This window comes from Streptomyces sp. NBC_00885 (assembly GCF_045207475.1).
Classification (GTDB): domain Bacteria; phylum Actinomycetota; class Actinomycetes; order Streptomycetales; family Streptomycetaceae; genus Streptomyces.
The window spans coordinates 7,793,556-7,849,541 of record NZ_CP108796.1; the positions used below are offsets into that span (position 1 = coordinate 7,793,556).

The 55,986-nt window shown below is 69.8% G+C and carries 50 protein-coding genes and 4 pseudogenes (2 of these 54 running past the window's edge); 27 read left to right on the forward strand and 27 right to left on the reverse strand.

Annotated features, from left to right (window positions below; translation table 11 throughout):
* On the forward strand, positions 1–798 hold the 3' portion of the coding sequence (locus OHA61_RS35560) for a phosphoketolase (RefSeq protein ID WP_406307588.1). Its footprint begins 1,587 nt before the window's first position; the window shows 798 of its 2,385 coding nt (coding positions 1,588–2,385); its start codon lies off the left edge, out of view; the stop codon is at positions 796–798.
* 162 nt (positions 799–960) lie between these two features.
* Here OHA61_RS35560 and OHA61_RS35565 read toward each other — a convergent pair whose 3' ends face one another.
* Positions 961–1,197: a hypothetical protein gene (locus OHA61_RS35565; RefSeq protein WP_406306485.1), complete on the reverse strand. Its 237-nt coding sequence runs from the start codon at positions 1,195–1,197 to the stop codon at positions 961–963.
* A gap of 252 nt (positions 1,198–1,449) precedes the next feature.
* On the opposite strand from OHA61_RS35565, the gene OHA61_RS35570 reads away from it, so the two are divergent.
* The 3 genes from OHA61_RS35570 to OHA61_RS35580 all read left to right on the forward strand — a co-directional run bounded on the left by OHA61_RS35570 (position 1,450) and on the right by OHA61_RS35580 (position 5,392).
* Entirely contained in the window at positions 1,450–2,727 is a 1,278-nt protein-coding gene (locus OHA61_RS35570; protein ID WP_406306486.1) for a DUF2254 family protein, read from the forward strand.
* A gap of 84 nt (positions 2,728–2,811) precedes the next feature.
* On the forward strand, positions 2,812–4,866 hold the full coding sequence (locus OHA61_RS35575) for a SpoIIE family protein phosphatase (protein ID WP_405595619.1): 2,055 nt from the start codon (positions 2,812–2,814) through the stop codon (positions 4,864–4,866).
* Positions 4,867–5,008: 142 nt separating this feature from the next.
* Positions 5,009–5,392, forward strand: coding sequence for a VOC family protein (locus tag OHA61_RS35580; RefSeq protein WP_406306487.1), 384 nt, complete (start codon positions 5,009–5,011; stop codon positions 5,390–5,392).
* A gap of 27 nt (positions 5,393–5,419) precedes the next feature.
* Here the strand turns inward: OHA61_RS35580 and OHA61_RS35585 are convergent, their stop codons facing one another.
* From OHA61_RS35585 to OHA61_RS35595, 3 genes are all read right to left on the reverse strand, one after another.
* Complete coding sequence (locus OHA61_RS35585; protein ID WP_406306488.1) at positions 5,420–6,724, reverse strand: LCP family protein; 1,305 nt, start codon at positions 6,722–6,724, stop codon at positions 5,420–5,422.
* A 163-nt stretch (positions 6,725–6,887) separates the two neighbouring features.
* A complete protein-coding gene (locus tag OHA61_RS35590) occupies positions 6,888–8,945 on the reverse strand; it encodes a phosphocholine-specific phospholipase C (RefSeq protein ID WP_406306490.1) in 2,058 nt (685 codons plus the stop codon).
* Between the two features lie 205 nt (positions 8,946–9,150).
* Positions 9,151–10,176 (reverse strand): PHP domain-containing protein, encoded by a 1,026-nt coding sequence (locus tag OHA61_RS35595; RefSeq protein ID WP_406306491.1) that lies wholly within the window; start codon positions 10,174–10,176, stop codon positions 9,151–9,153.
* 277 nt (positions 10,177–10,453) lie between these two features.
* Between OHA61_RS35595 and OHA61_RS35600 the strand changes: the two genes are divergently transcribed.
* Both OHA61_RS35600 and OHA61_RS35605 read left to right on the forward strand, forming a co-directional pair.
* A complete protein-coding gene (locus OHA61_RS35600) occupies positions 10,454–10,702 on the forward strand; it encodes a DUF5133 domain-containing protein (RefSeq protein WP_406306492.1) in 249 nt (82 codons plus the stop codon).
* A 60-nt stretch (positions 10,703–10,762) separates the two neighbouring features.
* Positions 10,763–11,998 (forward strand): FUSC family protein, encoded by a 1,236-nt coding sequence (locus OHA61_RS35605; RefSeq protein WP_406306493.1) that lies wholly within the window; start codon positions 10,763–10,765, stop codon positions 11,996–11,998.
* A 40-nt stretch (positions 11,999–12,038) separates the two neighbouring features.
* Here the strand turns inward: OHA61_RS35605 and OHA61_RS35610 are convergent, their stop codons facing one another.
* Entirely contained in the window at positions 12,039–12,830 is a 792-nt protein-coding gene (locus OHA61_RS35610; protein ID WP_406306494.1) for a SigB/SigF/SigG family RNA polymerase sigma factor, read from the reverse strand.
* 248 nt (positions 12,831–13,078) lie between these two features.
* Between OHA61_RS35610 and OHA61_RS35615 the strand changes: the two genes are divergently transcribed.
* From OHA61_RS35615 to OHA61_RS35625, 3 genes are all read left to right on the forward strand, one after another.
* The gene (locus tag OHA61_RS35615; RefSeq protein WP_406306495.1) at positions 13,079–13,456 is read left to right on the forward strand and encodes a DUF2795 domain-containing protein; all 378 of its coding nucleotides are present in this window, start codon (positions 13,079–13,081) and stop codon (positions 13,454–13,456) included.
* A 171-nt stretch (positions 13,457–13,627) separates the two neighbouring features.
* Positions 13,628–14,026, forward strand: coding sequence for an STAS domain-containing protein (locus OHA61_RS35620; protein WP_406306496.1), 399 nt, complete (start codon positions 13,628–13,630; stop codon positions 14,024–14,026).
* Positions 14,027–14,037: 11 nt separating this feature from the next.
* Positions 14,038–14,490, forward strand: a complete 453-nt coding sequence (locus OHA61_RS35625) for an ATP-binding protein (protein WP_406306497.1) — start codon at positions 14,038–14,040, stop codon at positions 14,488–14,490.
* A 27-nt stretch (positions 14,491–14,517) separates the two neighbouring features.
* Here the strand turns inward: OHA61_RS35625 and OHA61_RS35630 are convergent, their stop codons facing one another.
* Positions 14,518–15,393 (reverse strand): SigB/SigF/SigG family RNA polymerase sigma factor, encoded by an 876-nt coding sequence (locus OHA61_RS35630; RefSeq protein WP_406306498.1) that lies wholly within the window; start codon positions 15,391–15,393, stop codon positions 14,518–14,520.
* 194 nt (positions 15,394–15,587) lie between these two features.
* On the opposite strand from OHA61_RS35630, the gene OHA61_RS35635 reads away from it, so the two are divergent.
* A complete protein-coding gene (locus OHA61_RS35635; protein ID WP_406306499.1) occupies positions 15,588–15,941 on the forward strand; it encodes an ATP-binding protein in 354 nt (117 codons plus the stop codon).
* Between the two features lie 154 nt (positions 15,942–16,095).
* Positions 16,096–19,038: a HAMP domain-containing protein gene (locus OHA61_RS35640; protein ID WP_406306501.1), complete on the forward strand. Its 2,943-nt coding sequence runs from the start codon at positions 16,096–16,098 to the stop codon at positions 19,036–19,038.
* Positions 19,039–19,051: 13 nt separating this feature from the next.
* Here the strand turns inward: OHA61_RS35640 and OHA61_RS35645 are convergent, their stop codons facing one another.
* Complete coding sequence (locus OHA61_RS35645; protein WP_406306502.1) at positions 19,052–21,313, reverse strand: SpoIIE family protein phosphatase; 2,262 nt, start codon at positions 21,311–21,313, stop codon at positions 19,052–19,054.
* 152 nt (positions 21,314–21,465) lie between these two features.
* On the opposite strand from OHA61_RS35645, the gene OHA61_RS35650 reads away from it, so the two are divergent.
* Positions 21,466–21,789 (forward strand): plasmid stabilization protein, encoded by a 324-nt coding sequence (locus OHA61_RS35650; RefSeq protein ID WP_406306503.1) that lies wholly within the window; start codon positions 21,466–21,468, stop codon positions 21,787–21,789.
* Positions 21,790–21,831: 42 nt separating this feature from the next.
* Here the strand turns inward: OHA61_RS35650 and OHA61_RS35655 are convergent, their stop codons facing one another.
* Entirely contained in the window at positions 21,832–22,641 is an 810-nt protein-coding gene (locus OHA61_RS35655; protein WP_266484635.1) for a VOC family protein, read from the reverse strand.
* Positions 22,642–22,900: 259 nt separating this feature from the next.
* On the opposite strand from OHA61_RS35655, the gene OHA61_RS35660 reads away from it, so the two are divergent.
* From OHA61_RS35660 to OHA61_RS35670, 3 genes are all read left to right on the forward strand, one after another.
* The gene (locus tag OHA61_RS35660) at positions 22,901–23,128 is read left to right on the forward strand and encodes a DUF6458 family protein (protein WP_406306504.1); all 228 of its coding nucleotides are present in this window, start codon (positions 22,901–22,903) and stop codon (positions 23,126–23,128) included.
* Between the two features lie 78 nt (positions 23,129–23,206).
* On the forward strand, positions 23,207–24,532 hold the full coding sequence (locus OHA61_RS35665; protein ID WP_406306505.1) for an NAD(P)/FAD-dependent oxidoreductase: 1,326 nt from the start codon (positions 23,207–23,209) through the stop codon (positions 24,530–24,532).
* Between the two features lies 1 nt (position 24,533).
* Complete coding sequence (locus OHA61_RS35670) at positions 24,534–26,378, forward strand: transketolase (RefSeq protein ID WP_406306506.1); 1,845 nt, start codon at positions 24,534–24,536, stop codon at positions 26,376–26,378.
* A gap of 60 nt (positions 26,379–26,438) precedes the next feature.
* Here the strand turns inward: OHA61_RS35670 and OHA61_RS35675 are convergent, their stop codons facing one another.
* Positions 26,439–26,609, reverse strand: a complete 171-nt coding sequence (locus tag OHA61_RS35675; protein ID WP_406306507.1) for a hydrophobic protein — start codon at positions 26,607–26,609, stop codon at positions 26,439–26,441.
* Positions 26,610–26,672: 63 nt separating this feature from the next.
* Here OHA61_RS35675 and OHA61_RS35680 point away from each other — a divergent pair, with 63 nt between their 5' ends.
* Both OHA61_RS35680 and OHA61_RS35685 read left to right on the forward strand, forming a co-directional pair.
* Positions 26,673–27,173, forward strand: coding sequence for a DUF6328 family protein (locus OHA61_RS35680; protein ID WP_406306508.1), 501 nt, complete (start codon positions 26,673–26,675; stop codon positions 27,171–27,173).
* A 198-nt stretch (positions 27,174–27,371) separates the two neighbouring features.
* Positions 27,372–27,995 carry an LAETG motif-containing sortase-dependent surface protein gene (locus tag OHA61_RS35685; RefSeq protein WP_406306509.1) on the forward strand — a complete coding sequence of 208 codons (624 nt, stop codon included), beginning with the start codon at positions 27,372–27,374 and terminating at the stop codon, positions 27,993–27,995.
* A 98-nt stretch (positions 27,996–28,093) separates the two neighbouring features.
* Here OHA61_RS35685 and OHA61_RS35690 read toward each other — a convergent pair whose 3' ends face one another.
* The 6 genes from OHA61_RS35690 to OHA61_RS35715 form a co-directional block, all read right to left on the reverse strand.
* A complete protein-coding gene (locus OHA61_RS35690; RefSeq protein ID WP_406306510.1) occupies positions 28,094–28,990 on the reverse strand; it encodes a TauD/TfdA dioxygenase family protein in 897 nt (298 codons plus the stop codon).
* Between the two features lie 48 nt (positions 28,991–29,038).
* Positions 29,039–30,364 (reverse strand): LLM class flavin-dependent oxidoreductase, encoded by a 1,326-nt coding sequence (locus tag OHA61_RS35695; RefSeq protein ID WP_406306511.1) that lies wholly within the window; start codon positions 30,362–30,364, stop codon positions 29,039–29,041.
* Between the two features lie 11 nt (positions 30,365–30,375).
* On the reverse strand, positions 30,376–31,260 hold the full coding sequence (locus OHA61_RS35700; RefSeq protein WP_406306512.1) for an ABC transporter permease: 885 nt from the start codon (positions 31,258–31,260) through the stop codon (positions 30,376–30,378).
* Positions 31,257–32,066: an ABC transporter ATP-binding protein gene (locus tag OHA61_RS35705; protein WP_406306513.1), complete on the reverse strand. Its 810-nt coding sequence runs from the start codon at positions 32,064–32,066 to the stop codon at positions 31,257–31,259. The genes OHA61_RS35700 and OHA61_RS35705 overlap by 4 nt, the downstream gene beginning before the upstream one ends.
* 4 nt (positions 32,067–32,070) lie before the next feature.
* Entirely contained in the window at positions 32,071–33,084 is a 1,014-nt protein-coding gene (locus OHA61_RS35710) for an ABC transporter substrate-binding protein (protein ID WP_406306514.1), read from the reverse strand.
* A 211-nt stretch (positions 33,085–33,295) separates the two neighbouring features.
* Positions 33,296–33,379 carry a putative leader peptide gene (locus tag OHA61_RS35715; protein WP_351446407.1) on the reverse strand — a complete coding sequence of 28 codons (84 nt, stop codon included), beginning with the start codon at positions 33,377–33,379 and terminating at the stop codon, positions 33,296–33,298.
* Positions 33,380–33,743: 364 nt separating this feature from the next.
* On the opposite strand from OHA61_RS35715, the gene OHA61_RS35720 reads away from it, so the two are divergent.
* Together OHA61_RS35720 and OHA61_RS35725 are read left to right on the forward strand one after the other, a co-directional pair.
* Entirely contained in the window at positions 33,744–37,157 is a 3,414-nt protein-coding gene (locus OHA61_RS35720) for a phosphodiester glycosidase family protein (RefSeq protein ID WP_406307589.1), read from the forward strand.
* A 171-nt stretch (positions 37,158–37,328) separates the two neighbouring features.
* Positions 37,329–38,186 (forward strand): hypothetical protein, encoded by an 858-nt coding sequence (locus OHA61_RS35725; RefSeq protein WP_406306515.1) that lies wholly within the window; start codon positions 37,329–37,331, stop codon positions 38,184–38,186.
* Between the two features lie 3 nt (positions 38,187–38,189).
* On the opposite strand, the gene OHA61_RS35730 is transcribed toward OHA61_RS35725, so the two are convergent.
* Positions 38,190–39,239: an enoyl-CoA hydratase/isomerase family protein gene (locus OHA61_RS35730; RefSeq protein WP_406306516.1), complete on the reverse strand. Its 1,050-nt coding sequence runs from the start codon at positions 39,237–39,239 to the stop codon at positions 38,190–38,192.
* Positions 39,240–39,450: 211 nt separating this feature from the next.
* Between OHA61_RS35730 and OHA61_RS35735 the strand changes: the two genes are divergently transcribed.
* From OHA61_RS35735 to OHA61_RS35745, 3 genes are all read left to right on the forward strand, one after another.
* Complete coding sequence (locus tag OHA61_RS35735; RefSeq protein ID WP_406306517.1) at positions 39,451–40,629, forward strand: serine hydrolase domain-containing protein; 1,179 nt, start codon at positions 39,451–39,453, stop codon at positions 40,627–40,629.
* 98 nt (positions 40,630–40,727) lie between these two features.
* The gene (locus tag OHA61_RS35740) at positions 40,728–41,918 is read left to right on the forward strand and encodes an acyl-CoA dehydrogenase family protein (RefSeq protein WP_406306518.1); all 1,191 of its coding nucleotides are present in this window, start codon (positions 40,728–40,730) and stop codon (positions 41,916–41,918) included.
* A gap of 284 nt (positions 41,919–42,202) precedes the next feature.
* Positions 42,203–42,415, forward strand: coding sequence for a hypothetical protein (locus tag OHA61_RS35745; protein ID WP_406306519.1), 213 nt, complete (start codon positions 42,203–42,205; stop codon positions 42,413–42,415).
* A 13-nt stretch (positions 42,416–42,428) separates the two neighbouring features.
* Here OHA61_RS35745 and OHA61_RS35750 read toward each other — a convergent pair.
* The 3 genes and pseudogenes from OHA61_RS35750 to OHA61_RS35760 all read right to left on the reverse strand — a co-directional run.
* A pseudogene (locus tag OHA61_RS35750) lies at positions 42,429–42,557 on the reverse strand (universal stress protein); the annotation flags it as partial.
* Positions 42,558–42,760: 203 nt separating this feature from the next.
* A pseudogene (locus tag OHA61_RS35755) lies at positions 42,761–43,062 on the reverse strand (cyclic nucleotide-binding domain-containing protein); the annotation flags it as partial.
* A 520-nt stretch (positions 43,063–43,582) separates the two neighbouring features.
* A complete protein-coding gene (locus OHA61_RS35760) occupies positions 43,583–44,635 on the reverse strand; it encodes a class I fructose-bisphosphate aldolase (protein WP_406306520.1) in 1,053 nt (350 codons plus the stop codon).
* Positions 44,636–45,475: 840 nt separating this feature from the next.
* Between OHA61_RS35760 and OHA61_RS35765 the strand changes: the two genes are divergently transcribed.
* A complete protein-coding gene (locus tag OHA61_RS35765; protein WP_406306521.1) occupies positions 45,476–46,363 on the forward strand; it encodes a universal stress protein in 888 nt (295 codons plus the stop codon).
* 71 nt (positions 46,364–46,434) lie between these two features.
* Here OHA61_RS35765 and OHA61_RS35770 read toward each other — a convergent pair whose 3' ends face one another.
* Complete coding sequence (locus OHA61_RS35770; protein WP_406306522.1) at positions 46,435–47,460, reverse strand: 6-phosphofructokinase; 1,026 nt, start codon at positions 47,458–47,460, stop codon at positions 46,435–46,437.
* Positions 47,461–47,887: 427 nt separating this feature from the next.
* Here OHA61_RS35770 and OHA61_RS35775 point away from each other — a divergent pair.
* The 4 genes and pseudogenes from OHA61_RS35775 to OHA61_RS35790 form a co-directional block, all read left to right on the forward strand.
* Positions 47,888–48,226: pseudogene (locus OHA61_RS35775) on the forward strand (ATP-dependent metallopeptidase FtsH/Yme1/Tma family protein); the annotation flags it as partial.
* Positions 48,227–48,536: 310 nt separating this feature from the next.
* Positions 48,537–49,469: pseudogene (locus tag OHA61_RS35780) on the forward strand (ATP-dependent metallopeptidase FtsH/Yme1/Tma family protein); the annotation flags it as partial.
* Positions 49,470–49,624: 155 nt separating this feature from the next.
* A complete protein-coding gene (locus OHA61_RS35785) occupies positions 49,625–49,807 on the forward strand; it encodes a hypothetical protein (RefSeq protein WP_406307590.1) in 183 nt (60 codons plus the stop codon).
* Between the two features lie 38 nt (positions 49,808–49,845).
* Positions 49,846–50,376, forward strand: coding sequence for an HPP family protein (locus OHA61_RS35790; RefSeq protein ID WP_406306523.1), 531 nt, complete (start codon positions 49,846–49,848; stop codon positions 50,374–50,376).
* 49 nt (positions 50,377–50,425) lie between these two features.
* On the opposite strand, the gene OHA61_RS35795 is transcribed toward OHA61_RS35790, so the two are convergent.
* The 7 genes in view from OHA61_RS35795 to OHA61_RS35825 are tightly spaced (at most 37 nt apart) and all read right to left on the reverse strand, a layout consistent with a single transcriptional unit that may run on beyond the window.
* Complete coding sequence (locus OHA61_RS35795) at positions 50,426–50,866, reverse strand: DUF6448 family protein (protein ID WP_406306524.1); 441 nt, start codon at positions 50,864–50,866, stop codon at positions 50,426–50,428.
* A gap of 37 nt (positions 50,867–50,903) precedes the next feature.
* A complete protein-coding gene (hypE, locus tag OHA61_RS35800) occupies positions 50,904–51,974 on the reverse strand; it encodes a hydrogenase expression/formation protein HypE (protein WP_406306525.1) in 1,071 nt (356 codons plus the stop codon).
* Entirely contained in the window at positions 51,971–53,077 is a 1,107-nt protein-coding gene (hypD, locus tag OHA61_RS35805; RefSeq protein WP_406306526.1) for a hydrogenase formation protein HypD, read from the reverse strand. Before hypD ends, hypE begins: the two co-directional genes overlap by 4 nt.
* Positions 53,074–53,760 (reverse strand): CBS domain-containing protein, encoded by a 687-nt coding sequence (locus OHA61_RS35810; RefSeq protein ID WP_406306527.1) that lies wholly within the window; start codon positions 53,758–53,760, stop codon positions 53,074–53,076. The genes hypD and OHA61_RS35810 overlap by 4 nt, the downstream gene beginning before the upstream one ends.
* Before the next feature lie 22 nt (positions 53,761–53,782).
* Entirely contained in the window at positions 53,783–55,150 is a 1,368-nt protein-coding gene (locus OHA61_RS35815; protein ID WP_406306528.1) for a Ni/Fe hydrogenase subunit alpha, read from the reverse strand.
* Complete coding sequence (locus tag OHA61_RS35820; RefSeq protein WP_406306529.1) at positions 55,147–55,926, reverse strand: oxidoreductase; 780 nt, start codon at positions 55,924–55,926, stop codon at positions 55,147–55,149. The genes OHA61_RS35815 and OHA61_RS35820 overlap by 4 nt, the downstream gene beginning before the upstream one ends.
* A 1-nt stretch (position 55,927) precedes the next feature.
* A protein-coding gene (locus OHA61_RS35825) for an FAD/NAD(P)-binding protein (RefSeq protein ID WP_406306530.1) crosses the window boundary here: on the reverse strand, positions 55,928–55,986 show its end. Its footprint extends 757 nt past the window's final position; only the last 59 of its 816 coding nucleotides appear in the window; its start codon lies off the right edge, out of view; it ends in the stop codon at positions 55,928–55,930.

Here is a 55,986-nt window from a genome sequence, read left to right on the forward strand (position 1 = left end):
TCGCACGTCTGGCGGCAGGACCACAACGGCTTCTCGCACCAGGATCCCGGTTTCGTCGACCATGTCCTCAACAAGAGCCCCGAGGTCGTACGGGTCTATCTGCCGCCGGACGCCAACACCCTGCTGTCCGTCGCCGACCATGTCCTGCACAGCCGCGACTACGTCAACGTGATCGTCGCGGGCAAACAGCCCTGCTTCGACTGGCTGTCGATGGACCAGGCCCGCGCCCACTGCGCACGCGGAGCCGGGATCTGGGACTGGGCGGGTACGAATCACGAACGTGAACCGGACGTCGTCCTCGGCTGCGCAGGCGACGTGCCCACCCAGGAGGTGCTGGCCGCCGCGCAGCTGCTGCGCCGGCACTTGCCCGACCTCGCGGTGCGCGTCGTCAACGTCGTAGACATGACGAGGCTGATGCCTCAGGAGGAACACCCGCACGGGATGGCGGACTTCGAGTACGACGCGCTGTTCACCCGGGACAAGCCAGTGATCTTCGCGTATCACGGCTACCCCTGGCTGATCCACCGCCTGGCCTACCGCCGGGCGGGTCACCCCAACCTCCACGTCCGCGGCTACAAGGAGATGGGCACGACGACGACGCCCTTCGACATGGTCGTACGCAACGACCTCGACCGGTACCGGCTCGTCATGGATGTCATCGACCGGGTCCCCGGGCTCGGTGTACGGGCCGTGGCTGTACGCCAGGAGATGGCGGACACGCGCACCCGCCACCACGCCTGGATCCGCGAGCACGGCACCGACCTCCCGGAGGTCGCCGACTGGACCTGGACCGGCTGATCGCGACGGCGACATGGCGCAACTCGGGCCCTGCGGGCGCCGGTTCGGCCGAGGCCCACTCGGGGCCGGGAATCGGACGGGTGGCGGCCCGCGCCCCGGCGGGTGCGGCCAGGGCGCCCCCGCCCATGATGATCAGCGCGATCACGCCGCGCGCAGGTCACGTCACGACTGGGGCGGCTCGTCGTACCAGCGCGGCTCATAGGTATGGGACCTGACGCGGCGCGCGATGCGGCGCTCTCTGCTGAAGGCCGTGACGGTGCCGAAGGCGAGCGCAGCAGCGCCCGCGATCATGAAAACAGAGCCGAGGACATCGACGTCGACCCAGCTGAGGTGCCAGCCGACGATGTACCTGAATATTGCTCCGAGGGCGATGAGGGCGAGTCCGCCGGCTGCGGTCATGAGCGGCCTCCTGGGGATGCGCGCCTGTCCGGTGCTCCCGGTGCCTCGTCCGGGACTCTCACGCCTCAGCCTGCGGGCTCGCACGGTGAATGTCCTGGCGGGGGCGTTGGTGATTGGGCCGATCGAGTGTCCGGCGCGCGGCGTGGACGGTCCTTTCGTACCGTGAACTCAGCCTTCCGATACGTGACCGGGCGGTGTGATGATCCCTCACCCGGGCTTTCGATGCGTCGTCCGAGACCGGTAGGAGGCCGGATGGCCGAGCGAGCGGACCATGGTGGCGAACCCCGCGGTGCCCGGACGCGGCCAAGGGGGCGGAGCCGGCCCGCCGGGCTCTTCCACCGGCCCCGGCGTGCCATGCGCGCGGAGCTGAGCCAGCTGCTCTGCGCCGTCGTCGGCTTTGGCCTCGGTCTGGCGGTCCCGGAGGTGACGGCGGGGCCGGAGGTCGACGCCGGCCGTGTGGTGAACCTGCTTTTCACCGTCGGGTTCGGCGTCATCAGCCTGGTGAGCATCATCTACTCGGTGCTGTTCCTTGTCGTGCAGTTCAACGCCACCACCTTCAGCCCCCGGCTCGGCCTGTTCCGGGACGATCCCATCGTGTGGCGGACCTTCGCCTTCGCCATCGGGGTCTTCGTCTTCTCGATGACCGCGGGGCTGGCGATCGGGACGGAGCAGAGGGTGTCGGCGTTTCTGCCGTGGGTGGCTGTGCTGCTCGCGCTGGTGGCACTGCTCCTGATGCGCAACCTTCAGACCAGGGCGTTCCAGTCGCTCCAGCTGGCACCCACGCTGGCGGCCATCACGTCACGGGCGCACCACGTATTCGATGTGCTGTACACGAAGCCGTACGGGGACGCCGCGCCCGCTGCCGGTGCACCGCCCGGCCCGGGAAAGGCCGTCATCGTGCGGTGGACCGGGCGAGCGGCGGTCCTGCAGCAGATCGATGTGCCCGCACTGGTCACCGTGGCGGGGCAGTACGGCTGCGTGATCACCCTGCGTCAGTCGGTGGGCGCCATGATGGCGCGCGGGATGGCGCTCGCCGAGGTGCGGGGCGGGGAGCTGCCCGAGGAGGTGCTGCGCGGGGCGCTGCTGACCAGCGAGGAGCGCAGCTTCGCCCAGGACCCCGAATTCCCCTTCCGGCTGCTGGCCGACATCGCGCTCAAGGCGCTCTCGCCCGCGGTCAACGATCCCGCCACCGCCGTACAGGCGCTGGACCATATCGAGGACCTGCTGATCCGCCTCGCGGACCGCGACCTGGACATCGGCCGGGTCGCCGACGCCGGCGGAACCGTCCGGCTGATCGTCCCGGTGCCTGCATGGGAGGGGTATGTGACCAGCTCGGTCGACGACGTCACTGTTGCCGCCGTCAATGCACCCATGGTGCTGCTCAGGATCCGCACGATGCTGCGGCGGCTGCTGGAGGCGTGCCCGGCCGAGCGGCGCCCCCTGGTGAGCGACCGGCTGCGCTGGGTGGAGGACGCCGGGGCGGAGGATTACCCGCTGCACTGGGAGCCGCACGCCGAGAAAACGCCATAGTGCGGGGCAAATTTCGCAAAGCTATGCTGGCCACGATCCTGGCCGCCAGACCGGAACTTCCGGTCCCTCCTCCGGAGCGAGCGCATGGCAGGACGGCACTGGCCCGCGATTGGTCCGGGCGAGAGGCTGGCCCTGAACCGCATGGGCAGCTTCGACTGGGATCTGCGGAACGGGACCCTCGATCTCGACGAGGCGGCGCAGGCCGTGTTCGACCTGGGCCCGGGGGAGTACGACGGCAGGCCCGAGTCCCTGGAGTCCCGCGTGCCTCCCGAGGAGCAACTGCGCCTCGATGCGGCCTTCGAGCAGGCCATCGAGCGCGGACGGTCCTCGTACGGCGCGTACTTCCAGGTCAGACGCCGCAACGGGATCCGTCAGTGGTCCCATGCGCGGGGGCGCATCCTGCGCGATGCCCACGGCGAGGCCTACCGGGTCGTCGGAATCGTGCGCAACGCGACCACCGAGCTCACCGAATTCACGGTGATCAGCCCGTTGGAGGCGGACCGGCAGCGGATGACCGCCATGGTCCAGGGCACCACGGAAGTGCTGTCGAGAGCGGTGACCGTGGACGATGTCACCGCCGCCCTGACGGGCAGCGGCGGCCTGGAGCGCTTCGGCGCGGACGGGCTGGCCCTGGCACTGGTCGAGGGCTCCACGCTCAAGATCATCGCCATGTCCGGGATGGGGACGGAAGTACTGGCCGATCTCACCCTCAATCGTCTGGACGGATCGCTGCCGCTCGCCGAGGCCGTCCTCACCCAGCAGCCACGGTTCGTGACCTCGCTGGTCGAGCTCGTCGACACGTTTCCGAGGCTGGAGCCCCACATCCGCGGGCGGCACGGAGTCGACGCGGCCGCCTTCCTCCCGCTGGTCGCCCAGGCCCGTCCCATCGGCGGGCTGGCACTCTTCTACCGGGGCCGGAACAGGTTCTCCTCCGAGGACCGCACCCTGTGCCTGGGGCTTGCGGGAATCGTCGCCCAGTCGCTGCAACGAGCCGTTCTCTTCGACAAGGAGAGGGAGTTCGCGACCGGTCTGCAGGCTTCCATGCTGCCGCGCCACATACCTCAGTTCTCTGGCGCCGAGATCGCCGTGCGCTACCACGCGGCGTGGAGCGGCCGGGAGGTGGGCGGTGACTGGTACGACGTCATCGCGCTGCCACGGGGGCGGGTCGGGATCGTCGTCGGCGACGTCCAGGGGCATGACACCCACGCGGCCGCCATCATGGGCCAACTGCGCATCGCGCTGCGGGCGTTCGCGGGGGAGGGCCACGACCCCTCGACCGTGCTGGCACGGTCGTCGCGCTTCCTCGCCGAACTCGACACCGAACGCTTCGCCACCTGTACGTACGCCCAGGTCGACCTGGTCTCGGGAGGCGTACGGGCCGTCCGCGCGGGCCACTTGGGGCCGATGATCCGGCACACCGACGGACGGGTCGGCCGGCCGAACCTACGCGGCGGACTTCCGCTCGGCCTGGCCACGGCCTTCAGGGAGGAGGAGTACCCCGAGTCCCGGCTGGACCTGGTACCCGGCGAGACCCTCGTCCTGTGCACCGACGGCCTGGTGGAGGAACCCGGCCTGGACATCGCGGCCGGAATGGACGCGCTCGCCGACGCCGTACGTACGGGTCCCCAGGAGGCGGGGGCCCTCGCCGACCATCTGTCGGACCGGCTGTGGCAGCGCTGGGGAAGCGGCGACGATGTCGCTCTGCTCGTACTGCGCCGGGCACCCGACCCCGGCACCCACCGGGCGCCGCGCATCCACCTGTACATCCACCAGGCCGACCCCGAGGGTCTTGCCGAGGCACGCACCGCGCTGCGTCATGCCCTGGAGGACTGGGGGCTGCCCGGCCTCGCGGACGATGTGGAACTGGCCGCCGGGGAACTGCTGGTGAACGTACTCCTCCACACGGAGGGCGGCGCCGTCCTCACGCTCGAAGTCCTGCCCGAACCGGTACGGCGCGTGCGGCTGTGGGTCAAGGACCGCTCCAGCGTCTGGCCGCGCCGCAGGACGCCGGGTGAAGCGGCGACCTCGGGACGGGGACTGATGATGATCGACGCGGTTGCCTCACGCTGGGGCGTGGAGCCCAGGGGCGAAGGCAAGGCGGTCTGGTGCGAGTTCGAACCGGTCGGTCAGGACAGCTGACCGACGCCTCGGCCATCGCCTCGGCCATCGGGGGGAATCGCTCCCGTCATCCCGCGCCCCGGGCCGGTTCGCGGCCCTGGCCTGCGGTCCCGTGTGAATACTCGTACCCGCTCGTCCGCACGGCAGACGGAAGGAAGCGACCATGCTCACGAACAGCAAGGCGTTCAGCGGTTTCGCGGTCAACGATCTTCAGAAGGCTAGGGAGTTCTACGGCCAGACGCTCGGCCTTCGGGTCACCGAGGAGACCGGCCCCCCTGGCGGCATGCTGACGCTGCATCTCGGAAGCGGCGCGGAGATCTTCGTCTACCCCAAGCCGAACCACGTCGCGGCGAACTTCACCGTGCTCAACTTCCCTGTCCCCGACATCGACGAAGCCGTCGACGAACTGGCCCGGCGCGGTGTGACCTTCGAGCGGTACGCCGGCTTCGACCAGGACGGGAAGGGCATCATGCGCGCGGAGGGCCCGCCGATCGCCTGGTTCACGGACCCGTCGGGGAACACTCTGTCCGTGCTCCAGATGGACTGAGACGTCCGCCGCGGCGCACCGGGCACCTCACTCGGTGGCTGCGCACCGGAGCCGGTCTCCGGTGACCGGCGCACCCTCGACGCTGCTCCGGTCGTGGACCACCTTGACGACCGAGGCGGCCTCCGATCCGACGGCGACGTCGAAGACCGGGCCGTGCCCGGCGACCGGGCGCAGCTCGGCGCCGGGGATCGCGGCCTTGAGGGTCACCGCGTACCGCTCCCAGTACGGGTCGTAGGTGATGACGGTCGGACCCTCGGGGCGCGGCTCCCCAGCCTGCCCAGAGCCGTCCTCGATCACGAAGCCGTTGTCCCGCAGCGCACCGGCGACCTCAGGGTCCGTCACCCGCACATGAATCCAGGCCGACGGAATCTCCACCGGAACGTCCTTGCTCGGGCGGATCCCCGCGTCGTCGATGATCGTCCGGTCTTCGCGCAGCGCTTCCCACAGAGCCGCGGAGCGCTCCGTGTCCCACAGCAGTGAGGAGCCCCACTCCGGCACGCGGTAGTCGAATTCCGAGATCGGGACGGTCACGAACTCCGTCTGATCCGCATTGAGCCCGCCCAGCAGTGAGCCCAGACGCGCGAGATCCGCGAGGCTCGTGTCCTCGTCGGCGCGTACGAACCGGTGCAGCGCCAGCGCCGTCTCTGCCGTAGCGGCCGGGTTGGCGAACGCCCCTTCCTCCCTCAGCCGGGAGAGCATGTCGATGAGCAGGCGCTGCTGGCGCCGGACCCGGCCGAGATCGCCGGGCGGGGAGAGATGGCGGGCGCGGACGTAGCGAAGGGCGCGGCGCCCGTCCAGCACGCGTGTTCCCGCCGGCAGGTTCAGCCCCGAGCCGAGGTCGACCAGCGGCTTGTCCGTACACACCTTCGCGCCGCCGAAACCGTCGACCGCGTTCACGAAGCCGGTGAAGTCCGTCTCGAGATAATGGTCAATCTTCAGGCCGGTTGCCTTCTCCACGGTCCGAACCGCGAGATCTCCGCCGCCGTGCGCGAAGGCGCCGTTGATTTTTCCGGAGTGCCGCGGATGCGCGTGATCGGCGAACTCCACATAGGAGTCACGGGGAATGGAGACCGCCGTCATCCGGCGACCGTCCTCGGCGATGTGCACCAGCATCAGCACGTCCGTGCAGTCGCATCCCTTGCCGCCGACGTGCAGGCGTTTGATCTCCTCGGCGGACATCCCGGTGCGCCGGTCGATTCCGGCGAGAAGGACATTGGTGCCCTTGGAATGGTCCGCGCCGGGGGACGGGGATGCCAGTTGATCGGCCGTCCACAGGGAGCCGCCCGAGGCCAGCGTGGCGACCAGAACAGCGGAGAGGGTGAAGCTGCGCACAGAGATCTCCTCCGACATCGAGTCCCGTCGAATCCCATCGGATCTCAACCGATAATCGACAAAAGCACGGGAGGGTTCTGCACGATCGGCGGACGCGCGCGCCATTCGAGGGAAAAGGGGCCGCCCGCCGACAGCGGGCGACCCCTTCGGGCCGGAGTCCGGGTCAGACGGTCATGATCGCCGGGTCACTCACGCCCGGCCGGCCGTTCTCGACATGCCCGGCGAACCGGCGCAGGAAGGTCGCGTTCCTGTCGGACACCACGCTCAGGTCGTACCAGCGCTTGCTGCCGCACAGATCCACCGTGTGCACGACGCGTGCGCCCGGGCGCACGGTGAACGTCCGCTTCGCCCCGCCGTAGGCATGCGTCACCGTGAGACGGCAGGTGGCGCTGCTCGCGTTGGTCATCGTCAGCTCGACGCTGCCGCTGGAGGCGATGTGGCGGGCCGTCACCTCGGGTCCCGCGGCCTTGCCGGGTCCCTTGAAGCCGCGCAGGAATCCGTTCGGGCCGTACACCGTCAGGTCGTACACATCGTTGGAGTAAGCCGTGTTCCACGTGTCGGAGAGCTGCTTCCCCGCGGCGGCGGTGTAGGTCCACGGTCCATCCGTGCGGTTGCCGGACGCGACCAGGAACTGGGCACCCGCCGAGGCGCCACCGCTGAAGGTGAGCGTGTAGCGGCCGGTCGACGGCGTCGACGCCCCGTTCACCACCGGCGCGTACGGCAGGGGACGCGCGGGCCTCGAACCCGCCTCCTGCTTGGGCAGCGCGGGCTTGGCGGGTGGCTTCGGGACGTAGTCGGGGTGACGCGAGTTGTCCGGCGGCTGGTATCCGTCGGTGTCGGGGAGTGCGGCGGGCTCGGTGTTCTTGAGACCGAAGTCGAAGGCCGAGGTCAGGTCGCCGCAGACGGCGCGCCGCCACGGTGAGATGTTCGGCTCGCTCACGCCGAAGCGGCGCTCCATGAACCGGACGATCGAGGTGTGGTCGAAGACCTCGGAGCAGACGAATCCGCCGGTGCTCCAGGGGGAGACGACGAGCATGGGAACGCGCTGGCCGAGGCCGTACGGGCCCGCGGCGTAGGAGGCGTTGCCGCCGAAGTTGTCGAGCGCGGTGTCCACGGTCGACAGGCCCTGCGCGGCCGAGGCCGGAGCGTAGGGCGGGGGCACGTGGTCGAAGTACCCGTCGTTCTCGTCGTACGTGATGAACAGCGCGGTCTTGCTCCACACCTCGGGGTTGGAGGTGAGCGCGTCAAGGACCTGCGCGATGTACCAGGCGCCGTAGTTCGCCGGCCAGTTGGGGTGCTCGCTGAAGGCCTCGGGGGCGGCGATGTAGGAGACCTGGGGGAGTTTCCCGGCCTGCACATCGGCCCTGAGCACGTCGAAGTAGCCGTCGCCGCCCTTGACGTTGGTGCCGGTGCGGGCCTTGTCGTACAGCGGGTCACCGGGCTTGGCGTTGCGGTACTGGTTGAAGTACAGCAGTGAGTTGTCGCCGTAGTTGCCGCGGTACGCGTCCTCGATCCAGCCCCAGGATCCGGCCGCGTCCAGGCCGTCGCCGACGTCCTGGTAGATCTTCCACGAGATACCGGCCTGCTGCAGCCGCTCCGGGTACGTCGTCCAGTCGTAGCCGGCCTCCTGGTTGCCGAGGACCGGACCGCCGCCCTTGCCGTCGTTGCCCGTGTGACCCGTCCACATGTAGTAGCGGTTGGGGTCGGTGGCTCCGATGAACGAACAGTGGTACGCGTCGCAGACGGTGAACGCGTCCGCGAGGGCGTAGTGGAACGGAATGTCATTGCGCGTCAGATACGCCATCGTGCCGGCCGACTTGGCCGGTATCCACTGGTCGTACTTGCCGTTGTTCCAGGCCTTGTGGCCGCCCGCCCAGTCGTGGTCGAGGCCCGCGATGAACTGCATGCCGAGGTCCTCGGCGTCCGGGTGGTACGGCAGGACCTCCTTGTTGCCGTCCGCCTGGTACCAGACCGACTTGCCGGGGCCCGTGGACACGGGGCGCGGGTCGCCGAAGCCGCGTACGCCCTTCATCGCGCCGAAGTAGTGGTCGAACGAACGGTTCTCCTGCATCAGCACGACGACATGCTCGACGTCCTGGATGGTGCCGGAGCGGCGTGCCGCGGGAATGGCGGCGGCACGGTCGATGCTGCTGGACAAGGCGGCGAAACCGGCGGTGGCGCCGGCGATCTGCAGGAAGCGCCGCCGATTGAGTTCAGGCATGAGTGTGGCCCTCTTGGGGGTGAGGAAACAGGAGCGAGCGGAGTCTCCAAGAGGAACGAGCGGAAGGGAAGAGGCGGTGTCGTGCGGGTGAAAGAGCGAGGTACTCACCGCGAACAGCCCTGCGGGGTCCCGGAAATGGCGCGAACTGGAGTTTCGGTGGAGCGGTCCCCGGCCAGGTCCTGACCGGCCGGACAGGAGCTAGGCGTCAGGAGGCCGGGGCCGCCCGGGACGCGGTCCAGTCGAGCAGGTCCTCGACGCTCCAGGTGTTGATCACTCGCTCGGCGGGCACTTCGCACTCCTCTGCCCGGGCACAGCCGATGATCTGCCAGTCGAGCTGTCCGGGGGCGTGCGCGTCGGAGTCGACGGAGAAGAAGGCCCCGGCGGCCACCGCCTCCCGCAGCAGGCGCCTGGGCGGATCGCGGCGCTCGGGCCTGCTGTTGATCTCCACGGCCGTGCCGTGAGCGGCACAGGCGGCGAAGACCTCTTCGGCGTCGAACTGAGACTCCGGGCGTCGCCTTTCGGAGACCAGCCGGCCCGTGCAGTGGCCCAGCACATCGGCCAGCGGGTTCTGGACGGCTTTGACCATGCGCCGCGTCATCGGTGCGGATTCCATCCGCAGTTCGGAGTGGACCGAGACGACGACGAGGTCCAACTGGTCGAGCAGCTCCGGCTCCTGGTCGAGCGAACCGTCCGACAGGATGTCGCACTCGATGCCGGTCAGCAGCCGGAACGGAGCCCAGCGAGCGTTGAGCTCCGCCACGACCGCCAACTGCTCGCGCAGCCGCTCCGCCGACAGGCCGCCGGCGACCGTCAGCCGGGGAGAGTGATCGGTGAGCACGGCCCACTCGTGCCCCAGCGCGATCGCCGCCCGCCCCATCGCCTCGATCGGGCTGCCGCCGTCCGACCAGTCCGAGTGCAGATGACAGTCGCCCCGCAGCAGGGCACGCAGGTGAGTACCGCCGTCGGCCAGCGGCTCGGACGCCTCGTCCTCCAGTCGCCGAAGGTAGGCGGGCACCTCACCGGCCAGGGCCTCGCGTACGACACCGGCGGTCTTCGGGCCGATGCCCTTGACCGCTTCCAGGGATTTCGAAGACGCGCGCCGGTGGATCTCGTCGTCGGACATCTGCACCAGTACGGCGGACGCGGTGCGAAAGGCGCGGACCCGATAGGTCTCCGCGCCGCTGCGCTCCAGCAGAAACGCGATCCGTTCCAGCGCCTCCACGGGGTGCATCGCGTCTCCTTCGCACCGTGCCGGTGGATCCACCGGTTCCCGGCCGTTCCTCCCACTGTCGCCCGCTCCGCAATGCGCGGCACCCCGTACGGCCGTGTGGCGCTTCGGTAACCGAAGTTCGCTCACGGTAGTCACGCGAATGGCGGGTGTGACAACCCCGGGCGAAAATGAACGGCCGGATGACTCCGACGTACGGCAGGCCCGCTGCGGCCGTCCGTGCCCCCGGTGGGGCCGGATCGGACCGCCCGCTGGTGCTTTTCACTCAAGGAGGGCACTGATGTTGATGCCGGACACCGCTGTGATCGCCCGCCTGATGGTGCTCTATCGGGCACACGAACACCACTTTCTGCACGCGCCCCACGATCGTGGCGCGCGGATGCGCTTCGAGGACACGGCGTACACGCTGTGCGTGCTGATGGGTGAGCGCACGGCCAGAGAGGCCGTGCTCAAGGCGGAGCGCTACGTCGCCCGGACCCGGCCCGCGAAGGGGTCCGCCGGGCAGCGCTCGTCACCCACGGTCAACTGACCGGGGCACCGCTAGAGGACTGCCCGGGTCCGCCCGCTGACGAGCGGGAAGGATCAAGGAGTGCGTGAGGTGACCAAGTCGGTGACGGCGCCGGTGGCCGAACTGGTCCGCCGGCGCCGCGAGCCCGCCGTCGTCCAGACGGTGCGCTCGACGGCGGCCGCGACGATTTCGTATGTCGTCGCCCTGCAGCTGAGCAGCGAACCGGCGCCGCTCACCGCGCCCCTCACGGCGCTCCTCGTCGTCCAGGTGACCCTCTACTCCACCCTCACGACCGGTATCCGCCGGGTGAACTCCGTCGTCGCGGGCGTACTGATCGCCATCGGCTTCAGTGCGCTCGTCGGCCTGACGTGGTGGAGCCTGGGGCTGATCATCCTGGCTTCGCTCGTGGTCGGACGACTGGTCCGCGTCGACGAGTTCGTGCCCGAGGTCGCGATCAGCGCGATGCTCGTGCTCGGTGTGACCCAGGTCGGCGGCGCGGCCTGGGACCGGGTCCTGGAGACACTTATCGGCGCCGTCGTGGGGCTCTTGTTCAACGTCGTGTTCGTGCCCCCGGTATGGGTGGGTCCCGCCGGTGACTCCATCGAGGACCTCGCCCGGCGCATGCGCCGACTGCTCCTGCGCATCGGCGAGGAGCTGAGCGGCCCCACTCCCGTCGAGCGTGCTGCCGCCCGTCTTCATGAGGCACGCCGGCTCGACAACAACATCGCGGAGGTCGACGGGGCCCTGCGGCAGGCGGAGGACAGCCTCCGGCTCAATCCGCGGGTCAAGGAGGGGCTGCTGCACCGGGTCGTGCTGCGTACGGGGCTCGACACCCTCGAAATCTGTGCGGTGGTCCTGCGCGTACTTGCCCGCACGATGACCGACCTCGCCAAGAAGCGCGGTGGGCAGGACGTGTTCCCGCCGGAGGTGGGCGTCGCCCTCGAGGAGTTGCTGAGCCATGTCGCCGATGCCCTGGTCAGCTTCTCCGTACTGGTGACCACACAGGTGAGCCGCAGCGCCGACGCGGCGGAGTCCCGGCTGGCCGACGAACTCGCTGCGGCCGCCGCCGCGCGGGAGAAGGCCGCGGAGCTCCTTCTCCAGGGTGTGCAACGGCATCCGCGCGACTGGCAGCTGCACGGAGCGCTGCTCACGGAGATCGACCGGATCCTCGACGAGCTGGACATGGACCACCGCTCGCAGCGCCTGATGGAGGAACTGGACCGGGTGACCCGGGAGCAGCACGAGCGGTATCCGTGGATCTCCGCCGTACGCCGGTGGGCACGCGGCAAAGGCCCGCGGCGGGGGGCATCCCGCTGACCGGCCCGCGCGCGGTGCGTGCGGGCCGGGGCGGTACGGATTACGCGGCCTCCTGCATGACCCGTTCGCGCAGCTGCCGACAGCAGCGGCTTATCAGCCGGGACACGTGCATCTGGGAGATGCCCAGGTCCTTCGCGATGCTGCTCTGCGTCATGTCCTGGAAGAAGCGCAGGTACAGGATGCGCTGCTCGCGCTGCGAGAGCTTGCTCAGCTCCGGTTTGACCGCCTCGCGGTCCACGAGCACGTCGATAGCCGGGTCGGGTGTGCCGAGGGTGTCGCGCAGGGAGTATCCGTCCTCGGAACCGGCTGTTTCGGCGTCGAGGGAGAGCGCGGTGAAGCTCTCGAGCGCCGCGAGACCCTCCCGCACCTCTTCCTCGGTCAGTCCGGTGTGCCGGGCGATTTCGGCCGCCGACGGATCGCGGCCGGGGACGGACTGGGCGAGATCCCGGCGGGCGACCCGGACACGGTTGCGCAGATCCTGGACCCGGCGGGGGACATGCAGGGCCCACATGTGGTCGCGGAAGTGGCGCTTGACCTCGCCGACCACGGTGGGTACGGCGTAACTCTCGAATGCGTGGCCGCGGGAAGGGTCGTAGTGGTCGACGGCCTTGACCAGGCCGAGGGCGGCGACCTGCCGCAGATCCTCGAGGGACTCCCCGCGGTTGCGGAAGCGGCCGGCCAGCCGCTGCGACATGGGCAGCCAGGCGTACACGATCTCCTGGCGCAGGAGCCGCCGTTCGGCTCCGTCCGGCAGTGCGGCCATCCTGCGGAACGCGTCCGTGGTGTCGGGTGCGTCGTCGTGCGGATGCTTGCGGTTCGTCTGGGTACGCATGGTGCTCGCAGCTCCCTGAGAGTGGTCTTCCTCATTCGGGCGGGCGTAGGTTCCTGTCGGATCACCGGAGATCCGCCGGGCAGGGCCGGTGCACGCCGGGAGCTGATCGCTCTCACGGGACGTGCCTCCTGTCCGGAGCACATGACGCAGGTGCCCGGTCGAACCGTTCGGAAACGTGTGCCTTCGGCCTGTGTCAGAAGGCGCCGATCGGGTACGTGCACAGTCTCCCCACGATCGAGGAGGAGGACATGCAGCGAGGCAGTGATCGCCTCAGCGTCCACAAGGACGAAGAGATGAAGCATGAATTGCAGGGCTTGCTCCGTTCCGGACACCCCACGCGGGTGGAGGAGTGGCACGACCCCGAGCCCGGCGCCGACGACGACCCGGAGATCGCGTCCGGCTTCGTGACCACGATGGGCTCTCTGGGCCCCGACGAGCAGTTGCGGTTCGAACTGGCGCGACACCTGGGCCGCACGGTCTTCCCGGCCACGCGTCGCGAACTGGTACACACTCTGACCGCGCGGCATGCTCCCGACCGGCTGGTCGCCATGGTGAACCGGCTGCCCGCCCACCACACGTACCGCACCGCACACGAAATCGTCAGCGCACTCTCGCGCCGGTCCTGACGGCTTCGCCGGAGCAAGCTCCTGCGGGTGTGGAGACCCGGGCAGCGGGTACGTCTCCTGAGTCCCGGGAAGCGGGCGCGGGAACGGGTCCGGTGGCGGACGCGGTCTCGCCCTGCCAACGTCGAAAGCATCGACAGGACCGGATGAACGTCGAGGAGCGGGAGAGCCCCCATGGTGTCGGGAGTCGCCGGACAGCCGCAGGGGGACGGTGCCGTCCACAAGGGACGCCTCGGCGTCGAAGTGAGGCCCGTGGCCGGTGCCGTCGTCCTCGTGCTGTCGGGCGAACTCGATCACGATACGGCCGAGCCGCTGCGTGAGGCTCTGTCGGACGCTGTGCGGGCCGCACCCGAGCGGATCGTGGTCGACTGCGCGGACCTGAGCTTCTGCGATTCCACCGGCCTGAACCTGCTGCTGCGGGCGCGGCTCGCGGCGCGCGAGGCGGACAGCCGTCTGGCGCTGTCCGCGCTGCGGCCGCCGGTGGCCCGCATGTTCGACATCACCGGTGCCCAGGCGGTGTTCCCGGTGTACGCCGGCCTCGACGAGGCGCTGGCGGACGAGCGGCCGAAGTAGGCGAGGAACGGATGGGCGTGAGCGTCCGCGGGCAGGGGCAGACCCGTCGACTGGCGCTGTTCGGCACCAAGGGGGTCGTGGGCCGCTGCCGTGACTTCACCGAACACGCTCTGGCCGACTGGGGGTGGACGCCGGCCAGGACGCGGCAGGACGAGGAGCTTGCCGAGGATGTGCTGCTCCTTGTGTCGGAACTGGTCACCAACGCCTGTCTGCACGCGGGCGGGCCCACCGAGCTCGTGCTCAACCACACGGGCGACCGGCTGCGGATCGAGGTCGCCGACGCCAGCCCCGAGCATCCGAGGCCGAGGGTGCCGCAGGTCGTCTCGCAGCCCGGGGGGCACGGCCTGATCGTGATCGAGCGGCTGGCGCGGAGCTGGGGCTGGGCGCCCGTGGGCGACGGCAAGATCGTCTGGCTGGAGGTCGGCACTCCGGCGCACGCGGCGGGGGAGCGGCAGCCCCCGTAGGTCCCGGGCGCTTCAGGACCGAGCGGCTCAGGAGGAGGCGTCGTCGAGGAGTGCGGCCCGCAGCGTCGCGTAGATGGCGGCCAGCAGCCGTGAGACATGCATCTGCGACAGTCCGAGCCGGGCGCCGATCTCGGACTGCGTCAGTTCCTCGCCGAAGCGCAGCGAGAGGATCAGCCGGTCCCGCTCCCCGAGCGAGGCGATCACCGGCTTGAGGGTGGCGACGGCCTCGACGATGTCGAAGGCCGGGTCCTCGTTGCCCAGGCCACGGGTCAGAGCGGTCACGGCGTCGTCCTCGTCGACCGGTGTGTCCAGGGAGCGGGCCAGGTAACCGTTCGCCGCCTGCTCGCCCTCGGCCACCTCGGCCTCGGTGATCCCGAGATGGCCGGCCAGCTCGGCGGCGGTCGGGCAGCGGCCCAGGTGCTGTTCCAGCTGGTCGCGGGCCCGGGCCAGGTCGATGCGCAGCTCCTGGAGACGGCGTGGCACCTGGACGGCCCAGCTGGTGTCGCGGAAGAAGCGCTTGATCTCGCCGACGATGGTCGGCAGGGCGAAGCTGGTGAATTCGATGCCGCGCTCGGCGTCGAAGCGGTTGATCGCCTTGATGAGGCCGATCGTCCCGACCTGGATGATGTCCTCGGTGGGCTCGGACCGGCTGCGGAAGCGCCGGGCGGCGAATTTCACGAGGCTCAGGTTGAGCTCGACCAGGGTGTTGCGGACATACGAGTACTCAGCGGTGCCCTCTTCGAGCGTGGCGAGACGCTTGAACAGCGAGGTCGACAGGGTCCGTGCGTCCACGGTGCTGACGGACAGCGGGTCCGCGATCTCCGGTATGCCGTCCGGCGCGCCGCGACGGGCGACGCCTGCCTGCTCGGTATGGATCGGCTCGGTTCGAGTCCTGGTGGACATGAGACTTCCTCGACGGGGCGGAGGCCGGCGCTGCCGATGCAGCGTGACCGTCGGATGAGCGTCTGCCTTGAAGATGCCCATTTACGGTGCTTTGATGCCGCCGGATGGGGCACTCGCACCCTGTGGATGGGGCACAGAAACAACGGCAGGCGACCGACAGCCGCCGATTTCCGCTGTCGGGCGGGCCGGGAGTGGTGAGCCGGTGCCGCGACCTGACGCGGCAGGTGCTCGACGAGTGGTACAGCCTCTCCGGCCCGTCCGGAAGCGTCCTGAAGGCGGACGTACTGCTGCTTGTCTCCGAGGTCGCCACCAATGCGTGCCTGCACGGCGGGACGCCTGTCGAGCTAGGGCTCGACAGGGCTCCCGGCCGGCTGTGGGTCCAGGTCAGCGACACCAGTCCGGTACGGCCCCGACGGCACGGCCCGCACCGGGCGGCCAGGTCCTCGGGGCACGGCCTGTATCTGCTGCAGCAGCTCTCCGACGGCTGGGGATGGGTGCCGCGCGAAACGGGCAAGGCCGTCTGGTTCGTGGTCGGCGTTCCCGAGTGACCCCGAGGCCTAGGGACCGGGTGAGCTGCGGTTTTCCGGCGCCCGGGGTGTCCGCGTCAGTACTGCGTGTCAGAGTGGGGAGAGCCGCCCCGACCGCCTGTCCGCCCGGTCGGACAGCGGGGCGCCGTTGAGTCACGACAGCGCGAGGTCAGCGATGGATGTGCCCGCCCACACGCCCGATCCGCACCGGGCCCGGCCCCCCGCCGATCTGGGTGAGGACGGGCTGAGAAAGCTGCTGGCCGGACTCACGGCCGTACGGGACGGAGACCTCTCCACTCGGCTGCCCGACGACGCCGGCGGGCTGCTCGGCGAGATCGCGACCATCTACAACGCCATGGTGGAGCAGCTGACGCTGGTCACCTCCGAGGTCACCCGGGTCGCCCGGGAAGTGGGTGGCCAGGGGCTGCTCGGCGGTCACGCACGGGAACCCCATGTGCGTGGCGTCTGGCGGGAACTCACCACGGGCGTCAACACCATGGCCGACAATCTGACCTCGCAGGTCCGCTCAACCGCCCAGGTCGTGACCGCCGTGGCGCGCGGCGACCTCACGCAGAAGATCAGAGTGGACGCCCGCGGGGAAATCCTGGAGCTCAAGGAGACCATCAACACGATGGTGGACCGGCTCTCCTCGTTCGCCGAGGAGGTCAGCAGGGTCGCCCGCGAGGTGGGCACGGACGGAAAACTCGGCGGACAGGCCACCGTCCAGGGCGTGTCGGGCACCTGGAAGGACCTGACCGACAACGTCAACTCCATGGCGAACAACCTGACCAACCAGGTACGCAACATCGCCCAGGTGACCACCGCCGTCGCACGCGGCGACCTCAGGCGCAAGATCGATGTCGATGCGCGCGGGGAGATTCTGGAGCTCAAGACCACCATCAACACCATGGTCGACCAGCTGTCGTCCTTCGCCGCCGAGGTCACGCGCGTGGCCCGCGAGGTGGGCAGCGAGGGCCGGCTCGGCGGCCAGGCCGAGGTGGAGGGCGTTTCCGGTACGTGGAAGAGGCTCACCGAGAACGTCAACGAACTGGCCGGCAATCTGACCCGGCAGGTGCGGGCCATCGCGGAGGTGACCAGCGCGGTCGCGGAGGGCGACCTCACCCGGTCCATCACGGTCGAGGCCCCCGGAGAGGTCGGCGACCTCAAGGACAACATCAACGCGATGGTGGAGTCCCTGCGCGCGACGACTCGGGCCAATGAGGAGCAGGACTGGCTCAAGACGCATCTGGCCCGTATCTCCAGCCTCATGCAGGGCACCAGAAGCCTCTCCGCGGTCGCCGAGCTGATCATGACCGAGGTCCCCCCGCTGGTCTCCGCCCAGTACGGCGGCTTCTTCCTGGCCCAGGACGGCGGCGAGGGGCTCGAACTGGTCATGATCGCCGGGTACGGGGTGCCCGACGACCCGGCCGCAGGACCCCGCCGCTTCCGGCTCGGCCAGTCACTCGTGGGGCAGGCCGCGCAGAGCCGCCACACCATCACGGTCGAGGACCTGCCACCCGGCTACGCGACCATCGTCTCCGGCACCGGCCGCATGGACCCCGGCAACCTCGTCGTGCTGCCGATCGTCGTCGAGGGGCAGGTCCTCGGAGTCATCGAACTCGCGGCGCTGCGCCCCCTGACCGTCATCCACCGTGACTTCCTCGACCAGTTCATCGAGACGGTCGGCGTGAACCTCAGCTCGCTGATCGCCAATGTGCGTACCGACGAACTCCTCGACCAGTCGCAGCGCCTCACGGCCGAACTGAGCGCCCGTTCCGGGGAGTTGCAGGCGCGCCAGGAAGAGCTCCAGCGCTCCAACGCCGAACTCAAGGAGAAGGCGGCGCTGCTGGCCGACCGCAACCGCGACATCGAGCGGAAGAACCTGGAGATCGAGCAGGCGCGCCAGGAACTGGAGGCCCGCGCCCAGCAGCTGTCGCGCACCTCGATGTACAAGTCGGAGTTCCTGGCCAACATGAGCCATGAGCTGCGCACCCCGCTCAACAGCCTTCTCATCCTTGCCCAGTTGCTCGCCCAGAACCTCGAAGGCAATCTGACACAGAAGCAGGTCGACTACGCCGAGGTGATCCACTCCGCCGGTTCCGATCTGCTCCAGCTGATCAACGACATCCTGGATCTGTCGAAGGTCGAGGCCGGAAAGATGGACATCCATCCCGAGCCGGTCCTGCTGCATCAGCTTCTCGAGTACGTCGAGGCGACCTTCCGGCCGGTGGCGGGCGAGCGCGGGCTGGCGTTCCGGGTGGTGGCCGAGCCGGGGATCCCCGACGAACTCACCACCGACGAGGCACGGCTGCGGCAGGTGCTGCGCAACCTCGTGTCCAATGCGCTGAAGTTCACCGAGGAGGGCAGTGTCGAACTCCGCGCCCACACCGTCACCGACGAGCAACTGCCGCCCGCGCTGCGCGAGGCCGGGACGGTGGTCGCCTTCCGGGTCACCGACACCGGAATCGGCATCCCGGCCGACCGCCTCCAGAGTGTGTTCGGAGCCTTTCAGCAGGGCGACGGCACCACGTCCCGCCGCTACGGCGGAACCGGACTCGGCCTGTCCATCAGCCGTGAGGTGGCACAACTCCTCGGTGGCGCCATCGTGGTGGAGAGCGCGGTGGGCCTTGGCAGTACCTTCACGCTCTACCTGCCGGTCCGGGCTCAGCACCGTGGACGGCAGGACCGCGCCGACAGTCAGGAGCATCCGGCCTCAGCGCCCGGCGAGGAGGAACCGGCCACGGGACACACGGTCCTGGTGGTGGACGACGACATCCGCAACATCTTCGCGATGACCCAGATCCTCGAGCGAGAGGGCATGAGGGTGCTCCAGGCGGACAACGGCAGGGCCGGGATCGATCTGCTCGGGGAGCACGGCGAGGTGGATCTCATCGTGATGGACGTGATGATGGCCGGTATGGACGGCAACGCCACCATGGCGGCGATCCGGGAACTGCCGAGCTTCGCCGAGGTTCCCATCATCGCGGTCACCGCCAAGGCGATGCCGGGCGACCGCGCCAAGGCACTGGCGGCCGGAGCCAACGACTATGTGGCCAAACCGGTGGACGCGGACGATCTGATGGCGCGCATCCGTACCTGGCTGGCGCGCGGACGCTGAGTGAGCGCCGACGTCAGACGACGCGGATCGCAATGAGGCTGGTGTCGTCGTCCGTGTCGCCCGTGGCCTCGCTCAGCAGCCGGTCGGCCTGCTCCTCGACCTCGCAGGTGCTCAGCTCCTGGGCCGCCCGCCGCAGTGTCTCCAACCCTTGGTCCAGCCCGTCGTGACGGCGCTCGATGAGCCCGTCGGTGTACAGCAGAAGCGTGTCGCCGGGCTTCAGCTGTGTGATCGTCTCCCGGTAAACGGATGAGGGTACGGCTCCCAGCAGGATGTCGCGCGGCGGGTCGATCAGCTGCGCCGTGCCGTCCCGCAGCAGCAGCGGCGGCAGATGCCCGGCGCTCGCCCAGCACAGCGTCCGGTCGGCCGGATCGTAGAGTGCGCAGACCGCGGTGGCCGTCGGGTGTCCCTGCGTGTTCAGGGTGACCTCGTTCAGCCACTGCATGAGCCGTCCCGGTGTGTGCCCGGTGAAGGCCAGCCCCCGCAGGGCGTTGCGCAGGGCCACCATTCCCGTGGCGGAGTCGATGCCGTGCCCGGCGATGTCGCCGACCGCGACCAGCACCCTGCCGTTGGGCAGCGGGAGTACGTCGTACCAGTCCCCGCCCACGCGGTACTCCTGGACCGCGGGGCGATAACGGGCCGTCGCCTGCAGCCCGGGCAGGCGCCGCAGTGCGGGCATCTCGGGGACGATCGCCTGCTGGAGCTGGAGGGCCAGCCGGTGCCGCAGGGCTGCCTGCGCCTGTACGGCGGTGAGCTGGTCGAAGGTGGCGGTGAGGGCCACCTCGGCGTGGAACCCGGCCGAGACGTCCTGGTACACGCCGGTGAGCCCGGTGAGGACCCCCTCGTCGAGCAGTGGCTCCGCCGCGATCCGTACATGCCGCAGCCCACCGTCGTCCCGGATGACCCGCACCACCGCGACCGCGCCCTTGCGCCGCTCGGTGAGCGTCGACAGCAGTTCGGTCAGATCGTCGCCGTCCTCCGGATGCACCCGCAGCAGCAGCTTCGAGAGAGGGATCGGCTGCGACTGCGGATCGACGCCGAGAACTCCGTACGCCTGCTCGCTCCAGCTCGATGTACCGGCGACGAGATCGTCCTCGAACGGCGCGACGCCCTGGAGTTGGCTCACCGCGCGCGTGGCGGCCGTCCGCAGGTCGCTGCCGGTGTGCCACAGGACGACCGCCCGTTCGTCGCCGGCCGGCAGGACACGCACATCGAGGAGCGGGGCGGGGGAGCCCTCGCGGTGTTCCACGGGGACGCGGGCCGCGCGCTGGAGGGAAGTGGCCTCGTACGCGCGCCGGATGAGCGGCGCGAGGTCGCCATGGTGCCGGGGGAAGGCCACTTCGAGCGGCTGCCCCACTGCCTGGTAGGTGCCGCCGAGGGCTTCGGACGCCGGCTCGTTGAGGTGCTCGACCGACAGCGTCGAGGAGTCCGGACCCCGGTGCACCGTAGCCGCCGGATGGGCCAGGGCGTCGACCAGGTCGTCCAGCAGGGGAGACCGGGACGGTTCGGCCTCCGTGGCGTTGAGTACCCTCGCCGCCACGTCGATCAGATCGGTGAGCGCACGGCGCAGGTTCTCGTCGAGATCCGCGCGGCCGGGCCAGACGGCGAGGGCGAGCCCCACGGTCGCGCCCTGGAGCCGCAGCGGCAGCAGTGCGCGGGCGGCTTCGGGTCCCGGGCCGGGAAGGACGACGTCCATGGGCGGCCCCGTGGCCAGCCACACCGGCGAGCCCTCGGTGAGGACCGACTGGAAGGGCGCCGGGAGGCCGGGCGGGATCCACTGCCATCGCGCGGCTTCGGTGGCGCTCACTCCGGCGTGTCCGGCCAGGCGCAGACAGTCGGACTCCATGCGCCGCCACAGCCACAGACTCTGCACGCCGAGCGGGCGCAGGCCGCCGTCCAGCAAGGTGGCCGCCGCCTCGCTCACCGCCTCGTTCGCCTCGGCCGCGGTGACGACCTGGCGCATCCGGCGGGCCCCGGCGAGAGCGTCCTCGCCCCCGGTGGCAGGTGCGACGGCGATGGTTCCCGCCACGCCGTTGACGATGTCCGCGGCCAGGTCCTGCGTATTCACCCCCGTCGCCTCGGCGAGCCGGGCGAGGTGCTCGGCGGCCTCGGCGGGCGACGCCTGCAGCTGCGCCACCAGGATCCCGGTGGCCAGGTCGATCAGATGCCGCCGCGTGAGCTGCTCGCGCAGACCCGCGTTGTCGGCGGCGAGGCCGGCGAGCGCGGCGGACAGTTCGTCGTGCCCGCCGCTCAGGCCGGAAGGCTCCTGCGCAGGCATGATCGCGACTACCCCCATCCCGGGCAGACGGCGCGATGCGGGCGATCGCGCCCGATCTGGATTTTACGCGGCGGCGACCCGGATTGCGGCCGCAGGCGGACCGCCGCAGGGTGGTGGGGGAACCATCCGGACGGGGCCACGAAGGAGTTGTCATGCCTCGCGGTTCAAGCGCCAAGCGAGAACGCCAGTACGAACACATCAAGGAGAGCGCTCAGGAGCGCGGCGAGAGCAAGAAGCGCGCCGAGGAGATCGCCGCCCGCACGGTGAACAAGGAGCGAGCCCGCTCGGGGGAGTCCCGCACGGCGAGCAAAAGCTCCATCGAGGACATGTCCTCTTCGCGGCGCGGTGGCAAGCGTTCGCACAGCGGAGCCGAGGGGCCGACGTACGACCAGTTGTACGCCGAGGCGCAGCGCCGCAACATCCATGGCCGGTCGTCCATGAACAAGGACGAACTCAAGCGCTCACTGGGCCGCTGACTACGCAGCCGCGTCACCGCGCGGGCGCTGTGCGACCGGCCCTTACGGCTGTGCGGAGGTGACGGTGAACAGGGCGCCGTCGGGATCGCGCAGCGCCGCCTGAAGGCCCTGCGGCGAGGACTGCCGCTCCAGGACGACAGCGCCGTTGTCCAGGGCCGCATCGACAGTGGCCGCCACGTCTTCGACGGGGAAGTGGACATGCCACCTCGGCCTGATCATGGGATCGGGCGCCTCTCCCGACGCCCCGGAACTGATGCGCGCCAGAACGTGCCCCTCACTGCGGAGCACGACCTCCTCCCCCTCGTAGCTGACCTGGCAGCAGCCCGGGCGGTCCGTCGCCCACTCCAGGACTTCTCCGTAGAAGATTGCGGCATCGAAGGCGTTGCGGGTGCGCAGGCGCAGCCAAGCGGGAGCGCTCTTGCGCCACCGGTGCCAGTTGGGAATGAGCATCCCTTCCCAGATCCCGAAGACGGCGCCGTCGCGGTCCGCCGCCAGGGCTCCCCGCCCCATGGCGAACGACAGCGGCCCGACCGCGACCGTGCCGCTGCGCTCCCGGATGCGTGCCGCCGCCTCGTCGGTGTCCGTCACGGCGAAGTACGGCGTCCAGTCGACGGCGACCTGCAGCCTCGGCGCCAGCGCCCCGATGCCCGCGACCGGCGCGCCGTCGGAGAAGGCGACGCTGAACTCCTCGCCCATGCGGCCCTTGCGGAAGCGCCACCCCAGTACCGCACCGTAGAAGTCCTGCGCGGCCTGCAGGTCCCGGGTCATCAGGCTGACCCAGCAGGGCGCACCGAACACGGACGCGCTCGATGGGGCAGTCTGCGATCTGACTGCTCTCGGTTCGTTGTCCATAACCCTCGGTGTCCTGATCGAATGCGCGTGAGCGGCGGGGGTGACGGGAGTCGGCTGACGCAGCCCATCCTCTCGCCGGGGAGGCGTCCTCGCGAGCGGCGCGCCCGCCGAGTGCTCTCCTGCGTTTCTGCCAAACCTGCTGCCCCGGCGTTTTCTGCCCGCAGTCCGCTGTTTTCCGCCTCCCGGCCCGGGTACCCGGCCGTGACCGTCCCTGCGCAGAGGTTCGTCGGCAGGGATTCGTACAGGGAAGGTGAGTCACATGGGTCTTGGCGGGTGCATCATCCTGATCGCCGCCGGAGCGATACTGACGTTCGCCACCGACTGGAAGGTGGAGGGCGCCAATCTCGACGTGGTGGGCCTGATCCTGATGGCCGTGGGCATCATCGGCGTCGCCACGTTCACCAGCATCGCCAGGCGCCGCCGCGTCATCGTGCCGCCGTCGACGCCGGTGGTCGACGCGGAGCGCGACCACCGCCGCTACGAGTGACGGCGCCCGTTTGGCGCACTGGCTCAAGGGCACCCGCCGGGCTCGTCATGCCCAGTCCGCACTCGCGCCGGAGTCATCGTGAATCGTTCCCGTGTCGTTGTCGTCGGAGCCGGATTCGCCGGTTTCCAGGCCGCCCGAGCGCTCTCCAGGACCGCCCGGGACGAGGCCGAGATCATCCTGCTCAATCCCACCGACTACTTCCTCTATCTGCCGCTGCTGCCGCAGGTCGCAGCGGGGATCCTGGAACCCCGACGAGTGAGTGTTTCGCTCCCCGGCGCACTGCCGCGGGTACGCCTGCAGCTGGGGGAGGCCACGGGAGTCGATCTGGAAGCGCGGCGCGTCGCCTTCACCGATCCCGAGGGCCGCTCCGGCACGCTGGCGTACGACCGTCTGGTGCTCGCCGTCGGCAGTGTGAACAAGCTGCTCCCCGTGCCCGGGATCGCCGATCACGCCCATGGCTTCCGCGGACTTCCCGAGGCGCTCTATCTGCGCGACCACATCACCCGGCAGATCGAGCTGGCCGATGTCGCCGCCAGTGCGGGGGAGAGCGCGTCGCGCCGTACCTTCCTGGTCGTCGGCGCCGGGTACACCGGAACGGAAGTCGCCGCTCAGGGGCAGCTGTTCACCGACGCGCTGACCCGTAGGCGGCCCGCCGGGAACCGCGGCGGCCGGACCCGCTGGGTTCTGCTCGACATCGCCGACCGCGTCCTGCCCGAGCTGGACCACAGGCTGTCGTCGACAGCCGACCGGGTGCTGCGCCGGCGCGGTGTCGACGTACGCACCGGGACCTCGGTCAAGGAGGCCACCGAGGCCGGAGTGCTGCTGGACGACAGGGAGTTCATCGACACGAAAACATTGATCTGGTGTGTGGGCGTACGTCCCGACCCGCTGGTGTCCGAGGTCGGACTGCCCGTCGAGCGCGGCCGTCTCGTGGTCGACCCCCGGCTGGGCGTGCCCGGACATCCCGAGGTCTTCGCCTGCGGTGACGCGGCGGCCGTGCCTGACTTGACCCGGCCCGGCGAGTACACGCCGATGACTGCTCAGCACGCCTCGCGCCAGGGCAAGCTGGCCGGACTCAATGTCGCGGCCTCACTCGGCGACGGCGATCAGCGCCCTTACGAACATCATGATCTGGGCTTCGCCGTCGACCTCGGGGGCGTCCAGGCCGCCGCGAACCCCCTGGGCATTGCGCTGTCCGGGCCGCTCGCGGGCGCCGTGACCCGCGGCTACCACCTGGCAGCCATGCCCGGCAACCGGGTGCGTGTCGCCGCCGACTGGCTGCTGGACGCAGTGCTGCCGCGTCAGTCCGTCCAGCTGGGTCTCGTCCGTTCCTGGTCGGTTCCGCTGGACACCGCCTCACCGGAACTCGCCCGCGTCCCGGGCCCCACCGACAAGGAGGAGTGAGATGCGAAACGAACAACTGGCAGAACTGGGGCAGCAGTTGCGTGTGGACTCCGTCCGAGCCGCCGACGCGGCGGGCTCCGGGCACCCCACGTCGTCCATGTCGGCGGCGGACCTGGCCGCTGTGCTGCTGGCCAACCATCTGCGCTACGACTTCGACCGGCCCGGCCATCCCGGCAACGACCGGCTGATCTTCTCGAAGGGACATGCCTCACCGCTTCTGTACGCCCTCTACCGGGCGGCGGGCGTCATCGACGAGAAGGAACTACTCACCTTCCGCCGGCTCGGCAGCCGTCTCGAAGGACATCCCACCCCCCGTCTGCCGTGGGTGGACGTGGCCACCGGGTCGCTCGGACAGGGCCTGCCGGTCGGTGTCGGCATGGCACTCGCGGGCAAGAAGCTCGACCAGATCCCCTATCGGGTGTGGGTGTTGTCGGGCGACAGCGAGATGGCCGAGGGGTCCGTCTGGGAAGCCGTCGAGCATGCAGCGTACGAACACCTCGACAATCTGACGCTGATCATCGATGTGAACCGGCTCGGCCAGCGCGGTCCCACGCGCCACGAGTGGGACCTCGATGCGTACGCCCGCAGGCTGCAGGCCTTCGGCTGGCACACCATAGAGATCGACGGCCATGACGTGGGCGCGGTCGACGAGGCACTGGCCGAGGCCCGCACCACCTTCCGTCGGCCCACCGCGGTCATCGCCCGCACCCACAAGGGCCGCGGCGTCTCATCCGTCGAGGACCGGGAGGGCATGCACGGCAAACCGTTGCCCGACGCCGACGAAGCCATCGAGGAGCTCGGTGGACCCCGCCACATCCACGTCGATGTCCAGCCGCCGCCCGCGGCGCGTGTGCTGCACGGCACCCGCAGCGGGCACGCCGAGCCGCCGCGCTTCGCCATCGGTGACTCGGTCGCGACCCGTACCGCGTACGGAAAGGCCCTGGCCGCACTCGGCTCGGAGCGCGCCGACGTCGTCGCGCTCGACGGCGAGGTCGGCGACTCGACCCGTACTGAGTACTTCGCCAAGGCACACCCCAGCCGCTACTTCGAGTGCTACATCGCCGAGCAGCAACTCGTCGCGGCGGCCGTGGGGATGCAGGCGCGGGGCTATGTCCCCTACGCCGCCACCTTCGCGGCGTTCCTGACCCGTGCCCACGACTTCATACGCATGGCAGCCGTCAGCCGAGCGAGCATCAGGCTCGTCGGCTCGCACGCGGGAGTCGCCATCGGCCAGGACGGACCGTCCCAGATGGGACTGGAGGATCTGGCCATGTTCCGTGCGGTTCCCGGCAGCACCGTGCTCTGTCCGTGCGACGGCAATCAGACTGCCCGCCTGGTCGAGGCCATGGCCGATCTGTCCGGGGTCAGCTACCTGCGCACCAGCAGGGGCGAAACGCCGGTCCTCTACGGACCCGACGAGGAGTTCCCGGTCGGCGGGTCCAGGGTGCTGCGGTCGAGCGAGCGGGACCGGTTGACCGTGGTCGCGGCGGGAGTGACGGTCCACGAGGCGCTGGCGGCGGCTGAACTGCTGGAGAGCGAAGGCATCGATGTGCGGGTCGTCGACCTCTACTCAGTCAAGCCGGCCGATGCGCGGACACTGCAGAAGGCGGCCGACGAGACACGGTGCCTGGTGACGGTGGAGGACCATCGTCCGCAGGGCGGCCTGGGTGACGCGGTCGCGGAGGTCTTCTCGGACGGGCGCCCGGCGCCCCGGCTGGTGCGACTCGGAGTCCGGAACATACCCGCGTCGGCCACGCCCCAGGAGCAGTTGCGCGTCGCCGGTATCGACGCGGCGTCGATCGCGGTCGCCGCACGGCTGCTCGTGGAAGAAGTGGTGGTGCGCTGAGAATAGAGAAGTACGGCGGCCCGGAGGCCGCCGTACTTCTTTCACTTCTCGCTGCCACCGCTACCACCGGTACCAGCGAGACCGAGAGCCACCCGCCGATGTGGACCGCATCAGGAATCCCAGCAGCCATACGACCAGGACAATGATGGCAATCCACCAGAGTGCCTTCACGGCAAAACCGGCACCGAAAAGAATCAGCGCGAGGAGCAGAACGAGCAGGATGGGAACCATAGTCTGTACCTCCAATCAGCGGGTGCCCCCTGTTCTTCGGCGTACACATCGAGGACGTGCGACATGACACAGAAAGCGGAAGACGGCCCGGAACGCGGCCGGGACGAGACGCCGGAGGAGAGGGCCGACCGGAGATGGACCGATCTGCTGCAGGAATTGCGGGTCGCTCAGACCGGGGTGCAAATCCTGTTCGGATTTCTGCTTGCGGTGGCATTCCAGCCCCGGTTCGCCGAGCTTTCCGAAGCCGATCGCCACATCTATCTGGTCACCATGCTGCTGGGGGCGGCGACGACCGGTGCTCTCATCGGGCCCGTCTCCTTCCATCGCCTCCTGACCGGCCAGCGGCTCAAGCCGGAGACGGTCGTCTGGGCATCCCGCCTCACGGTCGTCGGCCTGGTTCTGCTGCTGTGCACGATGGCGTCCGCGCTGCTGCTCATCCTGCGGATCGTCGTCGCCGACGAGGTCGCGCTGTGGCTTGTCGTCGGGATGGTCGCCTGGTTCGTCGTCTGCTGGTTCGTCCTGCCCTTCTGGGCCCGCGCCATCGGCCGCCGGACCGACGAATGACCCATGGTTGCGCTTCATTTCGGTCACCTTGTGCCCTCGCGTGGTTTCGGGGGAGTGCATCAACTCCGCCGAGGGGGCGACGGATTGGGTGACGCGAGTCAGCAAAAGAAGGCGGTGGGGTGGGTGTAAACCTCTGGGAGCTTGGCGGTACTGTGCGCGCACCGCCAAATGGGTGGCGCGGTAACCGTGGAGGAATGAGTGACAACAAACAACAGATCGTGGCGGCGGGCAGGCGCCTTCGCAACGATCGCGACGGTCAGTGCACTCGGCGTCGGCCTGGCCGCCGGCACCGCGCAGGCGCACACCCCTGTGTGGGAGGTGACCTGCACCGAGGTCAGCGTCGACCTCACCGCTTACAGCCCCAAGGAAGACAACACCGTGACCGTCACGGTGGACGGCAAGGACCTGCTGCCCGCCGAGACGTTCAAGGGCAACTTCCACAAGAAGCTCGAGCTCCCCAAGCACGACAAGGAGCTCACCGTCCGTCTCGTCGTGAAGGCGGGCGACGACGACAAGTTCTCGCGCGACGAGAGCAAGACGGCGCCGGTGTGCAACGACAAGCCGAGCCCCTCTCCGACCCCGTCGGAGAAGCCCAGCCCGTCCACTCCCGCGCCGAGCGAGACTCCGAGTGACACCCCGAGCACCGCCACCAGCTCCGCCGAGGTGCCCCCGGCTTCGACCAAGCCGAGCCCCTCCGGTGACCTGGCCGAGACGGGCTCCTCCAGCTCCACCCCGCTGATCGCCGGCGCTGCCGCCCTGGTCATAGTCGCGGGTGGCGGCATCATGTGGGCCGCTCGCAAGCGGCGCAGCGCGCAGCACTGACCTTGGCGCGTTTGCCGCGGGGGAACGAACCGCGGAGCGCCGCCGCAGCGGTGCACACGGGAAGGGCGGGCCCTCGGCCCGCCCTTCCTGCGTTGTTGTCAGGCCGCCACGGGTGTGTAGTGCGCGGCCTCGTCGCCCTCGACAACCCGGCTGAGGCTGCCGTCGACGCCGACCGGGACATCGCCCGCGACCGTCACCCGGTGCAGCAGGCGCGGCAGATCGCCGTAGTCGTCGGGCGCGTAGTGCTGGGTGATGCGGTTGTCGAACAGAACGAGGTCGCCGGGCGCCCAGGTCCAGCGGACGACGTTCTCCGGGCGGGTCACGTAGGACTGCAGGATCCGCAGGATGTCACGGGACTCGGATGGGGACAGGCCCACCAGGGACTGCGCGAAGCCGCCTATGAACAGCCCGCGCTCGCCCGACTCGGGGTGGACACGCACCACCGGGTGCTCGGTGCGGTACTTCCTGGAGACGAACTGCCTGCGGTGCTCGGCGGCCTTCTCGCTCTTCGGCTCGGCATAGTCGTAGGCGTTGGTGTGCACCGCCCACAGCCGGTCGGCCAGTTCGCGCAGCGCGTCCGGCAGATCCCGGTAGGCGGCAGCCGAGTTGGCGATCAGGGTGTTGCCGCCGTAGGGCGGGACGACGAGGCTGCGCAGTGTGGACGCCTTGGGCGGGGTACGCAGGAAGGTGACGTCGGTGTGCCACTGGTTGGCACGGATCCCTTCGTCGCCGTCGACCGCCAGGATGTGAGGCTGCCCCTCGGCGGACGGCACGGTCGGGTGCGCCGTGGTGAGTTCACCGAAGAGCGAGGCGAACCGGAGCTGCGCAGCGTCGTCGAGCTGCTGGCCGCGGAAGAAGAGCGCCTTGTGCTCCAGGAGCGCCGCGTTGATCTCGCTCACGACGGCGGGCTCGAGGTCCGTGGAAATGTCGGCGCCGAGGATCTCGGCGCCGATGCGGCCGCCGATCCGGCGGATGTCGAAACCGGTGCTGGTCATGCGGGAACTTCCTCTCTGTGTACGGGAATGTGCGGGGATGGGAGGGGATCAGTGAGCCCGGCCGGGCGGCCGCTCCAGGCCGTAGTGCTCGCGCAGCGTGCGACCGCTGTACTCGGTGCGGAACAGGCCACGGTCCTGGAGCACCGGAATCACCTGATCGACGAAGTCGTCGAGTCCGCCGGGCAGATACGGCGGCATGATGTTGAAGCCGTCGGCCGCGCCCTGGGTGAACCACTCCTCCAGCTGGTCCGCGATCTGCTCGGGCGTACCGGCGAAGACGCGGTGACCGCGCCCGCCGCCGAGCCGTGCGATCAGCTGCCGGATGGTGAGCTGCTCGCGCCGGGCGAGGTCCGCGACCAGCGTGAAGCGTGACTTGTTGCCGTTGATGTCCCGTTCCTCGGGGAGCTCGGGCAGCGGGCCGTCGAGCGGCAGTCCGCTCAGATCCGTGCCGAGCATCCCGGACAGCTGCTGCAGTCCGTACTCCGGCACCTGCAGGCCCGTGAGCTCGTCCTCCAGCGCCCGGGCCTCCGCCTCGGTAGCGCCGATGACGGGGCAGATGCCGGGCAGGATCTTCAGTTGGTCCGGTCGGCGGCCGTACTTCGCCAGCCGCGACTTGAGGTCCTTGTAGAAGGTCTGGCCGTCCGTCAGGGTCTGCTGGGCGGTGAACACCGCCTCCGCGTACCGGGCGGCGAACTCCTTGCCGTCCTCGGACGATCCGGCCTGCACCAGCAGCGGATGCCCCTGCGGCGAGCGCTGTACGTTGAGCGGCCCGTCGACCCGGAAGTGCGTGCCGCGGTGGTCGATCGGGGCGACCGCACCTTCCTCGGAGTAGATCCCGCGCTCGCGGTCGACGACCGGAGCGTCGTCGCGCCAGCTGTCCCACAGCTGCTTGGTCACATCGAGGAACTCGGCGGCCCGCTCGTAGCGCAGCGCGTGCTCCAGGTGTTCCTCGCGGCCGAAGTTCCTGGCTTCGGCGACATTCCCCGAGGTGACGATGTTCCAGCCCGCCCGTCCGCCGCTGATGTGGTCGAGCGAGGCGAACTTGCGCGCCACATGGAAGGGCTCGTTGAACGTCGTGGAGACGGTGGCGATCAGGCCGATGTGCTGGGTGGCCACCGCAAGCGCGGACAACAGCGTGAGCGGCTCGAACCCGCCGACCGCGTTGTAGCGGGCGTTGCCCCAGAGGGCGACACCGTCCGCGAGGAACAGTGAGTCGAGCCTGCCGCGTTCGGCGGTACGGGCCAGCTCCTGGAAGTACGAGATGTCGGTGATGCGTTCCGGCTGGGTGCGCGGATGGCGCCAGGCCGCGTCGTGATGACCGGCGTTCATCAGGAAGGCGTTGAGATGGAACTGGCGCGGAGAGTCGGTGGACATGGGCTGTTCCCTCAGTTTCCGGTCGGGGTGCGCCAGGACGTGAAGCGGCGCTCCAGAGCCACGAGCAGCTGGTTGAAGCCGACGCCGATGGCGGAGATGGTGATGATCCCGGCGTACATGTCGGGGATCGCGAAGTTGAACTGCGAGGCGTTGACGAGATAGCCGAGCCCGGCCTTGGCGCCCACCATTTCGGCGGCGACGAGGACGAGGATCGCGACCGCGCCCGCCAGCCGGATGCCGGTGAAGACCGTCGGCACCGAGGCGGGCAGGATTACCTTCTGGAAGATCCTCGGCGCGGGCAGATCCATCGACCTGGCCAGTTTCAGGAGGGTCGGGTCGACGCTGCGTACGGCACTGATGGTGTTCAGCAGGATGGGCCAGGTGCACGCGTACAGCACGATGGAGATCTTCGAGGTCTCGCCGATGCCGAGCAGCAGGACGAAGACGGGAAGCAGGGCCAGTGCCGCGGTGTTGCGGAAGACTTCCAGCAGCGGCCCGAGGAGGTCCGCGAGCGGCCGGTACCAGCCGATCAGCAGGCCGAGCGGTACGGCCAGGGCGACCGCGAGCCCGAAACCGGTGAGCGAGCGGCCGAGGCTGGCCTGTGTGTGCTCGGCGAGCTGCCCGTCGAGCAGCAGCTGCCACCAGGCGACGGCGACTTCGGAGAACGGCGGCAGGAAGGTGCGGTCCACCAGGGACAGCCGGGGGGCGCTCTCCCACACCGCAAGGAGCAGCCCGATCGCCACGGTCCGCGTGAACACGGCCAGCAGCCCGCGGCCGGTGCGCCGCAGGGGAATCGGCAGCGTCCGGCGCGGGGCCGTGAGCGCCGGATCGGTGTGCTGTGCGGTGCCGCCGACATCGACGGCCGGCGCGAGCACCTTCTCGGTGGTGATGCTCATAGCGTTGCGGCCTCCCTCTCCTCTTGCTGGGCCCGGGTGACCTCGTCGCGCAGCAGGCTCCAGATCTGATGGCGGTGGTGCGCGAACTCGGGGCTCGAGCGCGAATCGGAATCCGCCCCGTGGTCACCGAGATCGATCGGCACGACCTCCTTGATCCGTCCGGGCCGCGAGGTCAGCACGGCGACCCGCTGTCCGAGGTGGACCGCCTCGTCGATGCCGTGCGTGATGAACACGATCGTCTTGCCGGTGCGCTGCCAGATCCGCAGCAGCTCGTCCTGGAGCGATTCACGGGTCTGCGCGTCGAGCGCGGCGAACGGCTCGTCCATGAGCAGCACATCGGGGTCGTAGGCGAGGCTGCGGGCGATGGCGACACGCTGACGCATACCGCCGGAGAGCTCGTGCGGATGCCGGTCCTCGAAGCCGGTCAGCCCGACGAGCGCCAGATACTCCCTGGCCCGCTCGGACCTGACCCGGCGGTGCACCCGGGTCGCTTCGAGGCCGAACTCCACATTGCCCAGGGCGGTGCGCCAGGGGAGCAGGGCGTACTGCTGGAAGACGATGCCCCGGTCGAGACCGGGCCCGGTGACGGGCTCTCCGTCGAGCAGAATCCGGCCGGACGTGGGCGTCGAGAGACCGCCCAGGAGATCGAGCAGCGTCGACTTGCCGCAGCCGCTCGGGCCGACGATGACCACGAACTCACCGGCGACGACGTCAAGATCGATGCCGTCGAGCGCGGTGACCTGGCCCTGTTTGCCGCGTACGGGAAAGGTCTTGCCGACCCCCTGGAAACTGATTTTCGCGGTCATGGGGTCAACTCCCCGCCTTGGCCCGGTTGGTGTTGAATTCGTTGGTGAACAGTCCGGGGACGCTGACCTGGCCGGACTTGATGTCCCCGCGCTCGGTGAGCCAGTCGGCCCAGACCGACAGCTCCTTCTCCTCGATCCGGCCGCCGGGCGCGGAGACGCCGTACGAGCGCCAGTACTTGAGGGCGTCGGGGCTCTCGCTGCGCTTCCGCCGGGCGACGATCTCGGTCATCTTGGCCACGACCTCGTCACGGGGCGTCGTACGGGACCAGTCGAGGGCCTTGCCCACTCCGGTGACGAAGGTCCGTACCGTCTGTGGGTTCTGCTTGATGAAGCGCTCGGTCAGGACCAGCGTTCCGGCGCTGAAGGGCCCGCGCAGATCGAAGTCGCTGAAGAGCTTGCGCACGCCCCCGGTGGCAAGAGCCTTGTCGCGCAGGATGCCGCCGAGGACCGCCACGTCGATCTGCCGCTGCCGCAGCGACTGTTCGGTGTTGACGGGCGGGATGACGATCCGTTCGACCTGCTCGGACTCGGCCCGGCTGAGCCCGTTCTTCTTGAGGTAGATGTCCAGCATCGCCTCGTGGTGGGCGCCGAGGGTGTTCATCCCGACCTTCTTGCCGATGAGGTCGCGGGGCGAGCGGATGGCGCTCTTCTCGGTGACGTAGAAGCCGCTGTAGGCGTACTTGTCGGAGCCGTAGTAGCTGACGACTGCCTTGATGGGGGCCTTGCGGGCGGCGAGTTTGACCACCGCGCCGTTGAACGCGCCGCCGAAGTCGGTCTGGCCCGACGCCGCGGACTGGATGTCCTGCGGGCCGCTGATGGTATTCCCCACCCAGTCGAGCTTCAGATCGTCCAGGAAGCCGAGGGCAGCGGCCAGTTCGGGCGGGGTGACCGCGCCGGCCGAACCCTGGTAGCGAAGCGCCTTGGTGTTACGGATGCCGCTGCCGCTCGCCGTACCGCAGCCGGCGGCCGCCAGCGCCGAGAGGCCGGAGAGCACAAGGAAGGTGCGTCTGGAGGTCATCAGTCATTCCGTTTCGGGGTACGCGAAGATGCCTGAATCACCATGCCGAAAGGCACAGTTCATTCAGGAAGGAGGCATGTGCAATACGGCAGGTGAATTCAGCCGAAGGCCTGCCGAGGAATTACCGCGTGACGGGCGCGAAGGTGCTCAGCCCGTCGTAAGGAGCCCTGGAACAAGGGATGGAGGCGGAGAGAGGTCAGCTGAGCGTGTTTCAGCGGCCGGCGGCACAGAGTGCGCTGGCGTGCCGTCGAAGATCGACGTGCAGGCGCGATACGAGAATGTCAGCTTGACTCACACCCGAGAGAATGGCAGCGAATTCCGGTCACGTCAATGAGCGTCGGAAATCGTCTCGCATGCTGAATTGTTGCGGATTTCTTTCACGAATGTGGCCTGTGTCGGCAGCGTTGCGGGCGGCCGGATCCGGCGGATCCCGGTGAGCGGGAGCGCGGGTCCCCCGATCCGTCGACGTGCCGTCAGCCTCTGTTCTCCCTTGGTTCTCACGGCCCCCTGTTGCGGTTGTCCCGGCCCCGCGATGCTGTGCGGTGACAGCGCTTGCTGTGAGCGCAACTCGCCGTATTGCAGGAGTAGTTGTGGGCCTTGGCAGAGCAAGACGCTCCGTCGTGCTGGTCGCGACGGTGTCCGCCCTGGCGGCGGGGGCGATGTCCCCCGCAGTCGCCGATTCCACCCCCGACCCGCGTCCCCGCGATGTGTCCGAAGTGCTGCGCCCGCTCGCGCCGCCGCCCGCGAGCAATGCGGCCACAAGCCCCCGGGCTGTCGTCGACGGCGACGGAATCGAGACCGCGCGCAGCGCCCGGCCGATCGCTCCGGGCATCAGCCTCACCTCGTACGACCGGCTGGAATCGGACAAGTGGCTGCGGGTCGACGCGCTTTCCGTCGACCTCGGCACCAGCGGCGTACAGGCGGACTATCTCTCCTCAGGCAAGGTCGCCGACCGCCGTTCCGTCTCCGAACTCGCCGCCCGGCACGACCCGGGACCGGGCCGGCGCACGGTCGCAGCCATCAACGCGGACTTCTTCGACATCAACCAGACCGGCGCGCCACAAGGCCCCGGCATCAAGGACGGCAAGGTCACCCACTCACCGGCCGCGGGTGCCAACCGGGCCGTCGGGATCGGACCCGGGAACGCGGGACGCGTTCTGCAGCTGTACTTCGACGGCACCCTGACGCTGCCCTCGGGCACGCACCCGGTGACCGCGTACAACGCCGCCAATGTCCCGGCGGGCGGCATCGGCGCGTACACCGCGGCCTGGGGGACGGCCGACCGGGCGCTGACCGTCGACGCCGCAACTCCCGTCGCCGAAGTCCTCGTTCGCGACGGGAAGGTGGCAGAGGTCGCGAGCAGGCCGGGCAGCGGGCCGATCGCGCCGGACACCACCGTCCTGGTCGGCCGGGAGGCAGGCGCCGGGGTGCTCGCCGCGCTGCGGCCGGGGGACCCCGTCGCCCTGGAGTACCGGCCGCGCACCGACGGCGGACCCGTCCCGCGCACCGCGGTCGGCGGCCGTGAACTCCTCGTCGTCGACGGCACACCCCAGAACCACGACGGCGAGGGAAACAACACCGCCGCTCCCCGCACCGCCGTCGGCTTCTCCAAGGACGGCCGCGCGATGCAGGTCATCACCGTCGACGGCCGACAGGCCGACAGCGGCGGCGTCACCCTCACCGAGCTCGGCCTGATGATGAAGCAGGCCGGTGCCCACAGCGCCCTGAACCTCGACGGCGGCGGATCGTCGACACTCGTGGCCCGTGAACCCGGCAGCGACGCGCTCCAGGTGGAGAACAGCCCCTCCGACGGCAGCGAGCGCACCGTCCCCAACGGGCTCGCGCTCACCGCGCCCGACGGCAGCGGCCGGCTGCGCGGCTTCTGGGTCGAGACCCGTACGCCCGCCGGGAGCGCCCCCACCGCCGACCCGGTCAAGGGCGGCCACCCCGAGCGGGTCTTCCCCGGCCTGACCCGCCGGCTCACCGCCGCCGGATACGACGAGACGTACGGACCGGCCGCCGGGGCGCCGCACTGGCGTACCCTCAGGCCCTCGGTGGGCCGGGTCGACGACCACGGTGTGTTCCGGGCCCGGCACAGCGGCACCACCGAGGTACGCGCGGAACGCGCGGGCGCCCACGGCAGCACCCGGCTGACGGTCCTCGACGACCTCGCCCGGATCGAACCGACCACCCGGCGCGTCGGCCTCGCGGAGGCGAACGCCACCGGCACGTTCAGCATCCTGGGCCTCGACGCGCAGGGCAACAGCGCGCCCGTCGAACCGGCCGACGCCGAACTCGCCTACGACCACACCCTCTTCGACATCCGCGACGACGGAAAGGGCTCCTTCACCGTCAGGTCCCTCACGGGCAGCGGCGCCGGACGGGTCATGGTTACCGTCGACGGCGTCACCACCGTTCTGGCAGTCAGCGTCGGCCTCGCCGAACAGGCCGTTTCCGGCTTCGACGACGCCGCGGCCTGGACCTTCAGCCAGGCGCGCGCGAGCGGTTCGGTCGCGGCGACGCCCGACGGCCAGAGCGGCACCGGCCTGGAGCTCAGCTACGACTTCACGCAGTCGACGGCGACCCGCGCCGCGTACGCCAACCCGCCCAAGCCGATCTCCGTCCCCGGTCAGCCGCAGTCCTTCACGCTCTGGATCAAGGGCGACGGGAAAGGCGCCTGGCCCACCCTGCACCTCAAGGACGCGGCCGGGTCCGACCAGCTGCTGCGCGGGCCGTACGTCACCTGGACGGGCTGGCGGCAAGTGACCTTCGCGGTGCCGCCGGGAGCCGCGACGCCGCTGTCCGTCTTCCGCTTCTATCTGGCCGAGACCGCGGCCGCGAAGCAGTACACCGGGAAGATCGTCATCGACGGGCTGAGCGCGCAGGTGCCGCCGACGGTCGACCTGCCCGCGCAGCCGCGTCACGCCGATCCGCTGATCGACCCGGCGGCCGAAACCGAGGCCAGGGACTGGCAGTTCGCGGTCATGTCCGACGCGCAGTTCGTCGCCCGCGACCCCGACAGCGCGATCGTCGCCCAGGCACGGCGAACACTGCGCGAGATCAAGGCCGCGCGGCCCGACTTCCTCGTCGTCAACGGCGACCTGGTCGACGAGGGCTCGCCGGCGGACCTCGCCTTCGCCCGGCGGGTGCTGACTGAGGAGCTGGGCGACGAGCTGCCCTGGTACTACGTGCCGGGCAACCATGAGGTGATGGGCGGAAAGATCGACAACTTCATCGCCGAATTCGGGCCCGCGCACCGTGTGTTCGACCATCGCGGTACGCGCTTTCTCACCCTGGACACCTCGAGCCTGAGCCTGCGCGGCGGCGGCTTCGCCCAGATCAAGGAGGTACGGGCGCAGCTGGACGCGGCGGCGAAGGACCCGGGCGTCAGCTCGGTGATGCTCGTCGAGCACGTACCGCCGCGCGACCCGACCGTCCAGAAGGGCAGCCAGCTGAGCGACCGCAAGGAGGCGGCGCTGATCGAGCAGTGGCTCGCGGAGTTCCGCCGTACGACCGGGAAGGGGGCGGGGCTCATCGGCAGCCATGTCGGTGTCTTCCACGCGGACCACGTGGACGGTGTGCCCTATCTGATCAACGGCAACTCGGGCAAGGCGCCGGCGGGGCCGGCGAACGAAGGCGGCTTCACCGGCTGGTCGCTGGTCGGCGTCGACACGGTGTCCCGGTCGGAGCAGCAGAGCGGTCGGCTCCGGCCGTGGGAGGGACAGCCCGACTGGGTCTCCGTCCAGACCCGCGCCCATGTCGACGGCCTGACGCTCGACGCGCCCGCGGCGCTGCCGCCGGGCCGCAGCGGGGCCGCGGGGGCGACGGTCACGCAGGGCGCGCGCCGGGTCCCGGTCGCGTTCCCGCTGAGCGCGGACTGGACAGGCTCGCCGAACCTGTTCATCGGCGCGCCGGAGGATGCCCGCCACCGGCATGTGGCGTCCTTCGACCCGAGGACGGGCCGCGTGACGGCGCTGCGGCCGGGGACGGTGACGCTGGCGGTGACGGTTGCGGGCGTCACGAGCCGCACGGAGATCCGGGTGGCGGGGGAGGGGGCGGGGGCGGCGGCGTAGGCGGCGCCTGCGGCGGGCCTGTTCCCCACCCCGCCCTCCCCCTACGGCCGCCAGGCCGTAGGGGGAGGGCGGGTAGGGGAACAGCCCCGCGCAGCGGAACCACACCCGACCGCCCCCTCCCCGCGCACCGCCACGCGCGGCCCGTCTGATACGAAAGCCGGACGATCCGGCATGACCAGTCACGCCAAGCACGGGAGCACCATGACCGCCGCACGCAACCGCCTCCTCTACGTCACCGATCTCGGCTACGAGGCCAAGGGGCGCCGCTACTGCGACGAGGACATCCGGCTCTCCGGCCGCCTGCGTGAAGACTTCGACATCGCCCTGTGCCATCCGCTGGACGCGGCGCGCCTCATGGACCCCTTCGACGCCGTCGTCGTACGCAACAGCGGTCCGGTGCTCCACTACCAGCGCGAGTACGACGCGTTCCTGGCTCTCGTCCGAGAGTCCGGCGTCCGGCTCTACAACCCGCCGACGGGCCGCGCCGACATGGCGGGCAAGCAGTATCTGGTGGAGCTGAGCGCCGCCGGATTTCCGGTCATCCCGACCGTGGACCGCGGTGAGGACGTCGGACGGCTGCCGCACGCGGCGCAGTACGTCGTCAAACCCAAGCTCGGCGCCGACTCGATCGGCATGGAGTTCGTCGGCAGAGACGGCCTGGAGGGGCTCGTGTACGGCGAGGTCCTGGTGCAGCCGAGGATCCCGTTCCGCTACGAGGTGTCGTTCTACTTCGTCGACCGCGACTTCCAGTACGCCCTGTACGCCCCGCGCCCGGAGCGCCGCTGGGAGCTGGAGCGCTACGAACCGGGCGCGGGCGACCTGGAGTTCGCGCAGCGGTTCATCGACTGGAACACCTTGGACCACGGCATCCAGCGCGTCGACGCCTGCCGGGCACCGGACGGCGAGTTGCTGCTCGTCGAGCTGGAGGATCTCAATCCGTATCTCTCGCTGGATCTTGTCGAGGACAGCGTGCGCGAGGCCTTCGTCGCCCGGATGAAGGCCTCCCTCCACGCGTTCCTCGGCGGCTGACGTTCAGCCGGCGAGACCGAGTTCGTGCTCACCGAGGGGTGCGAAGAACCGGGCCACGTCCGCCTCCGTCACCTCCGAGAGCTCCGCGGGCGACCAGCGCGGCCTGCGGTCCTTGTCGATGACCTGGGCCCGGACCCCTTCGATCAGATCGAGCGAGGAGAATCCTGCGCACGAGACGCGGAACTCCTGGTCCAGGACCGGCTCCAGCTCACCCAGCGCCCGGGCCCTGCGCATCGCCGCGAGGGTCACCTTCAAGGAGGTGGGGGACCGGGTGAGGATCGTCTCCGCGGCCTCCTTCGCCGCCGGCTCGCCGCAGTCGAGCAGCCGCTCGATGATCTCCTCCACGGTGTCGGCCGCGTAGGAGTGGTCGATCCACTCGCGGTGCAGGGCCAGTTCGCCCGCGGGCGCCGCGGCCGCGTACCGCCGGACAGCCTCGGAGACATCCAGCACGGCGAGAGAAGCGGTGAGCTCGGCCAGCCGCTGCGAGGGCACGAAGTGGTCGGCGAGCCCGCACAGCAGCGCGTCGGCCGCGCCGACCGCCGAGCCGGTGAGTGCCAGATGCGTGCCGAGCTCGCCGGGCGCCTGCGCGAGCAGATGCGTACCGCCGACGTCCGGTACGAAGCCGATGCCCGTCTCCGGCATGGCGACGGCAGATCGTTCCGTGACGATGCGCACGTCGCCGTGCGCGGACACGCCCACTCCGCCGCCCATGACGATGCCGTCCATCACGGCGACGTAGGGCTTGGAGTAACGGGCGATGCGGGCGTTGAGGCGGTACTCGTCGCGCCAGAAGGCCGCCGAGGCGCTGCCGCTCGCGAGCGCGTCCGCGTGGATCGCGCGGATGTCGCCGCCCGCGCAGAGTCCGCGCTCACCGGCTCCCGCGATGACCACGACCTCGACGGCGGGGTCCTGTTCCCAGGCGTCGAGTGCCGCGTCGACGGTGCGGACCATGGGGTGGGTCAGGGCGTTGAGAGCCCGCGGGCGATTGAGCGTGATGTACGCGGCGCGGCCCTCGGTGCGCAGCAGTACGGCCTCGGACTCGTCGAGGGCCATGAGGTGTTCCTTCCGCGGGACGGATCTTCTCGTCCCATCCTCGCTCACCCCTGCCCGACGGTCCGTGGGCAGGGGTTCATGGCGACCGGGCGCAGGGCCGCGAGCCTCGGCTTGTTCGCACTCTTCCCGGCAGTCCGACCAGTCGGTACGTTCTCTGTGAGCTGGACACCGGCAGGCCGGAGTCCACCGGTCAGAGGCGATGGAGGCCCCCATGCCAGAACCTGCACCCCACATCGAAGGCCACTGCGACGATCGTTTCCGGGCGGTGCGTGCAGCCTTCGAGGAGAACTTCGGCGAGCGCGGCGAACTGGGCGCGGCCGTGACCGTCATCCTCGACGGGGAGCCCGTCGTCGACCTGTGGGGCGGCTGGGCCGACGAGGCGCGCACCCGCCCCTGGGAGCGCGAGACGCTGGTCAATGTGTGGTCGACGACCAAGGGCCCCACCGCTCTGTGTGCGCATCTGCTCGCCGACCGCGGGCTGCTCGACCTGGACGCCCCCGTCGCCACCTACTGGCCGGAATTCGCCGCGGCGGGAAAGGAGACCCTCCCCGTACGCCATCTGCTCTCCCACCGCGCGGGCCTGTCCGGGCTCCGTGAGCCGCACAGCCTCGGCCAGCTCTACGACTGGGAGCTGACCTGCGCCCGCCTCGCGGCCACCGAGCCCTGGTGGGAGCCGGGCACCCGGTCGGGGTACCACGCGATGACGTACGGATTCCTGGTCGGTGAGGTGATCCGGCGCATCACCGGACAGCTCCCGGGAGAGTTTCTGCACCAGGAGGTCACCGGGCCGCTCGGTATCGACTTCACCATCGGCCTGCCGGAGAAGGAGGCGGGGCGCGTCGCCGAGCTCGTGCACCCGCCCACCGCGTCCAGCAGCGAACAGGCCGCAGTCTTCGCCCAGTTGCAGCCCGCCGCCCTGGCGGCCCTGGTCAACCCCATCGTCGGGGCGGCGGACGCCAACACATCCGCGTGGCGTGCTGCCCAGATCCCCGCCGCCAACGGCCACGGCACCGCCCGCGCCGTCGCCGCGCTCTACGGGATCTTCGCGGGCCGCGGTGAGTTCGCCGGCCGGCGCCTGCTGTCGCCCGAGGCGGCCGAACGCGTCCGCGAGGGCCAGGGCAGTTGCCGCGACCTGGTGCTCGGCGCCGGGTTCGAGCACGAGACGGAGGTCGGGCTCGGCCTCTGGCTGAGCGGCGAGAACGGTTCGTACGGACCCAATCCCCGTACCTTCGGGCACGACGGCTTCGGCGGCTCCTGCGGACTTGCCGACCCGGAGGCGGGCATCAGCCTCGGTTACGTCATGAACCGCATGGGCCCCAACATTGCGGACGATCCACGGAAGATGGCACTGGTGGACGCGCTGTACGAGGCCGTCCGGCTGCCGCTCTGACCCGGTCCTGAATCGGTCGACGGCCCTTCCGGATTCTTGCAACACGTTCTACTGTGTGCGCCGCGCATGCGACGGATCGCGAGACTCCTGGAGGGGCCGTGCACCTCGAATACACGCCTGAGCAGCAGCAGTTGCGCGCCGAGCTGCGTACGTACTTCGCCGAACTGGTGCCGGACAACGTCTACGCCCGCTACGGCGACCCCGGCGAACAGAAGCGCTTCTACCGGGAGACCGTTCGCCGCCTCGGCGGCGACGGATGGCTGGGCGTCGGCTGGCCCAAGGAGTACGGCGGCCGTGGTCTCAGCCCCATGGAGCAGTTCATCTTCTTCGACGAGGCCGCCCAGGCAGGCGTACCACTGCCGCTCATGGCCCTCAACACCGTCGGCCCGACGATCATGCAGTTCGGCACCGAGGAGCAGAAGGCCCACTTCCTGCCCAAGATCCTCTCCGGCGAGATCGACTTCGCGATCGGTTACAGCGAACCCGACGCGGGCACCGACCTCGCCGCCCTCAAGACCCGCGCCGTACGGGAGGGTGACGAGGAAACCGGCACCTACACCGTCAACGGACAGAAGATCTGGACCACCAACGGCGACACCGCCGACTGGGTCTGGCTCGCCGTGCGCACCGACCCCGAAGCCCCGCCGCACAAGGGCATCACCATGCTGCTGGTGCCGACGTCCGATCCCGGCTACTCCTGCACCATCATCAACACCCTCGCCTCGCACGACACCACCGCCAGCTACTACGAGAACATCCGGGTGCCCGCATCCCGCCGGGTCGGCCAGGAGAACAAGGGCTGGCGGCTGATCACCAACCAGCTGAACCACGAGCGCGTCACCCTCGCCGCCCACGGCACCATGGCCATCCGCGCCCTCCACAACGTCCAGCGCTGGGCCACCGACACCAAACTCGCCGACGGACGGCGCGTCATCGACCTCGGCTGGGTACGGGGGCGCCTGGCGCAGACCCACACCAAGCTGGACGCGATGAAACTGCTCAACTGGCAGATGGTGGGCGCCGTCCAGGAGGGCACCCTGACCCCGCAGGACGCCTCCGCAGTGAAGGTCTACGGATCGGAGGCGCGCCGCGAAGCGTATGCCTGGCTGATGGAGGTCGTCGGTTCGGCAGGCCCGCTCAAGGAGGGCTCGGCGGGAGCCGTCCTGCACGGCGAACTGGAGCGTGGCTACCGCTCCGCCGTGATCTTCACCTTCGGCGGCGGGAACAACGAGATCCAGCGCGAGATCATCTCCTGGATCGGACTGGGGATGCCGCGGGTGCGGCGCTGAGCGGCTGCGACAAAGATCTATAGTTGACACTTAGGGTGGGTAGTTGGCATCAAGATCGTTACCCTCCGTAGTCAGGAAATGTCTGCTCTGAGCGGTCAGTAACCGATGCTCGTACTATCGCGGTGGGCGCCGGGGTCGACGCGGCGAGGGCGGGCATGCGCCAGCTGGACCGTAGAAGGTACGCGCAGTGGGACGCCGAGTGGGACCTGGTGGAGCCCCGTTGGTCGGCGCGCTTCCGCAGGTGACCGGTCGTGGGCCGCTCTGGTCCCGAGGAGGTGAGGGTGATGTCCGATGCGACGACCACCGATCTGAGGGGCGCTGTCCCCGTATGGGACCCGTTCCGCGAACTCGAGGATCTGCACAGCCGGATGGACCGGCTCCTGCAGTCTGTCTTCCCCGGTGTCGGTGAGTTCGGTACGACCGAGGCGTGGGCGCCGCTGGCCGATGTCGAGGACACCGAGGACGCGTACCTGGTGGAGCTGGAACTCCCGGCGTGAGCAAGGATCAGATCGCGAGCAGCGGCCACGCGTGCAGCAGGCGCAGGGTGAGCTTACGCTTCTCGGCCTCGTCGGCTGCCCAGCGGGCAGCGGCAAGACTCTCGGGCGAGCCGTCGAGACCCACGGTGACGACTGGTTGCATGGCGGCGGCCTCCGTCTCGTAAGAAGCTGGAGATGACGGTGGATGACGGTGAACGAGTCCGATGGCGTGGAGGGTCCGGACGTCGCCGACATGCCGAGCGTGGTGCGTTCTCTCCTTCGAGGAGTACCCCAATCCCCTCCGCACCCGTAAGAGAGGGGGCCGAAGGCGCGGAATCCGGTATGAAAGGAGACAGGGGAGGTGCACAGCTCGTGCTCCAGTTCCGGGTTGTTCCCGCACAGCTCACGGACCGCGGCCGCGTCGAATTCATACGCGCGCACCGGGCCGCTGGCCTGGGCCCCCAGGTGCCAGTGATGGGAGGGGGCCAGCCAGGACCAGCCCAGCAGTTCGCCGGCACCGAGGGTCTCGATGACCGCTGCGCGGCGGCCGGGCACGTGAAGGTCGAGAGCGACGGTGCCCGTGTGGATGATCCAGAATCGGTCGGCTTTGCCGCCTCGTTGAAGATGCGCTCGTTGATCTCGAACGAGACCTCACGAGCGAGGGGCATGAGCTTCTCGCGATGCTCTTTGATCAGGGCGCCGAAAACGCCGGTCCTCGCAACCACAATCGCCTTCCCTTCACCATGACCTCGAAGCGGAGGCGGGCTCGTAGCAGGCCGATGAGGCGGCCGAGGCGGCGATGCGGGTAGCGGCACCCCGCTCTTTCTCCCGGCCACTTCACTCCACAATCGTCGTAAATCGGCACAGTGCAATCTGGGCCGAGGCGCCCTGGTGAGAGTCGGTCCACGTGAAGCGATGGGCACATCACCGCGTTCTGCGCGGAACGCGCCCGGCTGCGCAATCCAGAAGTGAAGCTGTCGAGCGAAATGCTGCCCACCGACGCCGTGTCCGCGCTGCTGCACGCGGCTCATGAATCCTTTGCGACGACTCACCAACATTTGTCGCCTTCCGGGCAGCCTTCGCGTGCCAGTCCCTTCAGATCGGCCCCGATCGGACGAGGTCACCCAAAGACGCTGGCAGGCTCCCGCGCGCGGAACTGTGACCCCGGGGGCAATCGGGGGTGCCCGGTCAGGCCACGGTGATGCTGTCGTCGAGGTAGACGTCCTGGACGGCGTGGAGGAGTTCGATGCCCTCGTCGGTGGGCCGCTGGAAGGCTTTGCGGCCGGTGATCAGACCGGTGCCGCCGGCCCGCTTGTTGATCACCGCTGTGCGTACGGCCTGTCCGAGGTCCCCTTTGCCGGCCGATGCGCCGCCGCTGTTGATGAGGCCGACACGGCCCATGTAGCAGTTGGCCACCTGCCAGCGGGTGAGGTCGACCGGGTGATCGGTGGTGAGCCTGTCGTACAGGAGCTTGTCGGTCCTGCCGAAGCCCAGTGCGGGGTAGCCGCCGTTGTTCTCCGGCTGCTTCTGCTTGACGATGTCGGCCTGGATGGTCACTCCGAGGTGGTTGGCCTGGCCGGTGAGGTCGGCCGACACCGAGTAGTCCACGCCGTCCTTCTTGAACGCCGAGTTGCGCAGGTAGCACCACAGCACGGTGAACATGCCCAGTTCATGGGCGCGCGCGAAGACCTCGCTGACCTCCTGCAACTGGCGGTCGGACTGCTCCGATCCGAAGTAGACCGTGGCGCCGACACCGGCCGCGCCGAGGTCGAAGCACTGCTCGACGTTGCCGAACATGATCTGGTCGTAGTGGTTCGGGTAGGTCAGCAGCTCGTTGTGGTTGAGCTTCACGATGAAGGGGATCTTGTGGGCGTAGCGCCGCGACACGGCTCCGAGTACGCCGAGTGTGCTGGCGACCGCGTTGCAGCCGCCCTCGATGGCGAGTTCGACGATGTTCCTGGGGTCGAGGTAGCGGGGGTTGGCGGCGAACGCCGACGCGGCGGAGTGCTCGATGCCCTGGTCGACCGGCAGGATCGACACGTACCCCGTGCCGGCCAGGCGGCCGTGGTCGAAGAGGGACTGCAGGTTGCGCAGCACCCGGGGCGAGCGGTCGGTCGCGGCCACGGTCCGGTCGACGAAGTCATGACCCGGGAGTACCAGGTCCTCCTTGGGAATCCCGTGGGCGGTATAGGTCAGCAGATCCCCGGCCTCGTCGCCCAGCAAGCGTTGGATGTCGGTCATCGGCTTACCTCTCCGGTCGTTCGGAAGTGCCAGAGGCGAATCCCGGGTTCCCCCGACCGCGGGGCCCACGCGAATCCGTACACGCCGTGTGGGTGTCCTTCTCCAGCCGCCGGCCCCGGCCGCACGCAGCGGTGCGGTCCTTCGGCCCCGCCGACGGAGGCCGGCTGTTCGCGAATACGGCGGCGTCGCCCACGCACCGCTGACCACCCGCCCTGTCGTGAGGCCGGAGCACGGTGCCGCGTCCTGTTTCCGGCGGACTGGCCGCCGCCCCTGGGCCGGGAGGTGAAGCGAGTGCCGCAGTGCGCATGGCGGCATGTCGCCCACGGTGATGGCCAGAGCGGGGCACGTGTGGTCCCGTTCCAGGCGCAGTCCTCGACCGTGCACGCGGTCACGACGGGTATTTCCATGACGGAGTTCTCCCGGTGCTTGTGTTTCTCCAGCTCGTTTACGGCGAGCGGTGAGCGGCTGACGTGGGCATGGGCCCACCAGATCGAGCGTGATCGTCGGCGCCGCCGACGGCCAGTGGTCTTCCGCCGAACGTGACAACACCCGTGGGCTGTGCTGCGGGCGCTCAACGTGCGGCATGCGAACCAGGGCCAAGGTGTGGAAACACTGCGGCCGGGCTGGGATCGGGGCGGACGCTCGCTGGGTCCGCTGCTGGATCCTGTCGGCCGCTGCGTGACGATCTGCTGGATCGGCTGCGATGCGGGGCCCGCCAGGACCGTCGCGGGCCCCGCATCCGGTCCGGGAGCCAGAGCGGTCCTGCCGTGGAACAGTGGAAAAGGGGAGGCAGGGCGGTGTGCCGCCTGTGAAGGTGCAGGCCCGGCGAAGGAGGACACGATGAGTCACCCTGTGCTGGCAGGTGTCGACGGGTCCGAACGCAGTGCGACGGCAGCCGACTGGGCGGCGCGGGAGGCCGAGTTGCGCGGCGTTCCCCTGCGCCTGTTCCATGCCTTTCCGTCTCTTCCGGGCACCGTCGTGCCCCGCCCGGCCCTGGACCGGCTGCGTCACATGGGTGCGCGCATGCTCGATCGAATGGTCACCGACCTGGTCGACCGTTACCCGGATGTCGAGGTGCGGGGCGAGCAGGCCGACGACGCCCCGGCCCCGGCTCTTCTCGCTGCGGCCCGCGCTGCCGGGCTTCTTGTCGTCGGCACACGGGGGACGGGCGGTTTCGACGGTCTCGCGGTCGGCTCGGTGGCGCTGCGGATGGCGGCAGCAGCCCCGTGCCCTGTCGTCCTGGTTCCCCAGCGGCCCAGCGCCTTCGGGGAGGGGATACGCGCGGAAGGGGGCGCTGCCCAGGTGGTGGTGGGGTTCGATGCGCATCGCCCGGTCGGGGAGGCGGCGGACTTCGCGTTCTCTGCCGCTGAGGCACGTGGAGCACGTCTGCGGGTGGTCCAGGCATGGGCGTTTCCTGCGGAGGCGGTCTCTCCGCGGACGCTCGTGGTGACCGAGGAGGACCGCGCCACGTGGGAGGACCAGGAGGTTCTGCGGCTCTCGGACGCGCTGCGCATCTGGCGGGAGAAGTACCCCCGCGTGACGGTCCACACCGATGTCATGTTGCTCCAGCCTGCGGAAGCACTCTTGAACGCGTCCCGGGAAGCGGCCCTGCTCGTTGTGGGCCGCCGCACCGATCCCCAGGCGGCCGAGGGCCGGCTGGGCCCAGTCACGCACGCCGTACTGCACCACGCCTGCTGCCCAGTGGCAGTCGTACCGCACGCCGGATGACGGCCGTCCAGAGGTCTGTCGGGGAAACGGCGGGTCGCGGACCGGGAGCGATCCGGTGGGCGGCGGGCCGGTCAGCCGAAGAACACCTCGAACTCGTCGTACAGCGACGGATCGACGAGCTTGGTCTTCGCCGTGGCCTCGGCGAGGGGGACGCGGACGATCCGGGTGCCCTGCAGGGCGACCATGACGCCGAAGTCACCGTCCTTGACCGCGTCGATGGCGTGCAGCCCGAAGCGCGTGGCCAGCCAGCGGTCGAAGGCGCTCGGGGTGCCGCCGCGCTGGATGTGCCCCAGCACCGTGGTGCGGGCATCCTTGCCTGTGCGCTCCGAGATCTCCCGAGCCAGCCACTCGCCGATGCCGGACAGCCGCACATGGCCGAACTCGTCCAGCGACTGATCCTTGAGGACCGCCTGGCCCTCTTTCGGGGCGGCCCCCTCGGCCACCACGACGATCGGCGCGTAGTTGATCTTGAATCTGTTCTTCACCTGCTCACAGACCTGATCGATGTCGAAGGGCCGCTCCGGGATGAGGATCACGTTGCCGCCGCCCGCGACGCCGGCGTGCAGTGCGATCCACCCGGAGTGCCGCCCCATGACCTCCACCACAAGGGCGCGCATGTGCGACTCGGCGGTGGTGTGGAGGCGGTCGATGGCCTCGGTCGCGATGCCGACTGCGGTGTCGAAGCCGAAGGTGTAGTCGGTGCCGGAGACGTCGTTGTCGATGGTCTTCGGCACGCCGACCAGGGGAATTCCCAGATGGCTCAGTTCGGTGGCCACGCCGAGCGTGTCCTCGCCGCCGATCGCGACAAGCGCGTCCACGTCGTGCGTGGCAAGGGTGTCCTGTACGCGTCGCAGCCCGTCCTCGTGTGTGAACGGGTTGGTGCGGGAGGAGCCAAGGATGGTTCCGCCGCGGGGGAGGATCCCCCGCACGCTGGCGATGTCCAGTGGTATGACATCGTCCTGGAGCAAGCCGAGCCAGCCGTCCCGCAACCCGACGAAGTCGAAGGCGTATTCGTCGACGCCTTTGCGGACGACACTGCGGATCACGGCGTTGAGGCCGGGGCAGTCACCGCCGCCGGTCAGTACTCCGACCCTCATGGGTTTTCTCCCATCCGCTGGACGGCCCGCACAGTCGCGGCCTTCTCGGCGATCAAGACCGCTGCCGGGAACATGGATCGCCTGCTTCCAGCCTCCCCCCGTTCGGTCCGCAGTGGCCACTCGACGGACGCCGGGTCCGAACGGCTCGCTCGTGAGGAGTTCTGTCCGGCTTCGGGGCGGCCTGGAGCCCGCTGAACAGGTGCGGGCCGCGTCGATCGGTTTGTCCGGACGACTCTGCGCGGTGATCAGAGGCGGAAGTGGCCCGTCTCGCTGCGTTCGATCCTGCCGATGGCGGCGAAGGCGTTGATCCTGGAAGGGGACGCCCACGTGAGGTCCACGCTTCTTCGCACGCCGGGAACGGCCTCGCCTGAGGTTCGTCCTTCATCAAAGGAGCCGCCCGGTGATCACACGATTCCGTCTCACAGGTGTGCATCCGTCACGCTCGGCCAAGCCGGGACCGCCTCGCGAGCCGCCCAAGCCGGCGAGGCCCTCGTCGACGCCTTCCTTGGGGCGGTGGCTGCTGCCCGTCGCCACGCTGGTCCTGCTGCTCGTGGTGCTGATCCGAGCCCCCTCACCCCAGGAGGGCACATCACTGTCGTACAGCGACTTCGTCGGCAAGGTGGGTGGCGGTCAGGACAAGACGGTCGACATCAACGACAAGGGCGCCATCAAGGGAACCCTCGAGGACGGTACGAAGTTCACCACGCGCATACCCACCGCGCTGGACAAGAGCCGCCTGGAGCAGCAGTTGCAGTCCAAGAAGGTGGAGATCACCGCGTCCCGGAGCAGCAGCGGAAGCCCCTCGGGGACGCTGCTGGTGCCGTTCCTTCCGCTGCTGTTCATCGTCGCCTTGATCCTTTGGAGCGGCCGCCGGGCGGCCCGGACCCTGGGCCGGGGGGCTCAGCGCCATCGGGCGTGCCCGAGCCAAGATCATCGAAACCGAGCGGCCGACCACCCGCTTCGAGGACGTCGCCGGCTACGAGGGGGTCAAGCAGGAGATCAGCGAGATCGTCGACTTCCTCCGCAGCCCCGAGCGCTATGCGATCGCAGGGGCCAAGGGACCCCGTGGGGTGATCATGGTGGGGCCGCCGGGCACCGGCAAGACCCTCATCGCCCGCGTGGTGGCCGACGAGGCGGAGGTGCCGTTCCTGTCGGTGACCGGCTCGGCGTTCGTGGAGATGTTAGTCGGCGTCGGGACCTCACGGGTGCGCGACTTGTTCGCCGAGGCACGCAAGCGGGCACCGTCGATCATCTTCATCGATGAGATCGACGCCGTCGGCAGCCGCCGCGGCGGGGCTGCCCGGCTGGGTGGCAACAACGAACGCGAGCAGACCCTCAACCAGCTCCTTGCCGAGATGGACGGCTTCGACCAGGGCAGTGGCATCGTGGTGCTGGCTGCGACCAACCGGCCCGAGACGCTCGACCCGGCTCTGCTGCGCCCCGGCCGCTTCGACCGGCACGTGACCGTGCCGCTGCCCAACCAGGCCGAGCGGGCGGCGATCCTGGCCGTCCACGCCCGCGGCAAGACCCTGGCACCGGACGTCGACTGGGACATCGTCGCCCGGGCCACGCCCGGCTTCTCCGGCGCGGACCTGGCCAACCTGGTCAATGAGGCGGCCATCAACGCCGTCCGGGCCGGCGGCGCGGTCATCGACGCACAGGACCTCGACGACGCCCGCGACCGGCTGCTGCTCGGGCGGCGGGAGTCCACCAACGCCCTGCTTCCCGCGGAGCGGCACTCTGTGGCCGTCCACGAATCCGGACACGCGCTCATGGCGGCCCTGTGCGAGCACGCCGACACGGTCGCCAAGGTCACCATCCTGCCCGCCGGGCCTTCGCTGGGTGCCACCGAGCAGCTCCCGGAGGCCGAACGGCACTTGTACAGCGAGAGCTACCTGACCGACCTGCTCACTGTCCGGCTCGACGGACGGGCAGCCGAGTTGGTCGTCTTCGGCGAGGGCTCGACCGGCGCGGCCGACGATCTGGCCGGCGCCACCCAGATCGCGGCCCGCATGGTCCGCGAGTTCGGCCTGTCCCCGGCCCTCGGCCCCGTCGGATACGGCTCCGGCGCCCCCACTACCTTGGCGGCGAGAGCACTGAGGACACGCTGCGGCGGCCCTACTCCGAGCAGACCCAACGCATCGTCGACGAGGAGACCGCCCGCCTGGTGCGGCAAGCCGAGAAACGTGCGGTGGACCTGCTGCGCGACCACCGGGCCGCGCTGGACACCCTGGCCGAACTGCTCACCGCCCGCGAGACCATCGACGGGTCCGTCGTCCTCGACGTACTCCAGCGGCAGGACGGCCAACACCCCGCCGCGGCAGGGAAACCGACGCCCTCCCCGTGACGCCGCGGCGACGCCCGCAAACAAGGAAGGTGGCAGCCATGGAACAGCAGCCTCGGGCGGCCCACGATGAGCAGGAGGTCTTGGCGCGGACGGTCGCTGTCGTGATGCGCACCGCTGTGGTCACGGTCGCTGTCGACGAAACCGTGCTGGTGGCCTGGGAGTTGCTGGAGCGATCCGGCTCCCGGCACCTTCCGGTCCTGCGTCCGGACGGTCACTGTGCGGGCCTGCTGGACAGGGCCGACGTGGCGGTCGTCTGTGCGGCACCGGCCGCTTCGCTGTCCGGTCTGCGCGTGGGCGACCTCCTGCTCGGCCACAGGCCGGCGCTCGTACACGTGGAGCAGACCGTACGGCACGCAGCCGACCTTATGAGTTACACCGAAGCCGACGCTCTCCCGGTGCTGGAGGAGGACGGGCGTCTGGCCGGGGTGCTGACCGCAGCCGACATCGTCGCGGCCCTCGCCGGCCATCCGGTGCAGAAGGAACCCGCCGGGACGCGGCCGCAGGCCCCGTCCACGGTGCTGCCCGGGCTCCCGCCTCGGCGGGGCTACCGTGGAACGGCTGTGCCCTGACCGCCCACCACTGAGGCGCTTACCGAGGCGACACTTGGACGTCGTTTCTTCATGAGCGCCGGCTTGGTGCATGCGCGACAGCAATCGCCTGCTTGTACAGGCGGTGCGCCCACACCTGCAGGCCGAGACTGGCCTCCACATATTCGCGGGCGGCAGCCACCCCCTCAGCGGCATGCTCCTTGAGCGCTATGGCGCGGCCGTGACGCTCTTCCACCTGCCCACGGACGATCTCGCACAGCACCCCGGTCAGTTCGTCCGCGGAGCCGACGTCGAGGGCACGCTCGGCAGCCGGGATCACCGGTCCGACACGCGACGTCGTGGTTGGGGTGCGCTTCTTCAGGCAGCCGGAGGGGGGAGGCGTCCTCCTCGGTGCAGCGGCTGTACAGATGTGCCAAGAGTCCTCGGTAGACAGCCCCGCATGATGCTGAAACTGGTTGGCAAAAGCACAGGTCAATGGGGTGGGCTGGGGACAATTAGCGGCTGTGGTCACAGCGGCTGTGACGAGGGGCGGGCACGAGTTCGGTGTTCTAGCAGATCCGCGGGAGCAGTTCGCCCAGCGGCATGTCCACCACCCGGCGGGCGCCGACCAGGGTCCGGATGACCACTCGGCCGGCCTGCCCCTCGCGCGGTACCTGCCCGATGCGTACTGCTCCCGAGCCCTCCGGCTGGGTCCGCATGAGGGCCAGCGCCTCGTCGGCGGCAGCTGGTGCGACGAAGGCGACCAGACAGCCCTCGTTCGCCACCACGAGGGGGTCCAGGCCGAGCAGATCGCAGGCGGCTGCCACGGGCGTCGGCACGGGGAGGGCGCTCTCCTCAATCTCGACGGCGATCCGTGCATCGCGGGCGATCTCGTTGAGCGCCGCGGCCAGTCCTCCGCGGGTCGGGTCGCGCAATGTGTGGACCTCGCTGCCGAGGCGGGCCATGGCGCGTACGAGCCGGTGAAGGGGTTGCGAGTCGGAGGCGATGTCGGCTTCGAAGCCGAGCCCCTCACGGGTGCTGAGCACCGTGGTGCCGTGCAGACCGATGGGGCCGGAGAGCAGGATCGCGTCTCCGGGTCGGGCGAGGGCGGCGGAGGGGCGCAGGGCCGAGAGGACGCGGCCGACCCCCGTGGTGTTGATGAAGACCTTGTCCGCGGCGCCCCGGCCGACGACCTTGGTGTCCCCGGTGATGACCGGGACTCCGGCTTCGCGGGCCGCCTTGCCCAAGGAGGTGAGTACGGAGCGGAGTTCGGAGAGTTCAAGGCCCTCTTCGACGATCAGCGCGACCGACAGTGCGATGGGCCAGGCGCCGCGCATCGCCAGGTCGTTGACCGTGCCGTGCACGGCGAGTGAACCGATGTCGCCGCCCGGGAAGAACAGCGGGCTCACGACGAAGCTGTCCGTACTCACCACGAGTTCGGGGTGATCGGGGAGCAGTGCGGCGTCTTCCAACGGCTCCGGCTGCTCCTGCGGTCCATCGAGGGCGGGCAGGACCAGGTCCTCCAGCAGTTCGGCAGTCAGCCGTCCGCCGGCGCCGTGGCCGAGGAGTACGCGCTCGCTTTCCGCGTACGGGACAGGGCAGTCGAGGCGGCTCATGTCGGGGTTCGTCTCGGAGGTCATGCCGGACTCCTTGCCGGCCTCGTTCGGCCCGCCGCGTAGAAGGCGGCGCAGGTTCCCTCGGCGGAGACCATGGGCGCGCCGAGCGGATGACGGGGCGTGCAGCGCACGCCGTACGCCGTGCAGTCGGTGGGCAGCTTGGCGCCGGTGAGGATGGCGCCCGCGATGCACTCGGGGTGCTCCTCGGGGCGCAGCCCGCCGACGTCGTAGCGCCGTGCCGCGTCGAATTCTGCGAATTCCTCGGTGAGTTCGAGACCGCTGGCGGGCAGGATGCCGATGCCGCGCCAGGACCGGTCGGTGACCTGGAAGACCCGGCGCAGGACGTCCTGGGCCTCGGTGTTGCCGGAGCGGCGTACCGCCCGTACGTATTGGTTCTCCACCGTGTGCCGCCCGTCTTCCAGTTGCTGCACGGCCATGAGGATGCCCTCCAGCAGATCGAGAGGCTCGAAGCCGGTGACCACGATCGGGACCCGATAGCGGTCGGCGATCGGTTCGTACTCCGTCCATCCCATGACCGCGCACACGTGTCCGGCGGCGAGAAAGGCCTGAACCTCGCAGCCCGGCGACTCCAATAGAGCCGTCATGGCCGGAGGTACGAGGACATGGCTCACCAGCATGCTGAAGTTGGACAGGCCCAGGCGGGAGGCATGCAGCACGGCCATGGCGTTGGCGGGTGCGGTGGTTTCGAAGCCGACGGCGAGGAAGACAACCTCGCGGTCGGGGAGTTCGGCGGCCAGGCGTACGGCGTCCATGGGGGTGTAGACGACCCGGACGTCCGCGCCCCTGGCGCGCAGCGAGAGGAGGTCAGTGCTGCTGCCGGGGACGCGCAGCATGTCCCCGAAGCTGCTGAGGATCACTCCGGGGCGGGCGGCGACGGCCATGGCCCGGTCCAGTGTCTCCAGCGGGGTGACGCACACGGGGCAGCCGGGCCCGTGCACCATCCGGATGCCGGCGGGCAGCAGTTCGTCGATGCCCTGGCGGACGAGGGTGTGGGTCTGCCCGCCGCACACCTCCATGATCTGCCAGGGCGCGGTCGCGGTCCGGTGCAGCTCGTCCAGCAGCTGCCGGGCGAGAGCCGGATCGCGGTACTCGTCGAGGTACTTCATGACGAGGCCTGTGCGCCCTCGGTCGCGTCGGGGTGCCGGTGCGGACTCGTCAGGTCGAACTCCACATCCACCACGCCCTCGACGGCCTGCACCAGGCGGGCAACGACCGGCACGAGGGCGGTGTCGCGGATGCGTCCCGTGAGGGTCACCACGCCTTCCTCCACCTTCACCCGGACGGGTTCCGGCTGCGAGGGGAACAGGAGGGCCACCACGTCCTTGCGGACCTCTTCGGCGATGTCCTTGTCGTCCCGCAGGAAGACCTTCAACAGGTCGGCGCGGCTGACGATGCCCTCGAGCACACCTATGTCGTTGACGACGGGCAATCGCTTGACCTTGCGCTGCGCCATGACCCGTGCAACCTGTGGGAGGGTCGCGCCCGGGTGGGTGGTGACGGCGGGGGCGGACATCAGCTCCTCGGCCGTCACTGCTCCGGCCTTGGCGAGATCGGGCAGCCGCCGCAGCTGGGTGTAGCGGTCCGCGTCGCTCTCCCGGAACTCCTCCTTGGGCAGCAGATCGGCCTCGGACACGACGCCGATCACCCGGCCCTCGCCTTCCAGGACCGGAAGGGCGCTGACCTTCCACCGCTGCATGGTCTGCACGATTTCCTTGAACGTCGCGTCGCGGCTGACGGCCACGACGGTGTGTGTCATCACATCGCTCACGATGTGCGGGGTGCCGTGCATGGTGCCCTCCTGGTCGGGTCGGTCAGCTGCGATGGATGGTCAGGTCGAGGAAGTGGGTCGAGCAGGAGATGCAGGGGTCGTGGTTGCGGATCGCCCGCTCGCACAGTGCTGTGAGTTCGGCGTCGGTGCCCCCGCCCCGGTCGGACTCGTCCTGGACCAGGCGGCGCAGGTCCTCCTCGATCGCTGCCTGGTTCTGGGCGGTGGGCGGAACGAGCATGGCGTCGGTGACGGTCCCTTCGGCGTCCAGGACATAGCGGTGGTACAGCAGGCCCCGGGGCGCCTCGGTGGCACCATGACCGGTGCCCGCACGGGGCGTCACCTCGATATGCGGACGGGGCGGGGGCTCGTACGCCTCGATGATCCGCAGTGCTTCCTCGACGGCGTACAGCGTTTCCACGGCCCGTACGAGGATGCTGCGGAAGGGGTTGCGGCACACCGTCCCGGCGAGCGGGTCGCCAAGTCCGGCAGCCCTGGCCGCTTCGACTGCGACGGGGGAGAGGAGATGGCCGTTGATGGCGTAGCGGGCGAGCGATCCGGTGAGATGGCGCTCTCCGCGCAGAGTGGCTTGCAGGGCAGTCGAGTGGGGCACCTGGTGTTCGACGACCTCGTCCGGGAAGTCCGGGACGGGGAAGGTACGAACCGGCAGTCGCCGCATGCTGTCCGCGGGGAGCCCGTGCGTGCGCGGGGCGGGCATCACCGCTGGGACGCCCGCGTCGATGGCGTAACGGCCGGACTCGGTGAGGGCGAGGAGCACGTTGTCGGAGCCGGCGTCCGGGAAGTCGAAGCCGGCCACCCAGCGGACGGTGTCCCAGGCGTCGTCCATGGCGCGGCGCAACCGCTCGGCGAGCGGCCGCAGTTCGGCTCTCGTAGGCACCCGGTGGAAGCCGCCGAGGCGCACGTTGACCGGATGGATCGCGCGCCCGCCGAGGAGTTCGAGGATGGCGTTGCCGGTCTGCTTCAGGCGCAGTCCGCGCTCGACGTGGGCGCGGTGGGTACGGGCCAGGTCGATGGCGCCGTCGCAGCCGAGGAAGTCCGGGGCATGCAGCAGATAGATGTGCAGGACCTGGCTCTCGATCCACTCGCCGCAGTACAGCAGCCGTCGCAGCTCGGCCAGCTGTCCGTCGACCGCGGCCCCGCAGGCGTGCTCGATCGCCCGGCAGGCGCTCATCTGGTAGGCGACCGGGCAGATCCCGCACACCCGGGCGGTGATGTCGGGCGGCTCGGTGTACGCACGGCCGCGCAGGAACGCCTCGAAGAAGCGGGGCGGCTCGTAGATCTGCAGTCGCGTCTCGGTGACCCGCCCCTCCTGCATGCGTACGTGGAGGGCCCCCTCGCCCTCGACACGGGAGAGCGAGCCGACGTGCAGGACCCTCGATCCACGGTGCGTCACGGCGTGGCCTCCTTCGCTTCCCGGTCGAAGGCGGCGGCATTGAAGGTGCGCAGCAGCCGCTCCACATCGCGATCATCCATGCCGTCGCGGTGCAGCAGTGGGATCAGGGCGGGCAGGTTCACCGATCCGGAGGGGCCGAAGCAGCCGTAGCAGCCGCGCCCGTACGCCGGACAGATCGCCCCGCAGCCGGCGTGGGTCACCGGCCCCAGGCAGGGCGTGCCGTGGGCGACGGTGACGCAGACCGTGCCGCGCCGCTTGCAGGCGAAGCACACGCTGTGGCTGGGGATGTCGGGCTTGCGGCCCGAGAGGTAGGCGGTGATGACTTCGAGCAGCTGACCTCGGTCGATGGGGCAGCCGCGCAGCTCGAAGTCGACGTTCACATGAGCCGAGACGGGGGTGGAGGTGGCCAGGGTTTCGATGTAGTCGGGCCGGGCGTAGACGGTGCGCCGGAACTCCTCGACGTCCGCGAAATTGCGCAGGGCCTGAATGCCGCCGGCCGTGGCGCAGGCTCCGATCGTCACCAGTCGGCGCGACTCGGCGCGGATGGAGCGGACACGTTCGGCGTCTGCGGCCGTCGTTACCGAGCCTTCGACGAGCGAGAGGTCGTACGGGCCCGGCCGCACCGCGCTCGATGCCTCAAGGAAATGGGCGATGTCCACCTGCCCGGCCAGCGCGAGGAGTTCGTCCTCGCAGTCCAGCAGGGTGAGCTGACAGCCGTCGCAGGAGGCCAGTTTCCAGATCGCCAGGGTGGGAGCGGCGAGCGTCGGAGTGTCCATCTCACAACTCCCTCACCATGAGCAGGGGTTGGGCACGGTCGTAGCCGAGCACCGGGCCGT

Coding starts and splice junctions, on each gene's coding strand:
- OHA61_RS35765 (WP_406306521.1), top strand. CDS start 45,476: ATGAGTCACCCTGTGCTGGCAGGTGTCGACGGGTCCGAACGCAGTGCG.
- OHA61_RS35590 (WP_406306490.1), bottom strand. CDS start 8,945: ATGCCTGAACTCAATCGGCGGCGCTTCCTGCAGATCGCCGGCGCCACC.
- OHA61_RS35655 (WP_266484635.1), bottom strand. CDS start 22,641: ATGGACAACGAACCGAGAGCAGTCAGATCGCAGACTGCCCCATCGAGC.
- OHA61_RS35675 (WP_406306507.1), bottom strand. CDS start 26,609: ATGGTTCCCATCCTGCTCGTTCTGCTCCTCGCGCTGATTCTTTTCGGT.
- OHA61_RS35730 (WP_406306516.1), bottom strand. CDS start 39,239: ATGGCCCTCGACGAGTCCGAGGCCGTACTGCTGCGCACCGAGGGCCGC.
- OHA61_RS35695 (WP_406306511.1), bottom strand. CDS start 30,364: ATGTCCACCGACTCTCCGCGCCAGTTCCATCTCAACGCCTTCCTGATG.
- OHA61_RS35790 (WP_406306523.1), top strand. CDS start 49,846: ATGGAACAGCAGCCTCGGGCGGCCCACGATGAGCAGGAGGTCTTGGCG.
- OHA61_RS35610 (WP_406306494.1), bottom strand. CDS start 12,830: ATGCGTACCCAGACGAACCGCAAGCATCCGCACGACGACGCACCCGAC.
- OHA61_RS35745 (WP_406306519.1), top strand. CDS start 42,203: ATGTCCGATGCGACGACCACCGATCTGAGGGGCGCTGTCCCCGTATGG.
- OHA61_RS35705 (WP_406306513.1), bottom strand. CDS start 32,066: ATGACCGCGAAAATCAGTTTCCAGGGGGTCGGCAAGACCTTTCCCGTA.
- OHA61_RS35645 (WP_406306502.1), bottom strand. CDS start 21,313: ATGCCTGCGCAGGAGCCTTCCGGCCTGAGCGGCGGGCACGACGAACTG.
- OHA61_RS35720 (WP_406307589.1), top strand. CDS start 33,744: ATGTCCCCCGCAGTCGCCGATTCCACCCCCGACCCGCGTCCCCGCGAT.
- OHA61_RS35770 (WP_406306522.1), bottom strand. CDS start 47,460: ATGAGGGTCGGAGTACTGACCGGCGGCGGTGACTGCCCCGGCCTCAAC.
- OHA61_RS35630 (WP_406306498.1), bottom strand. CDS start 15,393: ATGTCCACCAGGACTCGAACCGAGCCGATCCATACCGAGCAGGCAGGC.
- OHA61_RS35670 (WP_406306506.1), top strand. CDS start 24,534: ATGCGAAACGAACAACTGGCAGAACTGGGGCAGCAGTTGCGTGTGGAC.
- OHA61_RS35680 (WP_406306508.1), top strand. CDS start 26,673: ATGACACAGAAAGCGGAAGACGGCCCGGAACGCGGCCGGGACGAGACG.
- OHA61_RS35575 (WP_405595619.1), top strand. CDS start 2,812: ATGGCAGGACGGCACTGGCCCGCGATTGGTCCGGGCGAGAGGCTGGCC.
- OHA61_RS35650 (WP_406306503.1), top strand. CDS start 21,466: ATGCCTCGCGGTTCAAGCGCCAAGCGAGAACGCCAGTACGAACACATC.
- OHA61_RS35700 (WP_406306512.1), bottom strand. CDS start 31,260: ATGAGCATCACCACCGAGAAGGTGCTCGCGCCGGCCGTCGATGTCGGC.
- OHA61_RS35690 (WP_406306510.1), bottom strand. CDS start 28,990: ATGACCAGCACCGGTTTCGACATCCGCCGGATCGGCGGCCGCATCGGC.
- OHA61_RS35640 (WP_406306501.1), top strand. CDS start 16,096: ATGGATGTGCCCGCCCACACGCCCGATCCGCACCGGGCCCGGCCCCCC.
- OHA61_RS35565 (WP_406306485.1), bottom strand. CDS start 1,197: ATGACCGCAGCCGGCGGACTCGCCCTCATCGCCCTCGGAGCAATATTC.
- OHA61_RS35620 (WP_406306496.1), top strand. CDS start 13,628: ATGGTGTCGGGAGTCGCCGGACAGCCGCAGGGGGACGGTGCCGTCCAC.
- hypD (WP_406306526.1), bottom strand. CDS start 53,077: ATGAAGTACCTCGACGAGTACCGCGATCCGGCTCTCGCCCGGCAGCTG.
- OHA61_RS35570 (WP_406306486.1), top strand. CDS start 1,450: ATGGCCGAGCGAGCGGACCATGGTGGCGAACCCCGCGGTGCCCGGACG.
- OHA61_RS35735 (WP_406306517.1), top strand. CDS start 39,451: ATGCCAGAACCTGCACCCCACATCGAAGGCCACTGCGACGATCGTTTC.
- OHA61_RS35595 (WP_406306491.1), bottom strand. CDS start 10,176: ATGCACCCCGTGGAGGCGCTGGAACGGATCGCGTTTCTGCTGGAGCGC.
- OHA61_RS35810 (WP_406306527.1), bottom strand. CDS start 53,760: ATGCACGGCACCCCGCACATCGTGAGCGATGTGATGACACACACCGTC.
- OHA61_RS35760 (WP_406306520.1), bottom strand. CDS start 44,635: ATGACCGACATCCAACGCTTGCTGGGCGACGAGGCCGGGGATCTGCTG.
- OHA61_RS35660 (WP_406306504.1), top strand. CDS start 22,901: ATGGGTCTTGGCGGGTGCATCATCCTGATCGCCGCCGGAGCGATACTG.
- OHA61_RS35615 (WP_406306495.1), top strand. CDS start 13,079: ATGCAGCGAGGCAGTGATCGCCTCAGCGTCCACAAGGACGAAGAGATG.
- OHA61_RS35600 (WP_406306492.1), top strand. CDS start 10,454: ATGTTGATGCCGGACACCGCTGTGATCGCCCGCCTGATGGTGCTCTAT.
- hypE (WP_406306525.1), bottom strand. CDS start 51,974: ATGACCTCCGAGACGAACCCCGACATGAGCCGCCTCGACTGCCCTGTC.
- OHA61_RS35820 (WP_406306529.1), bottom strand. CDS start 55,926: ATGGACACTCCGACGCTCGCCGCTCCCACCCTGGCGATCTGGAAACTG.
- OHA61_RS35625 (WP_406306497.1), top strand. CDS start 14,038: ATGGGCGTGAGCGTCCGCGGGCAGGGGCAGACCCGTCGACTGGCGCTG.
- OHA61_RS35725 (WP_406306515.1), top strand. CDS start 37,329: ATGACCAGTCACGCCAAGCACGGGAGCACCATGACCGCCGCACGCAAC.
- OHA61_RS35580 (WP_406306487.1), top strand. CDS start 5,009: ATGCTCACGAACAGCAAGGCGTTCAGCGGTTTCGCGGTCAACGATCTT.
- OHA61_RS35710 (WP_406306514.1), bottom strand. CDS start 33,084: ATGACCTCCAGACGCACCTTCCTTGTGCTCTCCGGCCTCTCGGCGCTG.